This is a genomic window from Clostridium paraputrificum AGR2156, from assembly GCF_000424025.1.
GTDB lineage: Bacteria > Bacillota > Clostridia > Clostridiales > Clostridiaceae > Clostridium > Clostridium paraputrificum.
The window spans coordinates 115,344-173,014 of the sequence record NZ_AUJC01000010.1 but is presented as its reverse complement, the minus strand read 5'-3'; the positions used below and the strand labels follow the sequence as shown (position 1 = coordinate 173,014).

The window sequence follows — 57,671 nt, the reverse complement described above, 5'->3', positions numbered from 1 at the left end:
CATTTATAAGAAGATATCTAACACAAGAATTATGTGAGGAGTTAAATTTGTTCCAATATGGTAAAAAAAGTTTTGATTATGTAATAGAAGAAGTATCAGATGAAGGTGGTTGGAAAGAAATTAGAGATAATTTAGCTTTTACTGCTGGATTAGGATCAATCCCATATATAAGAGTGACAGATTTAAATACAAGAGACCTTACCTTAACGTTAGAACATGTATATGATGGAAGAGAGCTAGAGGCAACTTATGCAAAAGAAACATTAAAGTATGTTCAACAGTTATGGGGATATAAGGTTAGATTGTTAACTAAAAATAAAGACAATAAGGAATTCTATATTAACTGTGATGTAGATAAAAAGATAACAGTAATAGAGAGTAACAAATAGATAGAGAAATGAATAATTTATAGATGAGTAAGAAATACTTAGGAGAATAAAATGAATCTTAAAGGTAGTGAAACTGAAAAAAACCTTTATAAAACATTTGCAGGAGAATCAAGAGCAAATACAAAATACTCACTGTATGCTGAACAGGCAAGAAAAGAAGGATATAGATGGGTAGCAGAGATATTTGAAGAAACTGCAGGAAATGAAAAGGCTCATGCTAGAGAAGTGTTAAAAAAGTATCTTTGTAAAATAAATAATACAGAAGCTAACCTTAGGGATGCTGCAAAAGGTGAAGCACAAGAAGCAAATAGAACTTATAAAGATTTTGAAAATGTAGCTAGAAAAGAAGGCTTTTATGATATCGCAGATTTTTATAAAGAGCTCCAAGAGACTGAAGAAGCCCATGAAGAAAGATTTATAAAGTTAGCAGATAAGATAAAAGAAGATGAGATGTTTAAGAGTATAGGTCCTTCATTATGGCAATGTATGAACTGCGGTTATATACATGAAGGAACAGAAGCACCTAAAAATTGTCCTTTATGTAATTATCCAAAGTCTTACTTCAAACCTTATTGTAAAGTTAAGTAATTCCTAGGAGGAGAATGATGTATTATAATTTACCAGATAAATATTTTTATCCAGTAGTAGAAAAAGATGATTTAGAATTTGAAGATAACTTATTTAGGTCTATGGATGTAGAAGCAGGTGAAGAGAAAGAAAAAAGAGAAGTATTGGATTCAACTGAAGGTAATGAAGTAGTTGAAGACAATGAAGTAAATGTAGTAAGTGAAAGAGAAGAAAATGGTTCTAATATAGACATAAAAGAGGAAGGAGTTATAGAAGAACCTGTAGGGGAAATGAGAGGAGAAGAAGAAACAGAAGATAGTACTGAGGATAGTATTTTGGAAGAGGCGGATGAAGAATATTCTTCAAGTGAACAAGAAGAAACAAGAAGTGAAGACATAATTGAAGATGTAGAAATAGTAGAAGATAATGAAGCAGAAGTAATAGAAATTTCTGAAGAAGAAGAAAAAGTTGTAGAAAGTTAATAGTTAAATTTAGAGAGGTGTTTCAAATATATAAATTTGAGGCACCTTTTTATATATACATTAAAATGAATTCGTAGAATATATTTTAATATATAAATGTTTAGGAGTTAAGGAATGGGATATGATAGTTTAATAAGAAGTCACTATGAAGATTTAAATAATATGAGTACTATGTTAAGAAATTATATAGAAATATATAGGTTACTAATAAGTAGTACAGTAGATTTACATGCTACATCAGTAATAAAAAAGAGTGAAATAAAGCATGCTTTAGAAAGAATAGATGATGTTGGAGAGCTTATAGATGATTTATTAAAGACAATAAAAAAGTGTGAAGGTTCTTATGTAAAATATTGTTCACTAAAAAATGAGGTTATAGTCGCTAATACACAAAAAGAGAGTATATTAACAGAAATACATGATGATATAGATTACCACAATTAGATATAAATAAAGAATTCTGTAGAACAGAATTCTTTATTTATATAAATTAAAAACTTAAGTTAAATCTTTTTAAGATGTATTTTGCTAACCATTAAGTAAGCACCTAAAATCATAAAAATAATAGCTAAAAATACTGGTGCTTGTGCATAGTTCGCAATTAAAGCGAATGCAGCAAGGAAGCAACCTGTAATTGTTATAGGAACACCTGTAAAAACACCATCAAAGGAAGATGTATTATATCTTGCTAATCTATATGCACCACAGATTGGGAAAGCAATTAAAAGTATTATTCCTAAAATTCCCTTTGGTCCAAAAGTATTTAAATTAAATAATATATATATTAATACAGATGGAGCTACACCAAAAGATACTAAATCAGCTAATGAGTCTAGTTCTTTTCCTAAGTCGCTTGATACTTGTAGAAATCTAGCAACTCTTCCATCGTACCTATCAACTAAACCAGCTATAAGTATGAAAATACTTGCTAAAACATATTGTTTTTCAAAAGTTGAAAGTAGTGAAAATACACCACATGACAAGTTAATGAAAGTAAATATGTTAGGAATACAGCTTTTTCTCATATAATCACTCCTAAAATTACTTTTGTTTACAATGAATAATTATATCATATAAATTAATATAATATAAGAGGAAATATACATTTAAGATAATCTTAATGTAGTTATAGTAATCTTAAATTTTTATTAACTTAAAGAGGAGTTTCTCGACAATATTTGGTATTGGTGATATAATCCTCTGTAGTATTATTAGAGCGGAGGTATATTATGAAAAAGGTTAGGTTCATATATAACCCATACTCAGGTGAAAATATTATATTACATGAATTAGATAAAGTAATGAAGTTGCATCAAGAAAAAGGATATCAAGTAGTTCCATATAGAATACAAAAAGATAAGGATATTGATGAAGCTTTTGACATTATAGATAAAGATTATAATTATGTATTAGTTGCTGGTGGTGACGGTACAGTAGACTCAGTGGTTAATGCAATGATGAACAGAGGAATTGATTTACCAATAGGAATACTACCAGTTGGTACGGCAAATGATTTTGGTAAGTTTATAGGTATTCCTTCAGATGTTACAAAGGCATGTAATCAAATACTTGAATCTGAGCCGAAAGCGGTTGATATAGGAAAAATAAATGATAAGTACTTTATAAATGTAGCAAGTTCAGGATTGTTTACAGATGTATCTCAAAAAACTGACTTGAACTTAAAAAATACAATAGGGAAACTTGCATATTATCTTAAGGGTATAGAGGAAATTCCTAATTTTAGAAGATTAAAGGTTCACTTAAAATCTAAGGAAGTAGATTTTGATGGTGAAATGTATTTAATACTTGTTTTTAATGGACAGACAGCAGGAAACTTTAAGTTAGCAACTAGAGCTGATGTTAATGATGGATATCTTGATGTTATTATGATAAAGGCAGTACCAATAATAGAGATATTACCTTTATTTATAAAGATACTTAAGGGAGAGCATTTAGATTCAGATAAAGTAATATATTTTAAAACTGATGATATTTTAATTGAGTCAGAGGAAGATATTGTTGTTGATATTGATGGAGAAAAGGGACCAGATTTTCCACTAAGAATTAGATGTATAAAAGGTGGAATAAAAGTTTTAGGAATAAAATAGTATATTTTTTAATAATTATAAGTAACAGTAGAGTAAGTTAGGAGTGTTCAGAGTGAATTTAGCCTATTATATTTTCTTGTTACTTATAATTTTTTTGCTTATTTTCTTAATGAAAAAGAATTTGAAGGTTTCTCCAAAGAAGATAAAAGCATATATGATGGTGGTAATGAGTCTTTTTGTTTTAAGATACATAGGGTTATTTTTGTTATGCATAATGAAAGATGGTAGATTTGTATATATGTTAAAGCCATTACTATTTTTAAATCATCTTGCAATACCATTAATGATTTTAGCTTTGGCGTATGTATATTTAAGATGGGATAAGTTGAGTTTTAACATCAACTACATTATTGCAGTAGTATTAGTTATATTATATGTGGCAACAATGTTTACTATGAAGGGGAAGGTTGTCTTTAATCCTATTTATGGATATGTAATAAAGATATATAACGAAACAGCATTATTTTTAGGTTCATTAGTAATCATTGGGAGTCTTTTAATTTATTGTGTATATTTTTTAGATAAACCCCATAACAATAAAAAAGGTATGATATATTTAATAATTGCATCATTAGTAGTAATATTAGAGAATATATTGTATTTGGGAGGGCTAAGATTATTTCCATATCCCATTTTTGGTGATGGAATATTTCTTATGATAATGGGATTTGCAATAAACACCTTTAAAAAGTTATGAATTAATTAATAACTTTGGTTAAAACTTTGCTTTTGCAAAGTTTTTTATTTTTATAGAATTAAAGAGAAATTGCAAAGCAATTTCTCTCCTTATTAATTATTTATTACCTGTTTCTTTTCTTTCTAGAAGATTTACTATGATTTGATTTTCTTTTAGGAGCATCTTCATTACTTCTAGTATTATTTTGTATTTTTTTAGAAATGTTAGATTTTACTTTTTTTCCACTATTATTTCTTGGTGGTTTTGCAGGTATTAAGCAATCTTTTCCACTACCAATTAAATCTTCTCTACCAGCTTTAATTAAAGCTTTTTTAACTATTTCATAGTTCTTAGGAACTCCAAATTGAATTAGAGCTCTTTGCATATTTTTTTCTTCTTGAGTTTTTGGAGTATATACCTTTTCTCCTGTTAATGGATTATATCCTATATAGTATATTGTTGTAGATAAGCTACCTGGTGTAGGGTAGAAATCTTGAACTTGTTCAGGTGTATATCCCATGCTTTTAACATATTGAGCTAACTCAATTGCAGCATTTAAATCTGATCCAGGGTGAGAAGACATTAAATAAGGAACTAAATATTGCTTTTTACCTAGTTTCTTGTTTATATCAAAATATTTATTAACAAATCTATCATACACTTCTCTTGTTGGTTTACCCATTTGAGCTAAAACTCTAGGAGTAACATGCTCAGGAGCAACCTTTAGTTGTCCGCTTATATGATACTCACATAATTCTTTAAAAAATGTATCATCTTTATCATGAATCATATAATCATATCTTAAACCTGAACGAACAAATACCTTTTTAATTCCTTTTATAGATCTAACCCTTCTTAAAACAGATAAGTACTCATTATGATCTATAATAAGATTTTTACATGGTTTTGGGAACATACATTGTTTATGTTTGCAAGCACCATGCTCTTTTTGAACATTACAAGCTCTGTGTCTAAAGTCAGCTGTTGGTCCACCAACATCATGAATATATCCCTTAAAATCAGGTAAAGTTGTAAGAAGTTTTGCTTCTTCAACAATTGAATCCCCATCTCTAGTTTGGATTATTCTACCTTGGTGGAAAGTTAAGGCACAGAATGAACATGAACCATAACACCCTCTATGACTTGTAATAGAAAACTTAACTTCTTGTATAGCTGGGATTCCCCCTAGTTTTTCATAACAAGGGTGATAGGTTCTCATAAAAGGTAAATCATATGTAAAGTTCATTTCCTCATTAGTTAAAGGAACTTGAGGTGGATTTTGAACTAAATATCTATCACCATGTTTTTGTATTATTCCATTTCCTCTAATAGGGTCTTGTTCATAGTATTCAACTTTAAATGCATCACCATAAGCAGTTGTATCTGTAGATACTTCCTCAAAAGAAGGTACAGTTATATATTTATCTAAGCCTAAGGTATCCTTTGTTAAATAACAAGTCCCTCTAATGCCTGTTAAACTATTTGCACTCGCACCATATTTAAACATTTCAGCTATTTGAACAATAGTCTTTTCACCCATACCATATATTAAAAGGTCTGCTTTAGAATCAACTAAAATACTTCTTCTAACTTTATTGTCCCAGTAGTCATAATGAGCAAATCTTCTTAAGCTTGCTTCTATACCTCCAATAACTATTGGTACATCTTTATAGGCTTCTCTTACTCTATTACAATAAACTATTACAGCTCTATCTGGTCTGTATCCACTTTTACCACCTGGAGAGTAAAAATCGTCATGTCTTTTCTTCTTAGCAGCAGTATAATGGTTAACCATAGAATCTATATTTCCAGAGTTAACAAGGAAGGCATACTTAGGCTTACCAAGTTTTTTAAAGTCGTCTGCATTGTTCCAATTTGGTTGAGCAATAACGCCAACTTTAAATCCTTGTGCCTCTAAAGTACGTCCAATAATTGCTGTACCAAAGGATGGATGGTCTACATATGCATCTCCTGTAACTATAATAAAGTCTAATTGTTCTATATTTCTTTTTAATAAATCTTCTTTACAAATAGGTAAAAAATCTTTAGCTAATTTCATTTTAAAAACTCCAATTCAGATAAATTATTCCAAGAGGTTTCCACTAATTCTTGTCTACTTATATTAACATAGAGATTTTTCATTTACAAATGGGAAAAAGTTGTTTACTTTTAGAAGTCATATAATATAATAAATATTGAAGGATAAGTGCTGACAACTATTGTCAGCTATTTTTGAGTATAACTATATTTGGAATTTTTAAACATAAAAGGTGGTGTAAATAATGGAGGGTGGGCCTCAGCATAGGTCATTGCCAAAACTGAATAAAAGTAAACCTAGAGGAAGCTCTACATTATTTATAAATTTATAATGTTCTTCCTCTAGATAATAAGGAGGAAGCGTTATGAAGAGACTATCAGTTTTTCTATATTCACAGATACTAGGAAAAAATATCTATGATGAGTTTAATGATGTTTTAGGTTCCCTAAAAGATATTTATGTAACTACTGATGAAGGATATCCAAGAGTAATCGGATATAAGGTGAAAAAAGATGGTTCCACATTTAACTATGAGTTTAAGAGCATAGGTGTTTACGATGATAATGGAAGAATTGTTATAAAGACAGTAGGTAGTAGGGAAATATTAGCTAGAACTTATACTTATTTATTATCTAGGAATTTATTAGATAAGAATATAGTAGATATTAACGGTAAACAGGTTGTTAGAGTTAATGATATGAGAATGGCTGAAATTGCTGGAGAGTATAGAGTTGTAGCTGTAGAAACAGGACCATTGGCTAAATTCAGAAGAATGGGCATGAGTGGTGTTGGTAAGGTGTTATATAAGTTCCTAAAGAAAGATTATGAAGATAAGATATTAATGTGGGATGATGTTGAGTCTATAGAAATGGTTAATAATAACCTGCAGTTATCAAAGTCTTATAAGAAATTAACAGCCTTACATCCAGCTGATTTAGCTGATATATTAGAAGATCTAGATGAAAGTTCAAGAAGAGCATTATTTGAATCCTTAGATGAGGATTTAGCTGCTGAAACTTTCGAAGAAATTGAAGACGAATATAAAGGGAGCATAATTAAGGATTTATCAGAAGTTAAAACGGCTGAATTGCTAGAAAATATGGGTAATGATGAAATCGCTGATTTATTAGATGAATTAGATGAAGAAGAAAAAGAAAAGGTCTTAGTAAACTTGGAGCATGAGGATGCAGAAGAAGTACAAGAACTTTTAAGATATGAAGATGAAACAGCAGGTAGTATAATGACAAAAGAATTTATTTCTTTTGGGCTAAATGTTACTGTAGAAGAAACAGTTGAAATACTTAAGGAAATGCAGCCTGATGAAGAAGTTATGTATTATATTTATGTAACTGATGAAGAAGATAAAATTAAAGGGTTAGTAATATTAAGAGATCTATTATTAAGTGATGGTAAGAAAAAGCTTTCAGAACTTATGGAAGAAAATATTACCACAGTTAAGCATACCGAATCTATAGAAGAAGTAATAGATAAGGCTGCTAAGTACGATTTATTATCAACAGCTGTTGTAGATGAAGATAATAGGTTAATTGGTATAGTATTAATTCATGATATAATAGATGAAGAATTTTATCCATTATGGAAAAAGAAGAACAAATCAATTAAATAAGGAGTAGTAATTTAGAAGAGAAATTGTTTTACAGTTTCTCTTTGTTATTGTATAAAGAAAAAACAAAAAACTGTTGACAATTTCAGGATAAAGCATATAATAAGATTATAAAGCATAGCAAAATACTCTGAATTAAAAACAGTGAAGAAGGAAAGTAACTTTTATGAGGTTTACAGAGAGAAAAGGTAGTTGAGAACTTTTCATCCATATTAATTGTGAAGTGCCCTTTGGAGTTGAGGTCTGAAATAGTAGTAAGATTTTCCGGATTCACCCGTTATAGTGATAAGGTATGTGCACGTACCTGATAAAAGAGTGGGATTTTTAAAATCCAATTAGAGTGGAACCGCGAATTTTACTTCGTCTCTATAATTAATAGAGCCGGGGTTTTTTTATTTATAAAAAAGTTAGGATGAAAGTTTTAGCTAAACATTCCGGGATGGCTTTCACCCTAGGCAAAATAAAGATATTAATACAATAAATTTTAGGAGGTTTTTAAACATGATCTATAATGGAATATTAGAATTAGTAGGAAAAACACCAGTGCTTAAGGTGAATAGTTTAGTTGAAGAAAATAGTGCAGAGGTATATGTAAAGCTAGAAAAATTTAATCCAGGTGGTAGCGTTAAGGATAGGGCTGCTTTAGGAATGATTGAAAAGGCTGAAAAAGAAGGATTATTAAAACCAGGAGTAACAATAGTTGAGCCAACAAGTGGGAATACTGGAATAGGTTTAGCTATGATAGGAAAATTAAAGGGATATAAGGTTATAATAATTATGCCTGAAACAATGAGTAAAGAAAGAAGAGATTTAATCAAGGCATATGGAGCAGAGCTTGTATTAACAGAAGGTAGCAAGGGAATGAAAGGTGCTATAGAAAAAGCCCTAGAATATGAAAAACAAGGTGGATACTTTATTCCACAACAATTCGAAAATATAGCAAATCCAGAAAAGCACTATGCTACAACAGCAGAAGAAATATTTGAAGATATAAATGATTTAGATTACTTTATTTCAGGAGTTGGAACAGGTGGAACTGTAACAGGTGTTGGAAAAAATTTAAAGGAAAAAATAAGTGGATTAAAGGTAGTTGCAGTTGAACCATCTAAATCACCAGTTTTAAGTGGAGGAAATCCAGGAGCACATAAGATACAAGGTATAGGGGCAGGATTTGTTCCGGGAAATTACGATAGTTCAATTATAGATGAAGTAGTACAAGTGACAGATGAAGATGCATTTAAAACTGCAAAAGACTTTGCTGCACAAGAAGGTGTATTAATAGGAATATCATCAGGAGCAGCAGTGTTTGCAGCAATAGAGTTAGCTAAGAAGGTAGGAAAGGGCAAGAAGATTCTTGCTATTGCTCCAGATGGAGGAGAAAAATATATATCAATGGGTTTATATGACTAGAAAATAGAAACAAAGGAGTTGTGGCAATGTTCAAAACTTTAAATTATAACTTAAGCAGAATTGTAGAAAATGATCCAGCAGCAAGAAGCAAATTAGAAGTATTACTATTGTATCCATGTATTCATGTACAGATTGCTCATAAATTATCACATTTTTTATATAAGCATAAATGGTTTTTCTTAGCTAGATTAATATCGCAAATAGCTAGATTCTTTACTGGAATAGAGATTCATCCAGGTGCTACCATAGGTAAAGGCTTATGTATAGATCACGGAATGGGTGTTGTTATTGGAGAAACAGCAGAGATTGGTGACGATGTTTTAATTTATCATGGTGTAACACTTGGAGGAACAGGAAAAGATAAAGGGAAAAGGCATCCTACTATAGGTAATGGAGTGGTAATAGGTGCAGGGGCTAAAGTATTAGGACCTATAAAAGTTGGAAATAATGCAAAGATAGGAGCTAATGCTGTAGTTGTTAAAGATGTTCCAGAAGGAGCAACAGCAGTAGGAATTCCAGCAAAAAATATTATTAGAACTAGTGCTACTATTATTGAAATAAGTGACTTTAGGGGAGCAAAGAAAAAAATATTTAATGATATGGTGATATAAAAAATGAGTTTAAAGGAAGAAGTTTTGTCATACTGCAACAGTTTAGGATTAACAAACATTGGTTTTGTAAAGTGCAGAAAATTTAGTGAGCTTGAAGAGTTCTATGAAAATAGAAAAAAATTAAATATACAAAATGAGTTTGAAGAGGAAGATATTCAAAAAAGGATAAATCCAAATCATTATATGGAAGAGGGAAAGACTATAATTTCTATAGCTTTCCCTTATCTTCATGACCAGGAACATTTTGATAATGGATTTTCATTATATACTAGAGGTAATGATTATCACATGGTACTAAAGGATTACCTAGATAAAATTTGTGAATTTATAAGAGTAAAGGGTGGAAAGGCTATATCCTTTGTAGATAGCAACACCTTACCTGAAAGGTATATAGCTTATTTAGCCGGTGTAGGTTTTATAGGAAAGAACAATATGTTAATTACTAAAGAATATGGTTCCTATGTATTTTTAGGAGAAGTAATTACAGATTTAGAAATGTATGATGATGATAATGGTAACTTTGAAGAACTTATGAAACATAAAGAATGTGGAGAATGTTCTATTTGTTTTGGAGAGTGTCCTACAAAGTCAATTAATCCTAATAGAAAAAATTCTAATATATGTTTATCATATATTACTCAAAAAAAGGATTTAGAAGAGTGGGAAATTAAGGCATTGAAGGGAAGAACTTTTGGGTGTGATAGTTGTCAACTAAGATGTCCATATAATGAAGAAATAAAGTTTTCTCATATAGAAGGGTTTAAACCACTAGAATTTATGGAGAAAGATTACAGCGATAATATAGTTAATATGGGGAATGGAGAATTTAAATCCACATTAAAGAATACATCTTGTGGGTGGAGAGGCAAGAATGTACTAAAAAGAAATGTTCTAATTAGGATGAAAATGTATAATGGAAAAGAGGTTAGTGCAATAAAAACAGATTCCCCATATATACAAGCGTATATTAATAGAATAAGAGATATTAAATAAAGAGTATAATTTAAGTCTTAGTATTTGATGAATAAAAAATGCATCTATACTAAGGCTTTTTATAAATATTATTTCACATACAAAGTTTTGAAACTTCCGAATTAATTTTATCCCAAGATATTTTAAAGTTTTCCATTTCTTCTACTCCTTCTGAGGTAAGAGAGTAGTATTTTCTACATGGTCATAAAGGGGAGGGTCTCTTAGTGCCCTTAATTAACTTTTTCTTCTCTAGTCTTAATAATAGTTGATAAAATGAGCCTTCAGCAAGCTCTGTGAAACCTAACTCTTGTAATGTTTCGTATATTTCATATCCGTAGGTCGTTTTATTATTTATAATTTTAAGAATTACACCATCCATTAAATCCTTTAATAATTGGAAATTAATTCTACTCTAGCAGATAAAGGGGTCAAAGAACAATTTGTTTTACTTTTAATAATCCCAAATCTAGTGTAATAATCTCCTTTTAATTTACTGATATCTAATTGAATATCTAGAAGTTTTTCAAGAAATTCATATGTGATATAATATATTTCGGTGGATAAAAGTTACAGTTACTTAGGAGGATTTTATGTTTAATATAGGTTATATAGGTAATGGAAAGAGTACTAATAGATATCATATTCCATTCGTATTAGAAAGAGATAATATAAAAATTAAAACTATATATAGGAGAAATCCAGAACATGATACTTGGAGCAAGATCCCAGGAGTTAAATACACATCAGATATATATGAATTATTAAATGATGATGAAATTAATTTAGTAGTAGTATGCACCCATCAAGATAGTCATTATGAGTATGCAAAAATGGTTTTGGAAAGCAATAAACATTGTTTAGTTGAAAAACCATTTATGAAGACATCAGAGGAAGCAAAAGAAATATTTAAATTGGCAAAAGAAAAAGGACTTATAGTTCAAACTTATCAGAATAGACGTTTTGATAGTGATTTTTTAACAGTTCAAAAAGTAATAGGGGAAGGAAAACTTGGAGAATTATTTGAAATTGAAATGAATTTTGATTATTATCGCCAAGAGGTACCAGAACATAGTAAGTATGAGGGTGCTAATAATTCTTTTCTATATGGACATGGCTGTCATACTATAGATCAAGTAATTAGTTATTTTGGAAAGCCAGATAAGATTAATTATGATGTGAGACAATTACTAGGGAAAGGAAAAATGAATGATTACTTCCAAGTGGATATGTTTTATGGTAATTTAAAGATATCTGTTAGATCAAGTTATTTTAGAATAAAGGAAAGACCTAGCTTTATAGTGTATGGAAAGAAAGGGTGCTTTATAAAGCAAACTAAAGACCGTCAAGAGGAACATTTAAAGTTATTCTATATGCCAAATAACAAAGACTTCGGAGTTGATACATTAATGCATTATGGGGATATAACTTATATTGATAATAATGGTGAGATTCATGAGGAAAAGGTTAAATCTGTTCAAGGGGATTATGGTAGAGTATATGATGATTTATATGAAGCTATAATAAATGGAACTCCTAAAAAGATTAAAGACGAAGAAACCTTATTGTTAATGGAAATATTAGAAGAAGGTATAAAGGATTTAAAGTAGTATAGAAGGTAGGTGTAAGTTAAGTATGTTGTCACCATTTACAGTTAAAGTGTTGAAAATATTACCAGAAGGGGTATTAGTTGAAGTAGCAAAGAAAATAACTAATAATTATTTAAAAAAGTTTGCAAGGTTACATATAGAGGGATTTGAAAAACTAGAAAAATATGAGGGACCATTTATCTTTATCTGTAATCACTTAAGTAATTCAGATGGTATTGTTTTAAATAAATTGTTAAAGGAAAAGTATGATCCATATTTTGTTGCAGGAGTTAAATTAACAAATGACCCTATTACAAATGCAGGAACAAAAATGGTAAAAAATATACCTGTTAAACCTAATACTGCAGATAAAGAAGCAATAACAACAATGGTTAAGACAGTTAAGAATGGAGAAAATTTATTGATTTTTCCAGAAGGAACAAGAAGTAGAACAGGTGCAATGATTGAAGGAAAAAAGGGTATATTATTATTAGCAAGAATGACTAAAGCTAAGATTATACCTATCGGAATGAGTGGAACAGATAAGCTTCTTCCAATTGATGAAGGGGGGAATATGGGTAGCGAAACTTGGCATGAAGCAGATGTTACTGTTAAGTTTGGTAAGCCAGTAGAATTACCCAAGAGAATTAAGGAAGAAGATAAGCATGAATATGATAATAAGTGCATGTATATTCTCATGAGGTCAATAGCTGAATTATTACCTGAAGAGTATAGAGGAGTTTATAAATAGATGAAGAAAAAAACGAAAGAAATTTTAGAAATTTTAAAAGAAACTTATCCAGATGCAAAATGTGAACTTAATTATGGGACTCCGTTTCAATTATTAGTAGCAACAATTTTATCTGCTCAAACTACAGATAAAAAAGTTAATGAAGTAACAGAAACATTATTTAGGGATTATCCTGATTTAGATGCTTTTTTGACACTTTCTAATGAAGAACTTGAAGAAAGAATAAAGCAAATAGGTCTTTATAGAAGTAAGGCTAAAAATTTAATAATGATGTGCCATCAGCTTAAAGAAAAATATAATGGAGAAGTACCTAATACTATGGAGGGAATAACTTCTCTTGCTGGAGCTGGAAGAAAAACTGCTAATGTAGTGTTATCAAATGCTTTTGGTGTACCTTCAATAGCTGTAGATACTCATGTTTTTAGAGTATCTAATCTTTTAGGCTTAGTTGATTCTGATAATGTTCTAGAAGTTGAAAAACAATTACAAAAGGAATTACCCAAAAAAGAATGGTCATTAGCACATCACTTATTAATATTTCATGGTAGAAGGTGTTGTATAGCTAGAAGACCACAATGTGAAGTGTGTCCATTATCACATTTATGTAAATATAAGAAGCAGAAGGATAAAGAGGAAAAGAAGGTAAAAAGGAAAAAATAAAGAAACTGTTTAGCAGTTTCTTTTTTTGTTTATAAAAGTTCTATGTAAGTAGCAGTGTGGAAAATTTTCCGAAGTTAGGAATGGATTTGTGTAAAAAAATCCATATAATAAGTATTGTAAACGTTATTAAAAATAGCAAGGAGGAATTTTAAATGAATTTTATATCTAATTTTATTGAAGAAAAAATGGTTCCTGTTGTATCAAAATTTGCATCTCTTAGATATATGAGAGCATTAAAATCAGGTTTTATGGTTATAATGCCTCTTACAATAATAGCATCAGTATTTTTATTAATTACTGATTTTCCTATTACTGGATATCCGGAGTTTATGGCAAAGATATTTGGGCCAGAGTGGGATAGTTTCCTTTCTCCAGCATATAGAGCAACTTTTGATATGATGGGTATATTATTAGCTGGTACAATAGCATACAAGCTAGCAGAAAGCGATGAAGTTGACCCATTACCTGTTATGATAATTTCAATAGTTGCGTATGTAATTGTTACACCAAAATTCGTAACAGCTGAATCAGGTGAAGTCATAAATAAAGTTTTACCAATGGCATGGCTTGGAACAAAAGGTGTTATAACAGCGATAATAATGAGTATTACGTCCACAGAGATATATAGATTTATTGTTAAAAAGAATTTAGTAATAAAGTTACCAGAAAATGTACCTCCAATGGTATATAAGTCATTCTTTTCATTAGTTCCAGGTGTAATTGTAGTTGCATTTGCATTACTGGTTAATGGTATATTCCTTACAATGGGCAAATCAATGCATGAATTTATCTATGATATTTTACAAGTACCATTACAAGGATTAACAGCATCTCCTATAGCAATAACAATAGTAGCAGGTTTAAATGGATTCTTATGGTGGTTTGGTATTCATCCAACAGTTGTTAACTCAATTGTAAATCCATTATTAAATGCAAACTCAGTAGAAAATCTTGAGTTATTTAAGCAAGGAGCTTTAACTTTAGAAAATGCTAATATAGGTACAATTCAAATGATTGACCAATTTGCAACTATAGGTGGGGCAGGTATGACAATAGGTCTTGTGCTAGCAATGCTTGTAGTAGCTAAATCTCAAAGAATGAAGATGCTAAGCAAATTAAGCACAGTACCAGCAGTATTTAACATAAATGAACCAATAGTATTTGGATTACCAATAATTATGAATCCGTTAATGTTAATTCCAATTACTTTAGCACCAATAGTGTCAGTACTTATAGCATATGGAGCAATAGTAATAGGATTTATGAATCCTTTCAATGGAGTAGTAGCACCATGGCCAACACCGCCAATATTTAGTGGTTTCTTAGTAAGTGGATGGCAAGGAGCAGTTGTTCAAGTAGTTGCAATTATAGCAGCCTTTGCAATATATTATCCATTTGTGTTAGCCTTAGATAAGCAATATAGAGCAGAAGAAGTGGCATAATAATATAAAAATGTTTTAGGAGGCGCACACATGAAACTACATAAAAGAATTTCAGTAAATGCAAAATATTTAACAAAATTAGAGAAAGAGCTTTTGCAGTTATTATTAGAGAATAAGAGTAAATTTACTTATGATACTTTTACGATTATGAATATTTCAGAGGAATTTAATATAAGTAGTACAAGTGTGCACCGACTTTCTAAAAAGTTAGGTTATAAAAGTTTTATACAATTTAAAGATGAATATTTTGAAAAAGATAAACAAGAAGATGACAGCATATTTATGCCAGATGACAAAGAGTTTATAGAAAATATGCTTGATACCTATAAACTTGTAAAACAAGCTAATATAGGCGAGATTATTGATAAAATGTTGAAATGTAAAAGAATAACTATATATGGAATGGGAATGAGTAATTACTTAGGGAAAATATTCCAAATTAAATTACAGCTTCTAGGCATTCCAGCAGAACAACATGATGATTCAAGATTTATGAGGCTATCAAGTAAAATTCTAAAAAGGGATGAGGACTTAGTATTTGTTCTATCAAGGGGAGGGGAAACTCCAGAGTTGTTAGAAGTATTAGTAGAAACTAATATGAGAGGCATAGATGTTGTATTGATAACTGAATCTACAAATTCTACTAGTGAAAAGTTATCAAAGTATGTGGTTTATACTGCATATACACATGACTTTGACAATAATATTGATACTAGATTAAATTTTCATATAGCAATGGATTATATAATAAAGGAATTTATTAAAAGGTATGAAGAAAAGAGGGAATGATGTACAGCTTTGAAGATATACTAGATAGAAAAGATAATGGTTCTAAGAAATGGAGTAAAGAGTACATTAATAAAAGATTTAAAATAAGTGATGAAGAAAACTATCCCTTGTTTATTGCTGATATGGATTATAAATTACCAGATGAAATTATAAATCCTATAAATGAATTGATTACAAAAGGTGATTTTGGTTATTTTGATGTAAGAGATTCATTTTATGATAGTGTAGTTCAATGGTATAAAAAGAATTATTCATGTAGTATAAAAAAGGAATGGATAGTACCATCTATAGGAGCATTATCATCAATGCATCTTATTGTAGAAAAGGTATTTAATAAAAAAGATAACTTGTTAATCTTTACCCCAGTATATGGACCTTTTAAAGACGTAGTAATAAATAATAATATGAATTTATATAAATATAAATTAAAAATTAATAAAGATAGATATTATATAGACTTTAAAGAGTTAAGTGAATTCGTTGAAAGAAATAATATAAAAGGTATTATTTTTTGCAATCCACATAATCCATCTGGAAGGTGTTGGAGTAAAGATGAATTAGATAAATTAGTAAGTTTATGTAAACAAAATAATATAAAAATTATAAGTGATGAAGTACATGGTGATTTAGTCTTAGGTGAAAATAAGTTTAATTCCCTTTCAGACTATTTAGAAGAAAATGATAATATAATTGTTATTTCATCACCTAATAAAACTTTTAATATAGCAGGTCTAAATATATCTACATTTTTATGCAGTAACTTAGAATTAAAGTTAGCTTTAGAAAATGAGTTTAACAATAGAAAACTTCATGCAAATAGATTTGGAGTAGAATTGTTAACTATATGTTATAATAATGGATTTCAGTGGGTTCAAGCATTAAGAAAAAACATAAAAGAGAATATGAATCTAGTAATTAATAAAATTAATATAGATGATATTAAGATAATGGAACCTGAATCAGGATATCTATTATGGATTAAGCTAGAAAAGGTTAAAGATGTAGATAAGTTCATAATAGAATTGGCAGAAGAAAAGAAAGTTTTATTAGAGACAGGAAGTAGATTTATTAATGATTATGAAGGCTTTGTAAGAATAAATGTTGCAACTAGCAAAAGAATTTTGGAAGAAGCTATTGATAGATTTGTAGATTTTTATAAAGAATATAAATAGAGTAGGAGAAGATGATAATGAATAGAGAAATAATTAATACAATAAAAGCACCAGCAGCAATTGGACCATATTCTCATGGAAATAAAATAGGAGATTTAATATTTACATCTGGACAACTTCCAATAAATCCAGAAACAAAAGAATTAATAACAGAAATAAAAGCTGCCACAAGACAAAGCTTAGAGAATGTTAAAGGAATTTTAGAAGAAGTAGGATCATCTATGGATAAAGTTGTTAAGGCAACAGTATTTGTAAAAGACTTAGGACAATTTGGAGAAGTTAATGAAGTATATAGTGAATATTTTGGGAAAAATTCACCTGCTAGAAGCTGTGTGCAGGTAGCAAAGCTTCCAATGGATGCTGTTATCGAGATTGAAGTTATAGCACATGTTTAAAAAACTGCCTTAAGGCAGTTTTTTATTTGAAATAAATAGATAATATACTGAACGAATATTTAATAAAAATATGCTTATTCCACATTAAACAGATTTTTCTATATAAGTGGTACTTAACTTGGCAAGCAGTATAGAATATAATATTATAGAAAAGTAAAAGAACTTTTAATGGAGGATAGGATTGTAATGAAGGTTGGAGTAATTATGGGAGGAATCTCGTCAGAAAGAGAGATTTCTTTAAAAAGTGGTAATTCAGTAGTTGAAAATATAGATAAGAATAAGTATGAAGTGATTCCTATAGTTATAGACAAGAAGGAAGACATAATAAATAAAGTAAAGGGAATTGATTTTGCGTTACTTGCTTTACATGGTCAATTTGGAGAAGATGGTACAGTTCAAGCAGTTCTACAAACACTTGGAATACCATATTCAGGATGTGGTCCATTAAGTAGTGCTGCATGTATGGATAAGGATATGACAAAGAGCCTACTTCAAGCAGAAGGAATTAGAACAGCACCTTGGATCAATTTAAGATCTTGGGATGAAATTAACTATGAGGATATAAAAAAGTTAGGATACCCTGTTGTAGTAAAGCCTACTCATGGTGGGTCAAGTGTTGCTACTTTTATAATTAAAGAAGAAAAAGAGATTGAAAATGCTGTTAAAGAAGCTTTTAAGTGGGATAACGAAGTTATGATTGAAAAGTTTATAAAGGGAGATGAAATAACATGTCCTGTAATGGGAAGAGAAATGTTCCCTGTTGTAGCTATTAAGCCGCATGCAGAATTCTTTGATTATACTGCTAAGTATGCAGACGGTGGGTCAGATGAATTTGTAATTGAGCTTGAAAAATCTTTACACAAAGAAGTGGAAAGGATGGCATTAGACACATATAGAGCACTTAAGTGTTCAGTGTATGCAAGAATAGATATGATTATTACTGAAGGAGGTATTCCATATATTCTTGAGGTAAATACTCTACCAGGAATGACAAAGGCAAGTTTATTCCCTAAGAGTGCAGCAGGAAGAGGAATAGACTTTAGTGGATTAATTGATTTAATAATTGAAAATTCTATAAAAGAAAAAAGATAAATAGAAGTAGGAAAGTATTTTCTATAAGTGCTTTCCTACTTTTTTATTGTAGAGTAAATAAGTGATATTATAATCACTAGCACTCCTCCTAGAGCAAAGAATAATTTGATATATCCAATTATTGCTCCTAGTATTGTTCCTATAGCTATCCCCAGAGCAATTCCTTTAGCTAAGTATTCACATTGTTTATCTGATAAATAAATTCTCTTAAACATAAAAGCCCCTTCTTATATATTCTATTTATTAGAGTATTTAAACCTATTAAATGTTTCAAAATATATAAAAAATTTAGATTATAATATAATAAATGTACAATTGAATAATTTTAGGAGTGATAGTAATGAAAATTAATGATATAAAAGAAAAGTTAAACTCTAAAGAGAGTTATATAAATGGATGGGAAAGGATGAAAAGGGCATCCATAATAATTCCTCTCATAGATATAAACGAAGAAGTACATATTTTATTTCAAGTGAGGGCAAAAAAATTAAAAAGTCAGCCAGGAGATGTTTGTTTTCCTGGAGGCAAAATAGATAAATTCGAAACTCCAAAGGAAGCTGCTTTAAGAGAAATAGATGAGGAACTTGGATTAAAAGATGTTGAAATAATAAAAGAAATGGATATTTTAATTAGACATGATGGTCTGATAATACATCCTTTTGTAGCGATGGTTAAAAATATAGATAAATTAGATATAAACGAGGATGAGGTTGAGGAAATATTTTATATCCCATTATCTTATCTTTTAGAGTATACCCCTATGGAAGTGAAAAATAAGCTGATAATTGAAAGAGGAGAGAACTTTCCTTATGATTTAATTGAAGGTGGGAAAAACTATCAGTTTAAAACAGGTGAGTATATATCCACATTTTATCAATATAAAGATTACGTTATATGGGGGATAACAGCATCCATGTTAAAGGATTTTATAAATAATATAAAGTAGTTTCACCGTTAAGAAAATATTAAGAAGTTATCTACTTTTATATTAAGAAGTAAGAAGTAGAATAAAAGCATAAACTCTGATAATATCTATGGTGAAAAAGGAATTTAGAGGAGGAAATTAAAATGGAAAAAATATTGATAGTTGATGATGAGAAAGAAATAAGAGATTTAGTTGAAATATATTTAAAAGGTGAAGGCTATAAGACTGTAAAAGCAGGAGATGGAGAAGAAGCATTATATGCATTGAGAAATGATCCGGAGATAGATTTAATAATTTTAGATGTAATGATGCCAAAGTTAAATGGTATAGAGGCATGTTTGAAGATAAGAGAAGAAAGAGAATTACCAATAATAATGCTTTCTGCTAAGTCAGAAGATATGGATAAAATATTAGGATTAAATATGGGAGCAGATGATTATTTAACAAAACCTTTTAATCCATTAGAGCTAGTAGCTAGAGTAAAATCACAGTTAAGAAGATATTATAGACTTAATCCTAAAGTTAAGGCACAGGTAATTGAGGAAATAAGCAATATTGTAACAATAGAAGATCTAGAAGTTAATTTAGATACACATGAGATATTTATTGATGGTAAAGAAGTAAAGCTTACTCCAACAGAGTTTGATATATTAGTTTTGCTTGCAAAAAACAGGGGCAAGGTGTTCTCTATTTCTAATATTTATGAAAGTGTATGGAACCAAGAATTTATGGAGTCCGATAATACTGTTATGGTCCATATAAGAAAGATAAGAGAAAAAATAGAATCTGATCCAAGGAAGCCTAGATTTATAAAAACCGTATGGGGAGTTGGATATAAAATTGAAAAATAATGATAATTTTATAAAAAGATTAGGAAAAAAGATATATAAATTAAAAATATTTAATCCTTTAAGAAAGTATATAGATATACTTATGATTAAAATAGAAAAATCTATACGATTTGAATTAATGGTTGTTGTGGGGATATGTTTTGCTGTTTCATTTATCTTTTACGGAATGGCCAATAATGTAATGAGAAAGGAACATACTAATTCAAACATAGCATATAACTATCAAGAAATAGAGTATAGTGCTAGAAATTACGTTAACTCAATTAATGGTCAGGAAGGATTAAAATTAGACGATAACAATTACTTTATTAATTTATTTGCACATGAAAGTGGAAAAGCTTATATTACAGACTTAGATGGAAATGTACTTCAAAAGTCTTCTAATGTTGTTGAAGATAAGATTGATATATTCTCCGTACTTTCTAGTGCAAATAGTAGCGAGTATGATGGTTACAGACCAATGGAAAGAAAGGTGATATATCCTCTTAACATATCAGGGCAAAGATGTTATTTTATATATTCAAATACACCATCTGCACATATTGAAGAAGATACATATATTGTGAGCAATTCCTTTTTAGCCTTAATTCTTTCTTGTCTTGTTTTTATAGTTATATTTATTATAGTTACAAATAAGAAGATGAAATATCTAGATGAAATTGCTTCTGGATTAAAAATTATTGCAAATGGAGATTTAAGTCATCATATAGAAGAAAGAGGCAGTGATGAGATAAGAAATCTTGCATCTAATATAAATTATATGGCTGAAGAGGTTAATAGAAAGATTGAAGCAGAAAGAAAGGCGGAAAAGACAAAGGCTGACTTAATTACCAATGTGTCCCATGACTTGAGAACTCCTTTAACATCTATAATGGGGTATATAGGATTAATTAAAGAGGGAAGATATGAGAATGAAGAAACAATGAAAGAGTATCTTGGTATAGCCTTTAATAAAGCTGAAAAGCTTAAGGGGTTAATAGAGGATTTATTTGAGTATACAAAGCTTGATAATGGGGGAATAAAATTAAATAAGAGCAAGGTTAATTTAACAGAGTTTTTATTTCAATTAACAGAAGAATTAACACCATTATTTGAAGAAAGTGGATTAAGTATAATAAAGAGTGCAACAGAAGATAGAATAATGGTTGATTTAGATGCAGACAAAATGTTAAGAGTATTTGAAAATCTATTAACTAACTCAATAAAATATTCTTTTAAGCCTGGAAATATTGTGATTGGAGTTTATGAAAGTAATGGATATGCAACTGTTGCAGTAAGAAATAAGGGTGAGACAATACCAAAAGAAAAACTAGAAAAGTTGTTTGAAAGATTTTATAGAGTTGAGGAATCTAGAAATACTCAAACTGGTGGGACAGGATTAGGTCTTGCCATAGCTAAAAATATTGTAGATTTGCATGAAGGGCAAATTTGGGCCGAGTGTTATGGCGAAGATATTAGTTTCTATGTAAAATTAAAAATATCAGAATAAAAGTAACTTTCTCTCTATATATGGAATAACATGTTAGAGAGAAAGTATTTTTATTTTGGAGGAAATATGCAAAATAAAAGTCCAAATAGTAGATTTGGAATTGATATTAATGAGTATACTCAAGGCGTGAATTTTCAAGTATTAGCAACAAAGATTGACTTTTTATACTTAAGAGCATCAGGGTCTGCTACAGGTAGGTTTAGGGTAGATAGAAAGTTTATAGGATTTGCAAGAGAGGCTAGAAATTATGGTATTCCTGTAGGTGCATATCATTTTGGAGTACCATCATACGATCTGACTGATGCAGATAGACAGTGTGATGACTTTATAGATGTACTTCAACAGGGATTTGGTGCAAAAGATTACGGTGATTTGTTTCCAGTATTGGATGTAGAAACTCCTGTTGAAAATAAACTTCCAACAGCAACTTTAATTGATTGGATAGACAGATTTAGGAAGAGATTTGAAAAGAAAACTAGAAGAAGATTAATGTTATATACAGGTGCATTCTTTATTGATGAATACAATAACTTTTATGTTCCTGGTAGAGGATACCCACTTAAAAATATGTTATTATGGATTGCAATGTATACGAAGATACCTGGAAATCCTCCATATCCTAAGGATCAAGGTGGTTGGAGTAAATGGAGAATATGGCAATTTAGCGAAGATTTAGTTGTAGAAGGTGTAGGAAACCCAGTGGACGCTAATTGGGGACCTGATAATGTGGATCTATTAACTCAACCTAGTATAGTAACTGGATTAAAAGCTATAGAAAGCGGAGGACAAGTAATTGTTTCTTGGAGTAGAGTTCCCGATGTCGATTTATTAGGATATAATATTTTTGCCAATGGAAATTGGCTTGGAACTGTAGATGCAGAAGACACAGAATTTAGAATTGCAAGAAGTAAAATACCTGTTAAGACAGGAACAGCAGTAAAAATTGCAGTCGAAGCTTTTGACTATGATGGAGAAGTTTCAAAGAGAAGAGCCACAGTTACATTATAATAAAAAGCTAAGAAAAGATTATATCAAGAATAGTGATATTCTTGATATAATTTTTTTATTCTTTAGGGAGCACATATTAATAAAAATTTAAGGTGAAATACTAGATTCTTCATCTTATATTTTTATTGCATTTATTATATAATTAATGTGAAAAGTTTTTTATCACTTTATAGGAAAGGAGTTGACATAATGAAGGATAAAAAAGATATTATTAAAGTTTTAAAGTCAAAATATTTTATTATTTCGGGAATTATAGTTTTAATAATTGGTGCTTATTTAGCTTATACAGCATCGTTAAGTAAGCAGGTAAAGGCTTGGGATAACAAAACATATCCGGGAGTGACTGTTAAGGGAGTAGACCTTGGCGGAAAGACAAAAGAAGAGGTGGCACAAATTCTTAATGAAAAGTTTTCATCACAGTTAAGCGAAAAGGCAATTAATATAACTGTTGAGAACAAGAAACTTTCATACAAGTATGGTGACTTAAATGCTAAGTATAATATAGATGAAGTGGCAGAAGAGGCAGTCTTATACGGTAAAGATACAAGTGCATATAATAAAAATAAACTAATAAAGAATAAAAGTAAAGAGACTCATGAAATACAAATGAGCTTAGTTTATGATGAAACACAAATAGGAAATATCGAGAAAGATATAAAGAAAGCTGTAGATATATCACCAGTTAATGCAACAATTTCTAAATCGGGAGATAGTTTTAATATTTCTAGTGATAAAGTTGGGTATACTCTTGATTCAACGGATTTAGATGCAAAGATGAAAGAAGCATTAAATGGAAATTTAGGTGAATCTACTGATTTAACATTTAACTTAAAAGAAGTACAAGCTAAAGTTAAAAAGTCAGATTTAGCTAAGATTAATGGGAAAATGTCAACATTTTCTACTCAATACAAGTCATCTACAGAAGATAGAAGCTATAACATAGAGTTTGTAACATCATTATTAAATGGTACTGTACTTATGCCAGGTGAAGAATTTAGTTATGGTGAACTATCACAAAGAGGTAAAGGTAAGTATAAAATAGGTACTATGTATGTAAATAATAAGGTTGTTCCTGCAGAGGCTGGTGGAGTGTGTCAAGTATCAAGTACATTATATAATGCAGCTATGCAAGCTAATATAAGATCTACTGAGAGAAGGAATCATTCATTACCAGTTGGATATGTAGCTCCAGGTTTAGATGCAACAATGGCTTGGGGAGGAGTAGACTATAAGTTTAAGAACCCATACGATTTCCCAATTTATATTGAAGGATATACACAAAATAAGGTTGTGACTATAAATATATATGGAAGGCCAAGTGCTCTTGATGGGAAAACTTATAAACTAGTCAGCGAAGATTTAGGAACTATACCTCAAACAATTAAGTATAAGGATGATGCAAGTTTACCTAAGGGCACAGAAGTTGTAGAGGTAAAAGGTGCAGCAGGGCGTAAAGCAAGAGCTTATTTAGTTACTTATAAGGATGGAAAACAAATTAATAAGGAACTAATATCTACAGATACTTATGCACCACAACAAACAGTTATTAGAAGGGGGACAGGCCCTGTAGCTGAACCAAATACACCTGAATCAACAGATAAAGAAGCTACAGGAACACCAACAGCATAAATATTTTAGTGAGGATGTTATGAGCTATAAAGTAATATGTATAGACGTAGATGGAACGTTGCTAGGTGAAAGTGGAATAATTCCAGAAGAGAATATTCTAGCAATAGAACAAGCTTACAAAAAAGGTGTACAAGTAGTAATATCTACAGGAAGAATATATAGTAATGCTGTACAAATTGCTAAGAGAATACAGGTGAAATCACCTGTTATAGCTGCAAATGGTGCAGTAGTTAAGGATTGGTATAATGGTAAAACAATATTCCACGCATCATTTACAAGAGGTGAGTATGAAAAGTTATTAGAGCTATTATCAAAATATAAACTAGTAGCACATTTCTACACAATGGATAGGGTAATAGCTTATAGTGCTATTGGGAGTATTGCTGCTTTAGTATATAAGATGAAGAATTATAGTAAAAGTAATAAGATATATGTTGATTCTTATCTTACATTAAAATCCTTAAGAAAAAAGCTTATAGATTTAGAAGGTCATATTGTTAAATGCGTACTATATTCCATAGATAAAGAAAATTTACGTGGATTTAGAAAAGAAATAGAAGATAACTCAGACATGTCCGTATTTGGCGCTGGAAGCTACTCAATAGAGATTGGTCCAAAGGGAGTGTCTAAAGGTAATTCTGTTAAGATATTATCTAATTATTTAAGTATAAATATAGATGATGTTATATGTATTGGAGATAATGAAAATGATATTGAAATGGTAAAGTATGCAGGCTTAGGAGTGGCTATGGGTAATGGAGTTGATAGCCTAAAAGAAGTGGCTGATTACGTTACTGATACCAATATAAACAGTGGCGTTGCAAATGTCATAAATAAATTTATTTTAGCAAAAAATCCATGATGAAATTCATGGATTTTTTTGTTTTATTAATACAATACTATTAATAAAAGAGGTGATAGTATTGTTTATACCTAATAAAGCAGTAATAGAAGAAAAGGCATTAGAATATGAAAAGGGAAGAGAAATATTAGAAAAGTTTAAAAAGTTTAATATAAGTACTACCATAGTAAAAAGTAATAGGTATCCATCCACAAGAAACACAACACCGGCTGAAAAATTTATGGATAGTAAAAGAACTTTAATTGTTGGTGTAAGAAAAAAGATACCATTTCAAAGTTGTAAGCCATCAGCGCACTATCAGTTACCATTAATAAGTGGATGTAGTGGAATGTGTGAATATTGTTATTTAAATACACAACTTGGAAAAAGACCTTATACTAAAATAAATGTAAATATAGAGGAAATATTAAATCAAGCAATGGAGTATGTTGAAGAAAGAAAGCCTGATATAACAATTTTTGAAGGTGCAGCAACCTCAGATCCAATACCAGTTGAATATTATTCAGGAGCTTTAGCAAAAGCTATTGAAGTGTTTGGAGAAAACGAACTTACTAGGTTTAGATTTGTAAGTAAGTTTTCCGATGTTGATTCTCTTCTAAAGCTTAAGCACAATGGACATACAACAATAAGATTTAGTATAAATACGCAAAAGATAATAAGGGAATTTGAGCATGGTACAGATAATATAGATAGAAGATTAGAAGCAGCAAAAAAAGTTAAAGAGGCAGGATATAATTTAGGATTTATTATTGCTCCAGTGTTTATATATCCCAATTGGAAAGAGGAGTATTTGGATTTATTAGATAAAATAAAAAAGGATATAACTACAGATGATCTAATGTTTGAAGTAATATCTCATAGATTTACAGGGAGAGCAAAAGAGAGAATATTAGAAGTGTATCCAAATAGCAAATTACCTATGAATGAAGAGGAAAGGAAATACAAATATGGACAATTTGGTTATGGAAAGTTTGTGTATCCTAAGGAAGAATTAAATGAAATGAAAGAGTTTTTTAAATCTAGCTTAGAAGAAAGATTTGGAGGTAGCAGTATAAATTATATAATATAGTTATATACTTATAATACCTTATATGGATAAAAAGTTTTGACTAAATGTATACCCTGTAGTATCATTTTTATGATAGCATTAAAGTGCTTGAATTGGAGGTCAAAGCAGTGAATTTGAATATAGTTTTATATCAACCTGAGATACCACAAAATACAGGGAATATTGCAAGAACCTGCGTTTTAACAGATTCAAAGTTACATTTGATAAAACCACTTGGATTTGATTTGGATGAAAAACATCTAAGAAGAGCAGGTTTAGATTATTGGAAAGATTTGGATTTAGAGGTTCATGAAAGCTATGAAGCTTTTATTGAAAAGTATGGAGATAGAAAAATATTTTTAGCATCAACTCATGGTGGTGAACATTATGATGAGGTAAAATTCCAAGAAGGCGATTTTATAATGTTTGGTAGAGAATCTTCTGGGGTTCCACAAGAGGTTCATGAAGCACATGAAAATATTAGAATTCCAATGATACAAAGTAGTACTAGAAGTTTAAATCTATCAAATACAGTTGCTATAATTGTATATGAAGCATTAAGGCAAATAGGATTTCCTAATATGAAATAGAATAGAGGGGAATGAGGGAAATGGATAAAATTAAAATAATAACAGATAGTTCAGCAGATTTACCAAAAGAGGTATTCCAAAAGCTTAATATTGATGTCTTACCTCTATTAATTAACTTTGGTGAAGAGAGTCATCTAGATGGTGTAGATATAAATATTGAAGAGTTATTTGAAAAAATAGAAACAAGTGATGTTTTCCCTAACACAGCACAAGTAACGCCACCAAGATTTGCAGAAGCATATGAAAAGTATTTAAAAGAAGGATATAAAATAATATCTATACATTTATCATCATGTATGAGTGGTACATATCAGTCAGCATGTCTTGCAAAGCAAATGTTAGAAAGTGATGATATTTATGTTGTTGATTCTCAAAATGTTACCTCTGGGTTAGGATTGTTAGCTTATAGAGCAGCAATACTTAGAGATAGAGGGTTAAGCGCTGAAGAAATAGTAGCGGATTTAGAAGAATCAAAAGAATTTATTAGTTCTTCTTTATGCTTTGAATCGTTAGATAACTTAGTTAGAGGAGGAAGAATTACTAAGACTGTAAGTGTTGTTACTGGAGTTTTAGGAATAAAGCTAATCCTTGAAGTTAAAGATGGTTTAATGGCTGTTAAAGACAAGGTAAGAGGAAGTAAAAAAGCTGTAAAGAGAATTATAAAGGATATAGAACATTATGGCTTAAAAGAAGATATGCCTATAGTTTTATTAAATGTAAATAATGAGGATGTTTATAAGCCTATAAAAGAATATTTGGATGAACATAATTTAAATTACATTGATGCAGTTGTTGGCTGTACTGTTGGTATACATTCAGGCAATAACGCAACAGGCGTATTCTTTATGTCAAATAAAAAATCTAAATAGAAATAACTAGAGAGTATTTGTATACTCTCTTTTATTTATAAACTTTTTGAAAATGTATACATATACTGTTGATATTTTTAATATAACAATATAAACTAATATAAAAGATATGTACAAGCATATAAGTAGGTGATAAGGATGAAAATGGATTATAGCTATAATCTTACCCAGGAACAAAAGTTAGTATTAACTCATGAAATGCAGTTATCTATTAAAGTGTTACAAATGTCTGCAAATGAGTTGAAAGAGTACATAAATGATGAATTTGCTGAAAATCCTATATTAGAGATACAAGAAAATATAAGTAATTCAGCTGATAGTAAAAATAAAGAATTAGATAAATACGATTATAAAGAAATGATAAAATATCTTGAGTTTGACAATTATGGGGCTCAAAGTTATGGAAGTTATGATGAGGAGGAAATATCGCCTTTTAATTTTATTTCAGAAAAAAAATCATTAAAAGAATACCTTTATGAGCAAATTAATGAGATTGAGGAAAACGATTTAATAATAAGTATAGCAGGTTATATTGTTGAAAGTTTAGACAATAGAGGATATCTTGAAATAAGCATAGAGGAAATAGCAAAGGAAATTAACATTGATAAGGCTTTAGTTGAAGAAGCTTTAGAGGTGGTTCAAGATTTAGAGCCTTACGGAATAGGAGCTAGAAATTTAAAAGAATGTTTAAAGATACAACTTATAAATTTGGGATTAATAGATGATATATTAGAGAAAATAGTAGATGATCATCTAGAAGACATAGCTAATAGTAAGTATGGAAACATAGCTAAGTCATTAAATATTTCTCCTAGAGAGGCTCAAAGATATGGTGATATTATAAGGAAGCTTGAACCGAAACCTTCAAGAGGATTTTTTACAGGAGATGATGTGAAATTTATAATTCCTGATGCTGAAATAAGAAATATTCAAGGTGAGTTTTATATAATTATGAATGATGGAATTCTACCAAAACTATCAGTAAATAATGCTTATAAAGAGGTTTTAAATACTAATACAGATGATGGAACTACTGAATATGTAAAAGAAAAGTTAAATAAAGCCATATCTATAGTAAAAAGTATAGAGCAGAGAAGATCAACTTTATATAAAGTACTTGAAAAGATAGTAGAAAAACAAAAAGATTTTCTATTAAAGGGAGTTAACTCTATAAAACCAATGACTTTAAAAGAGATTTCGGAAGATATAAAAATGCATGAATCAACAGTAAGCAGAGCTATAAAAGATAAATATATATTAACTAGTTTTGGAACAATAAAAATTAAAGATTTATTTGTATCTAAGTTATCTGTTGGAAAAAATGATGAAGATGTTGCTGTTACAATAATAAAGAAAAAAATAAAAAACATGATAGATAAAGAGAATAAAAAGAAACCACTATCAGATCAAGTTATTTGCGATAATTTAAATAGTGAAAAGATAAATATATCTAGAAGGACAGTAGCTAAATATAGAGAGGAATTGGGAATACAATCCTCAAGTAAAAGAAAAAGAATTTAAAAAATAAAGCCTTGGATAAACTAAGGCTTTATTTTTATTAAAAGGATAAAAATATATAATAAGGTTGAATCTTTTACAAAATCCATATTATCCTTCTTATTTATTGTTATCTTAAAAAGTGATGTACTAAATTATAATTTTATAAGATTAACATATACTAAATACTGATTTATGAAAAATAGATTATACAAAATGGAAAGCTTTAATAAATTACAAAAAAACTTTCCAATACCTCTTTAAAAATTCCAATTAGTGATTTATAATAATACATGTGGGACGTAAAAATGGCGAGTGGGACATACTTCGCCCAAAGGAGTGTTAAAGGTGCAGGAAATATTGCGATTACAGAAGAAAATAGTTCCTGAACTTGTAGAAGTACTCGAAAAAAGGTACAATGTACTAAGAACTATTTACTATAATCAGCCAATTGGTAGAAGAATTTTAGCTAATCAGTTGAATTTAGGGGAAAGAATAGTTCGAACCGAGATAAACTTTCTTAAGTCACAGGGATTGATAGAAATAAATACTCCTGGCATGACAGTAACAAGCAGTGGCGAAGAAATTGTTAATAACCTTAAAGATTTTATACATGAGATAAAAGGATTATCTGATATAGAAAATCAGATAAAATCACTTTTACATCTTAGAAAGGTTATAATAGTTCCAGGAGATGTAGAGGAGAATCCTACAATCTTAAAAGACCTTGGTAAAGCATGTGCAGGATATGTAAAAGATATTATCAATGATAATTGCATAATTGCTTTAACCGGAGGAAGTACTATCAAAGAAGTTGTTGAAGCCTTTCCAAGGCAGAATACAGGTTTATCAAATGCATTAGTTGTTCCAGCTAGAGGTGGAATGGGAAGAAAAGTTGAAACCCAAGCCAATACATTAGCAGCATCATTAGCTCAAAAACTAAATGGAACATATAAATTACTTCATATACCAGAAAATCTATCATCAGATATTCTTGATACTTTGTTAAAAGAAAAAGAAATTAAAGATGTTATAGATTCCATACATCAAGCAGACATATTAATGTACGGTGTAGGTAATGCTAAGGAAATGGCAGTGAAGAGAGGTGCATCTGAAGAAGAGATAGAAAGACTTGAAAGCTTAGAAGCAATTGGTGAAGCGTTTGGTTGTTATTTTAATAAAAATTCGGAAGTAGTGTCTCAAACAACTGCTATTGGAATTAATATTAAAGAATCCAGAAAAATTAACACGCATATTGCTGTTGCAGGTGGAAAAAATAAGGTAGAGTCAATTATTTCTACTCAGCGTAATAATACAAATGGAATTTTAGTTACTGATGAAGCAGCTGGAAGAGAGATTCTTGAAAGGTTGAAGCACAGTAATTAGAATATATAAAAAAGTTTATAAAAATTAATTTTTATAAAAACCAAATTTTAGGAGGTAATTTTAATGGCAAATGTTAAAGTAGCGATTAATGGTTTTGGACGTATTGGACGTCTTGCATTCAGACAAATGTTCGGAGCAGAAGGATATGAAGTTGTTGCAATCAACGACTTAACAGATCCTAAGATGTTAGCTCACTTATTAAAATATGACTCATCTCAAGGTAGATATAACGGAACTGTAGAAGTTAAAGAAGATTCTATCGTTGTTAACGGAAAAGAAATCAAAATTTATGCTGAAGCTGATGCTTCAAAACTTCCTTGGGGAGAAATCGGAGTAGACGTAGTTCTTGAATGTACTGGATTCTACGTATCAAAGGCTAAATCTCAAGCACACATCAATGCAGGTGCTAAGAAAGTTGTTATCTCAGCTCCAGCTGGAAATGACCTTCCAACAGTTGTATTCAACGTAAACCAAGATATCTTAACTGCTGAAGATAACATAATCTCAGCTGCATCTTGTACTACAAACTGCTTAGCTCCAATGGCTAATGCATTAAACAACTTCGCACCAATTCAATCTGGTATAATGTCAACAATCCACGCTTACACTGGAGACCAAATGGTACTTGATGGACCACACAGAAAGGGTGACTTCAGAAGAGCTAGAGCTGCAGCTGTTAACATAGTTCCAAACTCAACAGGAGCTGCTAAGGCTATCGGATTAGTTATTCCAGAATTAAACGGAAAATTAATCGGTTCTGCACAAAGAGTTCCAGTTCCAACTGGATCAACTACTATCTTAACTGCAGTAGTTAAAGGAAAGGACGTTACTAAGGAAGCTATAAACGCTGCTATGAAGGCTGCTTCTAACGAATCTTTCGGATACACTGAAGAAGAATTAGTATCTTCAGATATAATCGGAATCACTTATGGTTCATTATTCGATGCAACTCAAACTATGGTTGCTCCAATCGGAGAAGATTTATACCAAGTTCAAGTTGTTGCATGGTATGACAACGAAAACTCATACACTAGCCAAATGGTTAGAACAATCAAATACTTCGCTAGCCTATAAGATTTAGAATTAGCATAAAGTATAAAAAGTAAAATAAGTCTGGTTTTGTAGTATAAGGCTATAAAGCCAGACTATTTTAAAATATAGAATAAATTAAGAGGTGAAAAGAATGAACTTTAACAAGAAGACTATTGAAGATATCGATGTTAAGGGTAAAAAGGTTTTAGTTAGATGTGACTTTAACGTGCCTTTAAAAGATGGTGTAATAACTGATGAAAATAGATTAAATGGAGCACTTCCAACTATTAAGTACTTAATGGAAAATGGAGCTAAAGTAATCCTTTGCTCACACTTAGGAAAAGATGCTTCTAAATCATTAGCTCCAGTAGCTAAGAGATTAAGCGAAATGTTAGGAAAAGAAGTAGTATTCGCTAGAGATGAAGAAGTTGTAGGGGCAAATGCTAAAGCTGCAGTTGCTGCTATGAATGATGGAGATGTTGTATTATTAGAAAATACAAGATGCAGAAAAGAAGAAACTAAGAACGTTGAAGAATTCTCTAAAGAATTAGCTTCTTTAGCTGATATATTCGTTAACGATGCATTTGGTACTGCTCACAGAGCTCACTGTTCAACAGTTGGTGTTACTGAATTCTTAGATACAGCTGTATGTGGATACTTAATTCAAAAGGAATTAAAGTTCTTAGGAGAAGCTGTAAACGCACCAGTTAGACCATTTGTTGCTATTTTAGGTGGATCAAAGGTTTCTGATAAGATTGCTGTTATCAACAACTTATTAGAAAAAGTTGATACAATCATTATTGGTGGAGGAATGGCTTACACATTCTTAAAGGCTCAAGGATATGAAATCGGAACTTCTTTATGTGAAGACGATAGAATGGACTACGCTAAAGAAATGATAGCTAAAGCTGAAGCTAATGGAGTTAAATTCTTATTACCAGTAGATCACAGAATTGCTGATGGATTTAAGGATGTTGAAGCTACAGTAACTGAAGATCAAAACATTCCAGCAGGATTCATGGGATTAGATATTGGACCTAAGACAGAAGCTTTATATGCTGATGCTATTAAAGATGCTAAGACTGTTATCTGGAACGGACCAATGGGAGTATTCGAATTTGAAAACTTCAACAAGGGTACAATTGCAGTAGCTAAGGCTATGGCTGATGCTGATGCAACAACAGTTATTGGTGGAGGAGATTCTGCTGCTGCTGTTAACATTTTAGGTTTTGGAGATAAGATGACTCACATCTCTACAGGTGGTGGAGCTTCATTAGAATTCTTAGAAGGAAAAGTTCTTCCAGGAATAGCTGCTCTAAACGATAAGTAATCATCTAAATCTTTGATTTAGATATGATTACTTACACACAGTGAAAGTAATTAAAACAAAAAAGATAAAAGAGAAAATAAAGATAATAGAAATAAGAAAGATAATAAAGATAAGGATGGAGCTCCTTAAGGGAGCTTCTAAAGAGTACATCATTAGAAAATCCAAAGGATTTTCATTCTTATCCTAATTAACTATATTATCTTTATTATCCAAAATATGATGAGGTGATTTTAATGAGAAAAGCTGTTATAGCTGGTAACTGGAAGATGCATTATACTCCAGATGAAGCAGTTAAAGTTATAGAAGAATTAAAGCCATTAGTAAAGGATGCAACATGTGAAGTTGTTATTTGTGCTCCATTTGTTGATCTTGATGCTGTTATAAAGGCTGCTAAGGGATCAAACATAAAGATTGGTGCTCAAAACATGCACTTTGAAGAAAAAGGTGCTTTCACAGGAGAAGTTGCTCCAGGAATGTTAGAAGCAATGGGAGTTGACTATGTTGTTTTAGGACATAGTGAAAGAAGAGAATACTTCAATGAAACTGATGAAGCTTTAAACAAGAAAGTTAAGGTTGCTTTCGCTCACAACTTAATTCCAATTCTTTGCTGTGGTGAAACACTAGAACAAAGAGAAGGTGGAGTTACAAACGAAGTAGTTGGAGCTCAAATTAAAGCTGATTTAGCTGGATTAGATAAAGAATTAGCAGAAAAAGTTATCATAGCTTATGAACCAATCTGGGCTATTGGAACTGGTAAAACTGCTACTAACGAACAAGCTAACGAAACAATAGCTGCAATCAGAGGAATTGTTGCAGAAATGTTTGGTCAAGAAGTTGCTGACAAGGTAAGAATCCAATATGGTGGATCAGTTAAGCCTAACACAATAAAAGACCAAATGGCTATGTCTGACATAGATGGTGCTTTAGTTGGTGGAGCTAGCTTAGTTGCTACTGATTTTGCTCAAATCGTAAATTACTAATATCAAAAGCTGTTGTACAATGTACAACAGCTTTTTAAATTGAGTGAAGAAATAATTAACTTAATTTATCAGATAAAACAGAAATTTTAAAAATATAAAGGTTTACATAGTTAGGAGTTTTAAATCTTTTGTAGTATAATAATATTGATTAAAAGAAAAATAATACTAATGAAGTATTACGAATAAATTAAATGTAAACTTGGAGGGAATTATGGCAAAGAAACCTGTAATGTTAATGATACTTGACGGATTTGGAATTGCTCCAAAGTCTGAAGGAAATGCTGTAGCATTAGCTAATAAACCAAATTATGATAAGTTAGTAAGTGAATATCCAACTACAGAATTACAAGCAAGTGGAATGGCTGTTGGTCTTCCAGAAGGTCAAATGGGAAATTCAGAAGTTGGTCACTTAAATATTGGTGCTGGTAGAATAGTATACCAAGAGTTAACTAGAATAACTAAGGCTATCCAAGATGGTGATTTCTTTGAAAATGAAGCATTATTAAAGGCTATGAAGAATGCTAAAGAAAATAATACTGCATTACACTTAATGGGATTATTATCAGACGGTGGAGTTCACTCTCACATAGAACACTTAAGAGGTCTTTTAGAGTTTGCTAAGAAAGAAGGACTTCAAAAAGTTTATGTTCATGCATTCATGGACGGAAGAGACGTACCACCATCATCAGGTAAAGATTTTATAATTAAAACAGAAGAAATGATGAAAGAAGTTGGTGTAGGTCAAATTGCTACAGTAAGTGGTAGATACTATGCAATGGATAGAGATAATAGATGGGAAAGAGTTGAACTTGCTTACAATGCTTTAGTATTAGGTAAGGGTGAAACTGCAACTTCTGCTGTTGAAGCTATGGAAAAATCATACCATGACAATAAGACAGATGAGTTCGTATTACCATGTGTAGTTTTAGAAGATGGACATCCAACTGCTACAATTAAGAATGGTGATTCAGTTGTGTTCTTCAACTTTAGACCAGATAGAGCTAGAGAAATAACAAGAGCAATTAACGATAAGGTATTTGATGGATTTAAGAGAGAAACATTAAACTTAACTTTCGTTACTATGACTCAATACGATAAAACTTTAGAAGGCGTTGAAATAGCCTTTAAGCCTCAAACATTAGTTAATACATTAGGAGAATATGTTTCAGGTAAGGGATTACAACAATTAAGAATTGCTGAAACTGAAAAATATGCTCACGTAACATTCTTCTTCAATGGTGGAGTTGAAAAGGAAAATCCGGGAGAAGAAAGAAAGGTTATACCTTCTCCAAAGGTTGCTACTTACGACTTAAAGCCAGAAATGTCTGCTTTTGAAGTAACAGATGAATTAATAGCTAGATTAGATGAAGATAAGTACGACATGATTATACTTAACTATGCTAACCCAGATATGGTTGGTCATACTGGAGTTGTTGACGCTGCTATTAAGGCTGTAGAAGCTGTAGATACTTGTCTTGGAAGAGTAGCTGAAAAGGTACTTGAAAAAGATGGTACATTATTCATAACTGCTGACCATGGAAATGCAGAAACTGAAATAGATTTCTCAACAGGAAATCCATTTACAGCACATACTACAAACCCAGTTCCATTTGTATGGGTATCAAACCATGTTGATGGAAGAAAGCTTAAAGAAGGAAAGCTTGCTGATATAGCTCCTACTATGTTAGGTGTTATGGGAGTTGAAGTACCAGCTGAGATGACAGGAGAAAACTTAATAGTTGAATAATTTTATTAATAATTATGATAGAGACTCGCTCAGGTGAGTCTCTTTTTTGCTAAAATTACAAAATTGTAATTTTTCATTTAATATTATAGTAATATTTAGATTTTATTATATAGGTATAGAATGAAAAGAGAAAGTGAGGAAATAAAAATGGTAGTTATTAAAACAGAGAATTTAAGTAAAGTTTATGGAAAAGACGGAAATAAGGTTGTTGCATTAGATAATGTAAATATAGAAATTGAAAAAGGTGAATTTGTTGCAATTGTTGGAGCAAGTGGTTCAGGTAAGAGTACATTGCTTCATCAAGTTGGAGGAGTAGATAGACCAACAAGTGGAAAAGTAATTATTGATAATGAAGATATATATAAACTTAAAGAAGAAAAGCTAGCTATATTTAGAAGAAGAAAAATAGGATTTGTATTTCAATCATTTAACCTAATACCAGTTTTATCTGTAGAAGAAAATATAAAAATGCCTGCTCTACTTGATCATCAAAAAGTAGATAAAGAATATTTTAAAGATTTAGTTAAGACTTTAGGAATAAGTGATAGATTAAGTCATCTTCCATCTGAGCTTTCAGGTGGCCAACAACAAAGAGTTGCTATAGCAAGAGCTTTAATAAATAAGCCAGCTATTATACTAGCTGATGAACCAACAGGAAATCTTGATAGTGAAACATCAAAGGAAATAATGGAAATGTTAAAGTTATCTGTAAGAAAGTATAATCAAACAGCTATTGTAATTACTCATGATTTAAGCATTGCAGAAAATGCTGATAGAGTAATAAAGATTAAAGATGGAAAAGTAATTGAATAGGGGTGTAAGAAGTGAAAAATTATAGTGAAATATCTAATAGATATATGAAGCAAAATAAAAAGCGTACTTCCCTAACAGTACTTGGAATAATATTAGCTACTGTATTAATATTTGCAGTTGGTACATTTCTTCTAAGCTTTAGAGATTCTATGTTGGTAGAGCAAAGAAGAACTGGTGGAGATTATGAGTTTATATTGAGAAATATAACAAGTGAGCAAGTAGATAAAATTAAAAATAATGCAGAAGTAAAAGATACATCTTTATTACTATCAAGTGATGATGAATATACAATTGAAGGAAAAGATGAAATTTTAACTTTTGAGTATGGTAATAAAGATTACTATGAAAAAATGCAAACATCACCAATCAAAGAAGGTAGAGTACCTACTAAGGAGAATGAAATTCTAATTAATCAATCTGTAAAGTCATTATTAAAAGTTAATGTTGGAGATAAGATTAATTTAAAAGCTAGAAATGGAAGTGAAAAAGTAGTTGAAGTCGTTGGAATAGAGGAAGGGACACTTTATTCGGGTAATAATATATTTTATGTAAAAGACTATTTAAATGATAAAAACTTAAATCAAAATGCTGAGTATAATTTATATTTAAATCTAAAGTCAGGTAAAAATAAGCAAGAGATTATTGCAAAAATAACAGAGCAAAACAATATAAATAAGGAATCTATAAACAATAATTCTAATGTACTATATTTAACAGGTAATGGTGGAAATGAATATGTATCAGGAGCTTTAAGAAATATGGCTATATTTGTAATAGCTACAATAATAGTTTGTACCATAGTTGTTATTTATAATTCATTTAATATTTCAGTAATAGAGAGAATAAGGTATTTTGGAATATTAAAAGCTATAGGGGCAACCCCTAAACAAATAAAAAGAATCATATACAAAGAGGGCTTTTTAATGGGGCTTATAGCTTTACCATTAGGCTGTATAGTAGGATTCTTGGCATTAAAGTATGGTATTAAGATATTTATTGGAGATACTTTAATGTTTATTGAGAGCTTTAAAGTTGGATTTTATCCTGTCATCATTTTAGTTACAGCCATACTAGTTGCTATTACTATATTCTTATCAATTCTAATGCCAGCTAGGAAGGCAAATAAGATATCGGCAGTTGATGCAATAAGGAATAAAAATGAAATAAAGTTAGGTAAGCTTAAGAGAAGAAAGGGAAGGATAGTTGGAAAAATATTTGGTGTTGAAGGTAGTATTGCTTATAAGAATATAAGGAGAACACCATTTAGATTTATTATTACTTGTTTAGCTTTAACAGTATCAATTATTATGTTTAATGTATTCTATGGATTTGTTGATTTTGCTAAACAATCTGTAATGCAACAATTTATGTATTCACCTTTTGATGCTCAGCTTTCTAATGAAGTTACAGATAGTGGATTAAAAGATGAAGATATTAAAGAAATAGAAAGTAAAGACTTTATAAGAAAAGAATATAAATTTTATATTGATTATGCTAATTTAGCTATACCAAAAGATAGTGTGAACCTAGATTATTCCGACAAAGTAGGAAGAAATCCATTTCATGATAGTTTCCCTTCGTCAGATATGGTAGATGCTAGCGGGACACAAATATATGTTGGTGGAAATGATGAACTAAATATTATAGATAGATATATAGTTGATGGCAAAGTAGATTTAGAGAAGCTTAAGAAAAATGGAGTGATTCTTTTAGATGGTTACCAAATACGTAATGAAGATGGAGATATAGAATCAGTACAGGCTACTAAATATAAGGTTGGAGATAAGATCAGAATACCTAAATTAGATAATTACAGTAGAAATGTAGAAAATGCTAGTAGAAATATAGAAGAAGCAATAAAGAATAAGGATTACTATGAATTGGAAGTTGTTGCTATAGCCAATAGAGAACCATTAATGGGAAATACACTTTATAGTGCACCACAATTAATGTTCCATGAAGATTTGTTCAAGACTATGGTTAAGGATTTTAATTATAATGGTATGTTCTTTGACTTTGAGGGAGACGATGAGGCAAGAGAAAAGGCTCTTGAATATTTCAATAATGTAAAAGATGAAAAGGAACTTGTTTATCAAGATTTAGGAGATTTACTAAAAGAAGTAGACAGCATATATGGACAAATTGAATTCTTTGTTTATTGCTTTATTGCAATTGTTACAATAATATCAGTAGTTAATATATTTAATACAATATCAACTAATTTATTGTTAAGAAGAAAAGAGTTTTCTACTTTAAAAGCTATAGGTATGACTGAAAAGCAACTTAAGAAGAGCGTATTGCTTGAAGGTACTCTTTATGGAATATTATCAGCTATAATTGGTGGAGGAGTATCAGCAGTGCTCCTAGGATTATTAGTTAAACTTGGAGCAGGTTTTGCAGAAGTTCAATATAATTTTGATTTTATTGCATTCGCTATTTCAATAATATGTGCAATAGGAGTGACTTATATTGCAACTGTTATTCCAATGAATAAGCTTAAGAAGCTTACTATAGTTGAGGGGATAAGTGAAGAAGAGTAGGTAGGCAAGAAGCAGTGCTTTACTCAGTATAGGTAAGAAGTAATAGAGATAAAGAAAGGAAATTGCTTTTGGTAATTTCCTTTTATTTATCTTTATTATTTATGTTGTTAAATTTGTTCGTCTTCTTTTATAAAGATTTTTAATTTGTACAATTAGAGTTATTCCTATTATCCACCATAAGAATATCAACTGTTTGTATCTACTTGCATGAGAACCTGTAAATTCATCAGCGTGAAGAACTTCATAATCTTTATTAAAGTACCATGTATCTTTATCAGGACCGGGGTTTTCTATATCATATGTATAAAAATTATTTATTCTAAAGTACTTATCTGTTTTTACAATTGAAAAGGTAGTATCATATTTTACTTGTATACCAGCTGTAGTAGCTTTTATATAAGTTAAAGGTATAAAAAGAACTAATAAAATTAAAAGAATTATTAATCTTGTTCTATTTTTCATAGAAAACCTCCTATACTAATTACAAATACATTATACCATAAAATGTAAGTAACAAGAGGGATTTTGTAATTTCCGGGGAAATATATTAGAATAAAATGGAATAATAATTTTAAGGAGAGGTAAATGAATATTTTATTAGTTGAAGATGATGTTACTTTAGCAATGGGAATCGAATATTCTCTAAAAAATGAAGGATTTAATGTTAAGACAGTAGGAAAAATAAAAGATGCAAAAGAAAAAATAAGTAATTCACATATAGATATTATTTTATTAGACGTAAATTTACCGGATGGAAATGGATATGAGTTATGTAAAGAGGTTAGGTTAGATAGTGAGGTCCCAATAATTTTTCTAACGGCTTGTGACGAAGAGGTTAACATAGTTATGGGATTAGACTTAGGTGCAGATGATTATATAGCTAAACCAGTTAGAGTTAGGGAATTAGTAGCTAGGATAAATGCAGTTGCTAGAAGAAAAGGTGTATTATCTAAAGATAAAGAAGATAATAAAATTATTGTTAAAGATATTAAAGTGTTGCCTTTAAAATATGAAGTTTATAAAGGAGAAGAAAAACTTCAATTAACTTCAGTAGAATATAAATTACTTCTATTATTGATAGAAAACTCTGGAAATGTATTGACTAGAAAGACATTGTTAGAAAAGCTTTGGGATATAGAAGGAGACTTTATTGAAGAGAGCACATTAACAGTATATATAAAAAGATTAAGAGAAAAACTTAAAGAGGATAAGATAAATCCTTATATTGAAACTGTTAGAGGAATAGGTTATAAGTGGATAGGTGAAAAATAATGGATTTAAAAAGGTTATATAATAATCCAGAAGCTAAAAAAGTAACTATAAAGTTTTCTATTATTTTCTTATTTGGAGTTATATCAATATTTGGAGCAACTTATTATGTTGTAAATAATATAAATAGAACTTTAATGGACCAAAATACTTCTGTGTTAAGTAGTATTATAGAGAATAAAGATATACCAGAAGTTATTAAAGGATTCTATGAGATAAAAGATGGAAACGAGTTAGTAGAGGCTAAGGGGATTCTTAAAAGCTACGGATATGATGATGAATTATCTATAATGGTTAATGAGGTTACAAATAAATTCTATAAAGAAATATTAGTTATATTTATACCAATAATGATTTTATTTACTATAATGCTTTACTTAATATTCATTAAAGAGTTAAAGGATATATATTTCCAAGTTGATAATATAGTAAAAAATATTTCAGACACTTCAAATGGTAAGTTTAAGAAGATTGAACCTAAGTATGAAGAGGGAGATGTAGCTATACTTACGACTTCTCTTAATTATATGGGAGAAAGAGTTAATAATTCTATTCAAAAATTAAAGGAAGATAAAGAAAATTTAAAGGATTTCTTGTCAGATATATCTCATCAATTAAAAACTCCTTTAGCATCTTTAGTCATGTTTATAGATTTAATGAAGGAAAATGAGGATATGCCTAAGGAGGATAGAGCAAAGTTTTTAGAGAAATGTGATGAGCAAGAAGTAAGAATGGAATGGCTTATAATGAATCTTTTAAAAGTTGGAAGGCTAGAGGCAGGAGCAATAAACTTTAAAAGAGAAAGACAACCTTTAAAGGAAACTATAGAGCTAGCAGTTTCTTCTTTAGTTGGAGAAGTTGAAAGAAAAAACCAAAAGCTTATAATAACTGGAGATTTAGAATGTGAGATTGTGCATGATAGAGAGTGGTTAGGTGAAGCTATATCTAATATTACCAAGAATGCTATAGAGCATACTCAGGATGGTGGAGAAATAGAAATTCGAGTTTCTGAGGGGAAAATTATAAAGAATATTTATATTAAAGATAATGGACCTGGAATACCAAAGGATATTAGAAAAAAGGTATTTAAGAGATTTTATAAAGGTGAAAGTAGTACAGATCCAAAGAGTATAGGTATTGGCTTATCTTTATCTAAAAGTATAGTTGAAGAATTAGGAGGAGAAATAAGACTTATTAGTGAAGAAGGAAAAGGAACTACTTTTATTATTAGCTTTATAGAAATGTAGGAATGTAAGAAGGTAAGATAGATGATAAGGAGGAAATTCTGCTGTGGTTAGAATTTTCTCCTTGTATTTTCTGGAGTTTTAGTTTTTGGAGTCTTTTTGAGAATGTAGTTTGAAGTAAATTATATGATTTATATTATATGGATTATTTTGTTTTTATACTTTCATATCTAGAATTAAGGTTATTAATACTATTTTTGTCAAGCTTTTTTAATATAATCATAACTATAGTAAAAGGAATAATTGCAGATAAAGTTGAGATTAATCCTATCATAATGCTTTCACCTGAAAAGTTTCCTCCTAAATATGCAAGTGTATTACCTACACCAATCATAATACCAAAAGCTATACTGCCCAATAAAATAGTTTTAATATCATCTTTATTTAATATTTTTTTCATTTTTATTACCACCTTTTTTATTTGATTCTATGTTTTAATAATAAGCGATCAATATTACTAAGAAATTACTACAAGAATTACAAATTAGTAATAATTAAGTTAATGAAAATTTTGTTTTTCATATTATGTGATTATAAAACATATAAATATATCAAAATAATATAAAGGTAGATTCTATGAAAAAATATCATTGTTATTCAGCATGTTTTGATGATAAAACAGAAGAGTTATTTAGAGAAGCTATTTTCTTAGGGCAAGGAAATAATGGGGTTGTGTATAAGTTGCCTGAAAATAAGGTGATAAAAATTTTTGTTGAGGAAAAAGTCTGTAGTGACGAATCATATACTCTTTCAAGAACTAATGGGTCTAAGTATTTCCCTAGAATATATAAGATAGGCAAATTATATATTGTAAGAGAAATGGTAGAGGGTATTCAGCTTGATAAATACATAAAGAAAAATGGATTAAACTTAGAACTAACAAAAAATATCTACAAGCTAATAAAAGAATTTAAAAGATTAGATTTCTCTAAGATAGACACGAGATGTAAAGATGTATATGTAAAAGATGATTGTACAATAATGCTTATTGACCCCAAAAAGTGCTATAAAAGAAAAGTGAATTTTCCAAGACATTTAATGAAAGGTTTTTTAAAGCTTGAAGTTTTAGATGATTTCATAAAGTATATGGAGAAGATTGATAAGAAGAAAGCTAAGGAATGGAAGAATAAGTTTGATAAGTATTGGCAAAAAGAAAGTCAAAAAGAGAAATACCAAAGAGATGATGAAGATTTATACTTGTAGTTTTTATAAGAGGGAGTCAAAGTAAAAGTGAGTTATTTTGGGGCCCTCTTAATTAGTTTCATGAATATAAGAATAATATTTAGTAAATACTATTCTTGTTACTTGAACTAACAAATATTAGAAATATATAAGTTTTTAAGGAGGAAGAGTTATGAAAAGTTATGTTGAGATCGTTGATATTGTTGGAAGACAAATTCTAGATTCTAGATGTTTCCCAACAGTTGAAGTTGAGGTTTATTTAGATGACGGTACTGTAGGAAGAGCAGCTGTACCTTCAGGGGCTTCAACTGGTATATATGAGGCTGTAGAACTAAGAGATGGTGATAAAGATAATTACCTAGGAAAGAGCGTTGAAAAGGCTGTAAGAAATGTAAATGAAACTATCGCTGAAGAACTAATAGGTTGTAATGTATTTGATCAAACATATATTGATAAAACTATGATTGAATTAGATGGAACTCCAAACAAAGGAAAGCTTGGAGCTAATGCTATTTTAGGTGTATCTTTAGCGTGTGCACAAGCAGCTGCTAATTCTTTAGGATTACCTTTATATCAATATATTGGTGGAGTTAACGCCAAGGTATTACCAGTTCCAATGATGAATATTATAAATGGTGGTTCTCATGCAGATAACTCAGTTGATTTACAAGAATTTATGGTTATGCCAGTAGGGGCTAAGACTTTCTCAGATGCTATGAGAATGTGTGCTACAGTATATCATACTCTTAAAAAGACTTTACATGAAAAAGGATATTCAACTGCAATTGGTGATGAAGGTGGATTTGCTCCTAACCTAAAATCAAATGCAGAAGCTATAGATGTTATAATAGAAGCTATAACTAAAGCAGGTTATAAACCAGGAGAAGACATGTTCATTGCTATTGATGCTGCTTCTTCTGAATACTACAAAGATGGTAAGTACGTTTTAGAAAATGAAGGAAAGACTTTAACTGCTGAAGAAATGGTAGACTTCTTAGAAGATTGGGTTAACAAGTATCCAATAATCTCAATTGAAGATGGTATGGCAGAAGAAGATTGGGAAGGATGGAAGTTACTTACTGAAAGATTAGGTAATAAGGTTCAATTAGTTGGAGATGACTTATTTGTAACTAACACTGAAAGATTAGAAATGGGAATCGAAAAAGGAGTAGCTAACTCAATTCTTATTAAATTAAATCAAATAGGTACATTAACTGAAACTTTAAATGCTATTGAAATGGCTAATAGAGCAGGAATGACAGCAGTGGTTTCTCACAGATCTGGTGAAACAGAAGATACAACAATAGCTGATTTAGTTGTAGGCGTTAATGCAGGCCAAATTAAGACTGGGGCACCAGCAAGATCTGAAAGAGTTGCTAAGTACAATCAATTAATTAGAATTGAAGAAGAATTAGAAGATGTAGCTGAATTTAGAGGAAGAAAAGCCTTCTTTAATATTAAATAGTTTAAAAGATTAAAATCAGTAATAGAAGTGGTTAATTATTACTTCTATTACTTTTTTTATGTTATTATTTAAGAAAACTTATCTAAAAATATTTGTAAAAAAATGCATAGTGTGATATGATATTTTTATTGTAATATGTATTTATTAGGCTTACTAAGCAGGAGGTGTTCCTATGAAAACTGCATTATTAGTTTTAGAAGTTATATTAGGATTAATAGTTATTGTATCTATATTAATGCAACCAAGTAAATCAGATGCTTTAAGTGGATTAGTACAAGGAAGCAAAAATGAAACTTTCTATGCTAAAAACAAAGTAAGAACAAAGGAAGTAATGTTAGAAAGATTAACAGTTATTTCAATGGTTCTTTTTGCAGCTACTACGTTAGTATTAAACATAATATAAATAAGATAAATTAACAGCTATTTATGTAGCTGTTTATTTTTTTTGCCTTTAAATAAAATTTCCTAATTTCTTGTGACTCTTTTATGGTAAAGATGAATAGCATATAGTGAGATAATAATGGACTGCTAATTTTTATTAAGGAGATGATAAAGTGAACTTATTAATAATATCTGCACTTTGTGGTATAGCAGCTCTACTAGGAAATATTTTCATTATAAAAGGAATTGTTAAAAAAGATCCAGGGGACAATGAAATGCAAGAAATAGCTGGACATATTGAAGAGGGAGCTATGGCTTTTTTAAAGAGAGAGTATAGGTATTTAGCTGTTTTTATAGTAGTAGTTGGCCTTACTATAGCAATATTTATTAAAGTGCAAACTGCAGTGGCGTTTTTAATAGGTGCAGTATTCTCTATTTTAGCAGGCAATGTTGGAATGAGAGTTGCAGTAAAAGCTAATGTTAGAACAGCACAATCAGCAAAAATAGGAATTAAAGAGGCTTTATCTGTGGCTTTTTCGGGTGGAGCAGTTATGGGCTTATCTGTTGTTGGACTAGGGCTTTTTGGATTAGGATTACTTACAATTATTTTTGATTTAAATACAGAATATATAACAGGTTTTGGACTTGGAGCTTCCTCAATAGCTTTATTTGCAAGAGTAGGGGGAGGTATTTATACTAAGGCTGCTGATGTTGGAGCTGACTTAGTTGGAAAAGTTGAAGCTGGTATACCAGAAGATGACCCAAGAAATCCTGCTGTTATAGCTGATAATGTAGGAGATAATGTAGGGGATGTTGCTGGTATGGGAGCAGATCTTTTTGAATCATATGTAGGTTCTATAATATCTGCAATTACCTTAGGGTCATTATTAACTAATGTATCAGGAAGATATGGAGCAATATATCCTATGATATTATCAGGAATTGGAATTATAGCTTCTATTATAGGAATATTATTTGTTAAAAATATAAAGGGTAACAATCCTCAAAAAATATTGAATACAGGTAGTACAATATCAGGGATACTAGTGGTGATATTTGGAGCAATAGCTTGTTATTCTATGTTTAACTCACTAAAACTATTTATTCCAGTAATAGCTGGACTGGCTGTTGGAATGATAATAGGTAAGATAACTGAAATTTATACATCCTCAGATTACAAATCAGTAAAACTTATTGCTGATGAATCAGAAACAGGGGCAGCAACTAACATTATTTCAGGATTATCAGTAGGAATGAAATCAACAGTTATTCCAATAATATTAATTGCAATTGGAATATTAGTAGCTTACTTTGGTGTAGAAGGAGCGTCAGATGCTAAAGTAGGACTTTATGGTATTGCCCTTTCAGCAGTAGGAATGCTATCAACAACAGCTATTACAGTAGCGGTTGATGCATATGGACCAATTTCTGATAACGCTGGAGGAATTGCTGAAATGGCAAATCTAGATCCAGAGGTAAGAGAGATTACTGATAAGTTAGATTCTGTAGGAAATACAACAGCAGCAATTGGCAAGGGATTTGCTATTGGTTCAGCAGCACTTACAGCCTTAGCTCTATTTGCATCCTATGCTCAGGCTGTTAACTTAGAAAAAATTAATCTTTTAGAGCCAACAACATTAGTAGGAGTATTTATTGGTGGAATGTTACCTTTCTTATTTGGAGCATTAACAATGTTTTCTGTAGGAAAAGCAGCAACTCAAATGGTTGAAGAGGTAAGAAGGCAGTTTAAGGAAAAGAGAGGAATATTAGAAGGAACAGAAAAGCCAGATTATTCAAGATGTGTTGAGATATCAACTCAAGCTGCATTAAGGGAAATGGTTTTACCTGGAATATTAGCAATAGTAATTCCAATAGGTGTTGGTCTTCTTCTTGGAGCAGAAGCATTAGCTGGGCTTATTGCTGGGGGAGTAGTTACAGGTGTTCTAATGGCTATTATGATGTCAAATGCAGGGGGAGCTTGGGATAATGCCAAGAAATATATAGAAGGCGGAGCTCATGGAGGTAAGGGAAGTGAAGCTCATAAAGCAGGTGTAGTAGGAGATACAGTTGGAGATCCATTTAAGGATACATCAGGTCCATCTATGAATATATTAATTAAGCTTATGACAATAGTTTCATTAGTATTTGCACCACTTATCATTAAGTATGGAGGAATACTTCTTAATCTAATTAAATAATTATATTGGTTAAAAAATAGAAAAAGATAATAAGGATTTAGTAGTTAAACTACATCCTTATTATCTTTATTATTTAAATTATCTTTCTTATCTTAAACTAATGTTTTGGTCTATATTTCTTTCTTAATGTTACTACGCCACCTAATGAAGTCATAGATGCTATTAAAAGCCCTGCAATGTTTGAAGGGTCTCCAGTTTTAACTGGTTCAGATGGTTTAACTTCAGGTGTAACAGGAGTTTCTGGAACTTCTGGTGTTGGTGAAGGAGTTAAGCCTTTAACAGTTAATGTTTGAGTTAATACTATTGGAGATTCATCACCATAAGTTACTTTAACATTATAAGTTATAACCCTATCTTCATAGCTAGGTTTTATAGCTAAATTCCATACATCATTAGAACTTTCACCTGGAGCTATTGAAATAAAGTGATTTAATGAATCTTCTTCAGCTTCACCTTCTTCACCCATAACTGGAAGTGGTAATAAAGTTAAGTCATCCTTAAATTCTTCTGGAATTTCTAAGTCAACATGAACGTTTGGTTCATTATTAAAATTAGGATCTTCTTCAGCATTTTTGTTTATTGTTACATCAACTTTATATGGGTTATATTCAGTATCTACATTTGGATTAATAGATACATTTTCTCCACCAGCTAAAGAAGCTGAAATACTATGTTGAGCATTAGCCTTTATAGTAACGTTTTGTTTTACAATCTTAGTTTCTGTAGAATCAGATTTAACAATTACATTAAAATAAGCATTTATATCATCATAATAGTTACCTTCAGCTACTTTTAGTTGGATGTCTGAATTAGCACTTTGATTAGGTGTTAAAGTTCCTATATTATTTGTAGCAATACCTACAATAGATAATAAATCTCTATATTCTTCTGGAATTTCAACAGTTGAAGTAACATTATTTAATGGGATATCACCACTGTTTTTTACAGTTGCAGTGGTTTCATAAGTTGGATAAGTTCCATCTTCATTTGCTTCTATAGTATTATTATTTAAAACAGATACAGATATATCGCTATTAACTTGAGTATTTAGAGAAGATGTTCCATAGTTACTTGTAATAGTTTTTGTTTCACCAGGTTGAATAGTTATATCTTCCCAATACATAACTACACAACTATCTCCATTTTCATTACCCTCGGTTATTTCATTGTTCCATGTTCTACTTGCAGAAGTAGATAACCAATTAGTAAATTGAACTTTATTTGGTTTTGAATCTCTTGAGAAAGTATATTTAGCTACAGCTGAAGGGTTTTCTAAATTATCATAAGCAAACCAATAATTTGGTACTTGGTTACCAGTAAGCTCTTTTGCTGTATCAAAGCTTCCTGCACCGGGAACATTAAAAGGTGCGTCATCATTTCTACCTACATAAGTATCAAGCATTGTTTTAAATGAGAAAGTTTTAGCTTTATTACTAGTGTTAGTGAAGGTATAAGTCATAGTAACAGAGTCTTCATAAGAAGATCCTGGGTTCTTAGCTAAGCTTAAATTACGATTAACTTTAATACCTTTATCAGATTGATATGAAGATTTTAATGCATTTATCTCTTTATTGGTAGTAGTCCAACTTCCAGTAGGAGTAGATATAGTACCTGTAGTTAGTACATCTAACTCATTACCTACCTTTAGAACTTCAGCGTTAGAGTATCCATACAATAGGCTAACGTTATTATCGTTTTCGTTTAATGGATCCCCCCCAGTTGTTCTAATATCAAATTGACCACCTGTAATTACTTTAACCCATAAAGAATCATTAGAAATTGTATAATCTTCAGTATCGCTGTATAAAGTCAAAATTGAATTAGATTTTTCTTCAGCAGCACTTGTAGAAACAACAGGCATTATTATTAATGAGGTTGTAAGAGCTGCTGCAAGAATTAATGATAAAAATTTTCTTTTCATATTTATTTACCTCCCACAAAATGTAAATGCAAGTATAATTATATCCACTTATTGGAAATGATATCAATAAGAAAAGTTACGAATCGTTCATAAAAAGTTGACAAAAGTTTTTAAAATGTGATTATAAATTTTTATTTATGAATAATATTTAGAAAGCAAATGTCACAAAATAAAGAATGTAGTAGAATATATGAAAGTATCCTAAAGTAGTGCAATATGGTAATATAATAAATAGATTAGTTATTTTTAGAATGGGAAATATAATTAATGAAATATTATTCAAATATATAGGAGGTAATAATGGGAATAAAAGATACATTATTAGAATTCATGCGTGAAGAAGCATATAGACCGATGGATATTCAAGAACTAGTTTCAGTTTTTGACATTAATCCTGATGAATATAGAGCATTTAAAAAGACATTAAAAACAATGGAGAAGGAAGGGCTTATTTTTAGAACTAAAAAAGATAAGTTTGCACTTCCAGAAAGATTAGGACTTATTACAGGTAAACTACAAGCTCATGCTAAAGGTTTTGGCTTCTTAATTCCAGAAATAGAAGGCGAAAAGGATGTTTTTATTCCAAGTTCTTTTATAAATGGAGCTATGAATGGAGATAGAATACTTGTACAAATTACTAGGGAAGATAAGAACGGAAAGAAGAGAGAAGGAGAAGTAATTCAAATTCTAGAAAGAGCTAATACAAAGATTATTGGTGTATATGAAGACAGCAAAAACTTTGGATTTGTAATTGCAGAAGATACAAGAATTAGCCAAGATATATTTATATCTAAAAAAGACAGAAATGGTGCTAAGGACGGAGATGTTGTAGTTGTAGAAATTACTAAGTGGCCAGAGAAGAGAAGAAGTCCTGAAGGTGTAGTTAAAGAAGTACTTGGACAAAAGGGTGATAAGGGATTAGATATTCTAACTATAATTAAAAAATATGGTCTTCCAGAAGAATTTCCACCTAAGGTTCAAGCTTTTGCATCAGGTATTGACGAGGAAATACCTTTAAAAGAATATAAGAGAAGAAAAGATCTTAGAGATGTTAGAATGGTAACTATTGATGGTGAAGATGCTAAGGATTTAGATGATGCTGTTTCTATAGAGAGACTTGATAATGGTAGATATAGATTAGGAGTTCATATAGCAGACGTATCTCACTATGTTAGAGAAAAGAATCCTTTAGATAAGGAAGCTTTAAAGAGAGGTACATCAGTATACTTAATAGATAGAGTTATTCCTATGCTTCCTAAGAAGCTATCTAATGGTATTTGTTCATTAAATCCTAAGGTAGACAGATTAACACTTTCTTGTATCATGGATATAGATAGTAGTGGTAAGGTTTTAGACCATGAAATTGTTGAATCTGTAATAAGAACAAATGAAAGAATGACTTATACAGATGTAACTAAGATACTTAAGGATAATGATCCAGAGCTAAGTAAGAGATATGACTATCTTTTAGATGATTTTAAAGCAATGGAAGAACTTTGTAATATTTTATATAAGAAGAGAACAAAAAGAGGGGCTATAGATTTTGAGTTTGAGGAATCTAAAATTATATTAAATGAATTTGGTAAGCCTATTGATATTAAGCCTTATGAAAGAGAAATAGCAAATAGAATAATAGAAGAATTTATGCTTGTTTGTAATGAAACAGTGGCTGAGCATATGTTCTGGAGTCACTTACCATTTGTTTATAGAATTCATGAAGATCCAGATGAAGAAAAGCTTGAAAAGTTTAGAGAATTTATATATAACCTAGGCTATATTGTTAAATGGAATGGAGAGGTTAAACCTAGAAATCTTCAAGAAATTTTAGAAAAGGTAAGGGGTAAGAAAGAAGAAACAGTTGTAAGTACTTTACTTTTAAGAAGCATGATGAGAGCAAAATATTCTCCTGAATGTGTAGGGCACTTTGGTCTTGCAGCTAAGTATTATTGCCACTTTACTTCACCAATTAGAAGATATCCAGATTTACAAATTCATAGAATAATTAAGGAATTTATAAATGGTAAGATAGATGATGATAGAAGTAAGAAGTTAACAGCTCTTGTTGATTATGCAGCAAGACAATCTAGTGAAACAGAAAATATTGCAACAGAGGCAGAAAGAGAAGTTGACGACCTTAAGAAGGCTGAATATATGTTAGATAGAATTGGAGAAGAGTTTGAAGGCATTGTATCTTCAGTTACTTCTTTTGGTATGTTTGTAGAATTACCTAACACAATTGAAGGACTAATTCATATAACAGCTTTAGATGATGATTACTATATTTATGATGAAAATCATTTATGTTTAATGGGTGAAAGAACTAAGAAGATTTATAGATTAGGTGATTTTGTTAAGGTTAGATGTAGCAAGGTAGATATTCCAAACCGTGAAATATATTTTGATATGGTAGAAGATGAATATATTAGGGAAGAAATTAAGGCTAGCAAAGAATTAGCTGAAAAAATATCTGAAGTTAAGCAAGAACTTAAAGAGGAAGACGTTGAAGAAACAGATGATAATATATTATAATTTATAAAAGAAATAAAAGCTAAGTAGGTGAGAAATTTGGTAAGAAAAAAGAATAGTAATTCCTTAGCTGAAAATAGAAAAGCACGTCATGACTACTTTATTGAAGAAACTATGGAGGCAGGATTAGCTCTAGTTGGTACAGAAGTTAAATCAATTAGAGGAGGTAAGTGTAATTTAAAGGATAGCTATGCAGATATAGAGAATGGTGAAATTCTTATAAAGCAAATGCATGTAAGCCCATATGAACAAGGAAACATTTTTAATGTTGATCCTATGAGAAATAGAAAGTTATTACTTCATAAGGAAGAAATTTTTAGACTTCAAGGATTAGTTCAAAGGGATGGATATACTTTAATTCCATTATCACTTTATCTAAAGAATGGTAGAGTTAAGGTTGCTCTTGGGGTTTGTAAAGGTAAGAAGAATTATGATAAGAGAGATTCTATGCTAGAAAAAGCTGCTAAGAGAGATATGGATAGAGCTATTAAAAATAGTGGCAGATATTAGTTAGGATAAAAAAGATAATAAAGATGCCTGAATATCTAAATCTATGATTTAGTAATATGAGGGTACTCTGTGAGTAAGAGAGATAAGGTGGAGAAATTGCTTGGCAATTTCTCTGCCTTTTTTTGTAGTAAAGTAAGGAGGTAAAAAGGTAAAAAGGTACGAGGAAAGATAAAAAGGATAATCAGGATAAAAGAGATAATAAAGTTGAAGAGGAAACTCTGCTATCGCTAGAGTTTTTGAAATATATAGATCGGCAGTGGTAATTATGAAAGTTTTATTTGTGGGAATGGGATTTTGATTTTAAGTTGAGTTTGTGAGAGCGAAGGTACGAGGTAAGATAAAAAAGATAATCGGGATAAAAGAGATAATAAAGTTGAAGAGGAAACTCTGCTGTCGCTAGAGTTTCTGAAATATATAGATCGGCAGTGGTAATATGAAAGTTTTATTTGTGGAAATAGGGTTTTGATTTTAAGTTGAGTTTGTGAGAGAGAAGGTACGAGGTAAGATAAAAAAGATAATCAGGATAAAAGAGATAATAAAGTTGAAGAGGAAACTCTGCTATCGCTAGAGTTTCTTGAATATATAGATCGGAAGTGGTAATTATGAAAGTTTTATTTGTGGGAATAGGGTTTTGATTTTAAGTTGAGTTTGTAAGAGCGAAGGTACGAGGTAAGATAAAAAAGATAATCGGGATAAAAGAGATAATAAAGTTGAAGAGGAAACTCTGCTGTCGCTAGAGTTTCTGGAATATATAGATCGGCAGTGGTAATATGAAAGTTTTATTTGTGGGAATACTGTTATGATATAAGAGCAGAAAGTTAAGAAGTTAAAAAGTTATAGGGAAAATGCGGGTTTAGGAAGATAATAAGGATAAAAATGATAATAAGGATGAGGATGAAACTTTGCTTTGTTAGTATTTCTTTTTTTAGTTAAATTAAAAATAAAAATAATATTATTAATATAAATAATAAATCTTAGAAAAATTCTTTTATAATAAAAATTCTAATAAATATAACAATATATAAATATAACAATATATAAACATATAGGAATAATCCGGCCTGAGGAAAGATTCTGTGGAGCTATGAATTATTTTATAAGATAAAAAAATAGCTTCAAAAAAATTTTGGAAGCTATAGAGAGAGTTTTTAAATAAATTTTTATATATTTTCTATAGTGAAGTTATAAAATGGTTGGTATTCTACTGAAGTTGATTCTCCTGTGATTAAAAATAAAGCAGATGCTAAGATGTACATGAGAATTAAAACTAGAAGAACAGTTCGTAAGGTTAATCTTTTTTCTTTTATTACCGATAACACATCGCTGATCCAAATCTCCATAAATTTTTCTCCTTTGTTTAATAAGTTCAGTAGTAGTATTCTCTTTTATTTATAGAATTATTTTCAAAAAATCATATTTATACGTGGTAATTATTTCAGAGGGCCGTCACATTGACAGTGAATTTTTTATATTATATAATGAATTCACTGAAGAAATTAAAAACTAAATATTGAAATTTGTTTTGAAAGTTCTTCTTATCAACATGGGGGCGTTTTGGCTTCGACGGGGGTAAGATGGGTTTGATAAGCGAGCCGAGGTAAGCATGTTCCCTTGTTAATCAAGTATGCATTAAAGATAAACGCAGAAGATAATTTTGCATTAGCAGCTTAATATAGCCGCTCATCAGTCCAGGATGCCTACGTCTTGGGTAGCTGGTGTCATAAAGTAGGAAACGAAGTCTAGCAAAGCTTTGAGCTAGAGGGGTATTTATGAAGCTAGGGAGTGAGGAGTTTGTTTGTGAGCTAACTCATGACCGAAATTTTAATCATAAACTACGCTCGTAGAAAGTCAGGCTGGTCTGCTTTCGGACACGGGTTCGACACCCGTCGCCTCCACCATGAAAACCCTCGACAATACATAAAGGTGTTGTCGAGGGTTATTTATTTTATATTCGTTATTTACTAAAGATTTCTTTTAGAGTATGATATACACCTTCATCATTGTTATTTAATGTTACTCTATCTGCACATTTCTTTACTTCATCAGTAGAGTTGTCCATTGCGACTCCAATACCGGCGTATTTAAGCATTGATAAGTCATTTTCTCCGTCACCAAAAGCAATAATGTTTTCTCGGTTAATATTAAAGTGTTCTTGGAGCTTTTTTACAGCTAGTCCTTTATCAGTTCCATGAGGAATAATTTCTATATTATTGAAATAAGAAGATTGTACATATATTCCTGATAGTTTTTTTAGTTTGGTCTTTGCTTTCTTTAATAAAGAAAGGTCTTCTTCTTCAATAGCTATAGCATTAAGATAATTACCTAAGTGTTCCTTAAAGCTATCTAATGTTAAGATTGGTTTCATACCATTTACATTGCTTCCAGTAGAAAGTCTTTGCATATCTTCTTTTGAGAAAAAAAGAGGTAAAACCTTAGTATAATAAACATCATCTTTTGAAAAGAAATATAAAGGTATATTAAAGGATTGCATTACTTTATAAACATTAATCGCTGTTTCAGGGGGCATATTACTTTTATGAATATCTTCTGTCGTAGTTCCTGCATATGCACCATTTGAACATATTATGCAGGTATCAGCACCTATAATATCAGCAAAAGATTTTGCGGATTTATACATTCTTCCTGTAGATATACAAAATATATGACCGTCTTTTTGTAAATTTCTTATTATCGATAAAGTGTTAGAAGAAATTTCTCCTTTTGAATTTAATAAAGTTCCATCTAGATCAGAGCATATTAAGTATTTTTCTTTCATTATTTATATCACCTTTCAACTAGTTTTATTTATTAGAGAAGCCACAGGATTCTCTTACTACTAATTCTGGAGTATGATTTATAGAGATATTTTCAGATATACCATTTATAGCGCTAATTAATTTTGTAATTGCAATCTTTCCTAAATATTCATCCATTTGGTCAATAGTTGTTAAACGAGGTAGTAAATAATCGCTATCTGGAAATTGATCGCAGCTTACTACAGCTATGTCGCCTGGCACTGAAAGACCGTTATCATAAATTGCACGTATAGCACCACGTGCTACCATGTCATTTATTGCGATTACTGCTGTAGGATTAGCTATAAATAATCTAGTAAATGCAATTAATAGCTTTGATAAATCTGTAAGTGTTTTATCAATGGTGGCGCAGGCACTAGCTATGCCAGTTTTAATGCTGGTACTAATATCTATTGTTAATAGTTTTCTTACTTATATCCAGCAATATATAATATCTAGTGTTGGAGAGAATTTAACTTTATCATTACGTAAAGATATTAGTAAGAAAATAAATAAGCTTCCATTGAAATATTTTGACTCACATAAAAAAGGGGATGTTATGAGTAGAGTAACAACTGACCTTGAAAAAGTATCCCTAGTAATGCAGGTCGGTTTTATGCAGTTTATATCTTCTTGTTTTACAATTATCTTTACAATTATCTCAATGCTTATATTAAATTTAAAGTTATCCTTATTAATTTTTATATTCATTGGAATTAGTGCTATTGCAACAAATTATGTATCAAGTTTAAGTCAACGTTATTATGCATATAATTTTGATGCTATGGGTGAATTAAGTGGAAAAATTGAAGAAGTGTACTCTGGAAATCCTATTGTAAAAATATTTAATCAACAAGAGAATGTAATTCAAGAAGTGACTGAGCTTAATAAAAAGCAGTTTGAAGCTAATAGAAAGGCTCAGTTTATAGATTTTGCTATATATCCAACTATTCGTCTTTTAAATCAATTAGGATTTATAGCAACAGCTATTGTAGGTGGAATAATGACACTTAATGGACAGATTTCATTAGGTGGAATTCAAGCGTTTTTACAATACGTAAATCAAGTATCTGAGCCTGTAACTCAAGCTTCTTATGTTATCATGTCTCTACAATCTGCTATTGCTGGGGCTGAGAGAGTTTTTGAGTTATTAGATGAAGAAGAAGAGGTTGCAGATAATAAGTTAAATGAATTCTCATTTGATAAGAATCCTATATCTAAGGGAAAGGTAGATTTCAAAAATGTAAAGTTTGGATATACAGATGAGAAAACTTTAATTAAGAATTTAAACCTTGAAGTAAAACCAAATGAAATGGTAGCTATTGTTGGGCCAACAGGTGGAGGAAAAACTACATTAATTAACTTGATAATGCGTTTTTATGAATTAAATGGAGGAGCTATATCAATTGATGGAGTTAATATTAATGAGATTCCTAGAAATATATTGCGTAGACAAATTGGGATGGTTCTTCAAGATACATGGCTATTTGAAGGGACAATAGCTGAAAATATTGCTTATGGTAAGATGGATGCTACCCGTGAAGAAATAATAGCTGCTGCAAAAGCTGCTTGCTGTGACCATTTTATTCGTACACTAGAGCATGGATATGATACAGTAATCTCTAGTGAAACATCTAATGTTTCTCAAGGACAAATGCAACTGTTAACTATTGCTCGTGCTATGTTAACAAATCCTACAGTTATGATATTAGATGAAGCTACATCAAGTGTAGATACAAGGACAGAAGTAGAAATTCAAAAGGCTTTATCAAGACTTATGAAGGATAAAACGAGTTTTGTCATAGCACATAGATTGTCAACTATTCAAAATGCAGATATGATTTTAGTTGTTAAAGATGGAGATATTATAGAAAGAGGAACTCATCAAAGTCTTCTAGAACAAAATGGTTTTTATGCATCTCTTTATTACAGTCAATTTGAAGTAGCAAATTAAATTTAAAATAGGGAATGTATCATATCTATCATGAAGGGGCTATCTCATAAATGATTTTTAATCATCTATGAGATAGCCCCATATTTTTTTATTAATTAATTAGTATAAATCAACCCCATTAGACTCAATAACACGTTTATACCATGCAAAAGAATCTTTCTTTATACGACTACCATCACCACTACCATCATCATGGTAATTTACATAGATAAATCCATATCGTTTTCTCATTTCTCCAGTTGATGCACTAATCAAATCAATACATCCCCATGGAGTATAGCCCCATAGTTCTACGCCATCTTCATTAATTGCGTCTGCCATAGCAATAATATGATTTCTTAAATAATCAATACGATAACTATCATGGATTGATCCATCACTTTCAATCTTATCTTCTGCACCAAGACCATTTTCTACAATCATTAATGGCTTTTGATAACGATCATATAATTCATTTAAAGCAATCCTTAGACCTACAGGATCAATTTGCCATCCCCATTCACTTTCTTCTAGGTATGGATTTTTAACTCCCATAATCATATTACCTTTTTGATTATTTAAGACATTTGGATCACTTGAAGTACAACTACTCATATAATATGAAAAACTAATAAAGTCAACTACTCCTTCACGTAAAATAGCTTTTTCTTTATCACTTAAGCTAAAAATAATGTTTTCTCTAGCATATTCTTTTAACTTGTATGTTGGATAGTATCCTCTAACTTGTACATCACAATAAAAATACATATTATTTTGTTTATTTCTAGCTGCCATAACGTCATTAGGGTTACATGTATAAGGGTAAGTTACATTATATGCAATCATATTACCAACTTTGTTATTACTATCAATTTCATGTAATACCT

The 57,671-nt window shown here is 30.3% G+C and carries 55 protein-coding genes, 1 other RNA gene and 1 other annotated feature (2 of these 57 cut by a window edge); of the genes, 45 read left to right on the top strand and 11 right to left on the bottom strand.

What is annotated here, in order from left to right:
* From G594_RS0111805 to G594_RS0111790, 4 genes are all read left to right on the top strand, one after another.
* On the top strand, window positions 1-389 hold the end of the coding sequence (locus G594_RS0111805; protein WP_027098776.1) for a SpoVR family protein. 994 nt of this gene lie to the left of the window's left edge; only the last 389 of its 1,383 coding nucleotides appear in the window; the start codon falls outside the window, past its left edge; the stop codon is at window positions 387-389.
* Between the two features lie 51 nt (window positions 390-440).
* Window positions 441-977, top strand: coding sequence for a rubrerythrin family protein (locus G594_RS0111800; protein WP_027098775.1), 537 nt, complete (start codon window positions 441-443; stop codon window positions 975-977).
* A 17-nt stretch (window positions 978-994) separates the two neighbouring features.
* A complete protein-coding gene (locus G594_RS19665) occupies window positions 995-1,438 on the top strand; it encodes a hypothetical protein (RefSeq protein ID WP_027098774.1) in 444 nt (147 codons plus the stop codon).
* 114 nt (window positions 1,439-1,552) lie between these two features.
* The gene (locus G594_RS0111790) at window positions 1,553-1,882 is read left to right on the top strand and encodes a hypothetical protein (protein WP_027098773.1); all 330 of its coding nucleotides are present in this window, start codon (window positions 1,553-1,555) and stop codon (window positions 1,880-1,882) included.
* A 59-nt stretch (window positions 1,883-1,941) separates the two neighbouring features.
* Here G594_RS0111790 and pssA read toward each other — a convergent pair whose 3' ends face one another.
* Window positions 1,942-2,463 (bottom strand): CDP-diacylglycerol--serine O-phosphatidyltransferase, encoded by a 522-nt coding sequence (gene pssA, locus G594_RS0111785; RefSeq protein ID WP_027098772.1) that lies wholly within the window; start codon window positions 2,461-2,463, stop codon window positions 1,942-1,944.
* Between the two features lie 204 nt (window positions 2,464-2,667).
* Here pssA and G594_RS0111780 point away from each other — a divergent pair, with 204 nt between their 5' ends.
* A complete protein-coding gene (locus G594_RS0111780; protein ID WP_027098771.1) occupies window positions 2,668-3,546 on the top strand; it encodes a YegS/Rv2252/BmrU family lipid kinase in 879 nt (292 codons plus the stop codon).
* A 109-nt stretch (window positions 3,547-3,655) separates the two neighbouring features.
* Entirely contained in the window at window positions 3,656-4,243 is a 588-nt protein-coding gene (locus tag G594_RS0111775; RefSeq protein WP_207734694.1) for a hypothetical protein, read from the top strand.
* 103 nt (window positions 4,244-4,346) lie between these two features.
* Here G594_RS0111775 and G594_RS0111770 read toward each other — a convergent pair whose 3' ends face one another.
* Window positions 4,347-6,281, bottom strand: a complete 1,935-nt coding sequence (locus G594_RS0111770) for a YgiQ family radical SAM protein (protein ID WP_027098769.1) — start codon at window positions 6,279-6,281, stop codon at window positions 4,347-4,349.
* 343 nt (window positions 6,282-6,624) lie between these two features.
* On the opposite strand from G594_RS0111770, the gene G594_RS0111760 reads away from it, so the two are divergent.
* The 4 genes from G594_RS0111760 (at window position 6,625) to queG (ending at window position 10,898) form a co-directional block, all read left to right on the top strand.
* On the top strand, window positions 6,625-7,887 hold the full coding sequence (locus G594_RS0111760) for a magnesium transporter MgtE N-terminal domain-containing protein (RefSeq protein ID WP_027098768.1): 1,263 nt from the start codon (window positions 6,625-6,627) through the stop codon (window positions 7,885-7,887).
* 132 nt (window positions 7,888-8,019) lie between these two features.
* Window positions 8,020-8,255 (top strand) — a binding site (T-box leader).
* A gap of 130 nt (window positions 8,256-8,385) precedes the next feature.
* Complete coding sequence (cysK, locus tag G594_RS0111755) at window positions 8,386-9,294, top strand: cysteine synthase A (protein WP_027098767.1); 909 nt, start codon at window positions 8,386-8,388, stop codon at window positions 9,292-9,294.
* Window positions 9,295-9,320: 26 nt separating this feature from the next.
* Window positions 9,321-9,905 (top strand): serine O-acetyltransferase EpsC, encoded by a 585-nt coding sequence (gene epsC / locus G594_RS0111750; protein WP_027098766.1) that lies wholly within the window; start codon window positions 9,321-9,323, stop codon window positions 9,903-9,905.
* Window positions 9,906-9,908: 3 nt separating this feature from the next.
* Window positions 9,909-10,898 (top strand): tRNA epoxyqueuosine(34) reductase QueG, encoded by a 990-nt coding sequence (gene queG, locus G594_RS0111745; protein ID WP_027098765.1) that lies wholly within the window; start codon window positions 9,909-9,911, stop codon window positions 10,896-10,898.
* Between the two features lie 181 nt (window positions 10,899-11,079).
* Here queG and G594_RS20705 read toward each other — a convergent pair whose 3' ends face one another.
* Entirely contained in the window at window positions 11,080-11,256 is a 177-nt protein-coding gene (locus G594_RS20705; RefSeq protein WP_316090417.1) for a helix-turn-helix transcriptional regulator, read from the bottom strand.
* 211 nt (window positions 11,257-11,467) lie between these two features.
* Between G594_RS20705 and G594_RS0111735 the strand changes: the two genes are divergently transcribed.
* From G594_RS0111735 to G594_RS0111700, 8 genes are all read left to right on the top strand, one after another.
* Window positions 11,468-12,484, top strand: coding sequence for an oxidoreductase (locus G594_RS0111735; protein ID WP_027098764.1), 1,017 nt, complete (start codon window positions 11,468-11,470; stop codon window positions 12,482-12,484).
* Between the two features lie 25 nt (window positions 12,485-12,509).
* Window positions 12,510-13,214 (top strand): lysophospholipid acyltransferase family protein, encoded by a 705-nt coding sequence (locus tag G594_RS0111730; protein ID WP_027098763.1) that lies wholly within the window; start codon window positions 12,510-12,512, stop codon window positions 13,212-13,214.
* Window positions 13,215-13,874 (top strand): endonuclease III, encoded by a 660-nt coding sequence (nth, locus tag G594_RS0111725; RefSeq protein ID WP_027098762.1) that lies wholly within the window; start codon window positions 13,215-13,217, stop codon window positions 13,872-13,874.
* Between the two features lie 152 nt (window positions 13,875-14,026).
* Complete coding sequence (locus G594_RS0111720; protein ID WP_027098761.1) at window positions 14,027-15,316, top strand: PTS sugar transporter subunit IIC; 1,290 nt, start codon at window positions 14,027-14,029, stop codon at window positions 15,314-15,316.
* Between the two features lie 30 nt (window positions 15,317-15,346).
* Window positions 15,347-16,105, top strand: a complete 759-nt coding sequence (locus G594_RS0111715) for a MurR/RpiR family transcriptional regulator (RefSeq protein ID WP_027098760.1) — start codon at window positions 15,347-15,349, stop codon at window positions 16,103-16,105.
* Complete coding sequence (locus G594_RS0111710) at window positions 16,105-17,277, top strand: MalY/PatB family protein (protein ID WP_034866537.1); 1,173 nt, start codon at window positions 16,105-16,107, stop codon at window positions 17,275-17,277. Before G594_RS0111715 ends, G594_RS0111710 begins: the two co-directional genes overlap by 1 nt.
* Before the next feature lie 17 nt (window positions 17,278-17,294).
* Window positions 17,295-17,672, top strand: coding sequence for a RidA family protein (locus tag G594_RS0111705; RefSeq protein ID WP_027098758.1), 378 nt, complete (start codon window positions 17,295-17,297; stop codon window positions 17,670-17,672).
* 186 nt (window positions 17,673-17,858) lie between these two features.
* Window positions 17,859-18,764 (top strand): D-alanine--D-alanine ligase, encoded by a 906-nt coding sequence (locus G594_RS0111700; protein WP_027098757.1) that lies wholly within the window; start codon window positions 17,859-17,861, stop codon window positions 18,762-18,764.
* Between the two features lie 35 nt (window positions 18,765-18,799).
* Here the strand turns inward: G594_RS0111700 and G594_RS0111695 are convergent, their stop codons facing one another.
* The gene (locus G594_RS0111695) at window positions 18,800-18,979 is read right to left on the bottom strand and encodes a hypothetical protein (protein ID WP_027098756.1); all 180 of its coding nucleotides are present in this window, start codon (window positions 18,977-18,979) and stop codon (window positions 18,800-18,802) included.
* 125 nt (window positions 18,980-19,104) lie between these two features.
* Here G594_RS0111695 and G594_RS0111690 point away from each other — a divergent pair, with 125 nt between their 5' ends.
* From G594_RS0111690 to G594_RS0111610, 17 genes are all read left to right on the top strand, one after another.
* Window positions 19,105-19,710 carry an NUDIX hydrolase gene (locus G594_RS0111690; RefSeq protein WP_027098755.1) on the top strand — a complete coding sequence of 202 codons (606 nt, stop codon included), beginning with the start codon at window positions 19,105-19,107 and terminating at the stop codon, window positions 19,708-19,710.
* A gap of 122 nt (window positions 19,711-19,832) precedes the next feature.
* A complete protein-coding gene (locus G594_RS0111685) occupies window positions 19,833-20,540 on the top strand; it encodes a response regulator transcription factor (RefSeq protein WP_027098754.1) in 708 nt (235 codons plus the stop codon).
* Window positions 20,530-22,029 carry a sensor histidine kinase gene (locus G594_RS0111680; protein ID WP_027098753.1) on the top strand — a complete coding sequence of 500 codons (1,500 nt, stop codon included), beginning with the start codon at window positions 20,530-20,532 and terminating at the stop codon, window positions 22,027-22,029. Before G594_RS0111685 ends, G594_RS0111680 begins: the two co-directional genes overlap by 11 nt.
* A 66-nt stretch (window positions 22,030-22,095) precedes the next feature.
* Window positions 22,096-23,037, top strand: a complete 942-nt coding sequence (locus G594_RS0111675) for a glycoside hydrolase family 25 protein (RefSeq protein WP_027098752.1) — start codon at window positions 22,096-22,098, stop codon at window positions 23,035-23,037.
* A 189-nt stretch (window positions 23,038-23,226) separates the two neighbouring features.
* A complete protein-coding gene (locus G594_RS18850) occupies window positions 23,227-24,666 on the top strand; it encodes a VanW family protein (protein WP_051195993.1) in 1,440 nt (479 codons plus the stop codon).
* 19 nt (window positions 24,667-24,685) lie between these two features.
* Window positions 24,686-25,528, top strand: coding sequence for a Cof-type HAD-IIB family hydrolase (locus G594_RS0111665; protein WP_027098751.1), 843 nt, complete (start codon window positions 24,686-24,688; stop codon window positions 25,526-25,528).
* Between the two features lie 61 nt (window positions 25,529-25,589).
* Complete coding sequence (splB, locus tag G594_RS0111660) at window positions 25,590-26,597, top strand: spore photoproduct lyase (RefSeq protein WP_027098750.1); 1,008 nt, start codon at window positions 25,590-25,592, stop codon at window positions 26,595-26,597.
* 107 nt (window positions 26,598-26,704) lie between these two features.
* A complete protein-coding gene (gene trmL / locus G594_RS0111655; RefSeq protein WP_027098749.1) occupies window positions 26,705-27,166 on the top strand; it encodes a tRNA (uridine(34)/cytosine(34)/5-carboxymethylaminomethyluridine(34)-2'-O)-methyltransferase TrmL in 462 nt (153 codons plus the stop codon).
* Between the two features lie 20 nt (window positions 27,167-27,186).
* Window positions 27,187-28,035, top strand: coding sequence for a DegV family protein (locus G594_RS0111650; protein ID WP_027098748.1), 849 nt, complete (start codon window positions 27,187-27,189; stop codon window positions 28,033-28,035).
* A 138-nt stretch (window positions 28,036-28,173) separates the two neighbouring features.
* Window positions 28,174-29,556 (top strand): RNA polymerase factor sigma-54, encoded by a 1,383-nt coding sequence (gene rpoN / locus G594_RS0111645; protein ID WP_027098747.1) that lies wholly within the window; start codon window positions 28,174-28,176, stop codon window positions 29,554-29,556.
* A gap of 324 nt (window positions 29,557-29,880) precedes the next feature.
* Entirely contained in the window at window positions 29,881-30,918 is a 1,038-nt protein-coding gene (locus G594_RS0111640) for a sugar-binding transcriptional regulator (protein ID WP_027098746.1), read from the top strand.
* Window positions 30,919-30,981: 63 nt separating this feature from the next.
* Window positions 30,982-31,992 carry a type I glyceraldehyde-3-phosphate dehydrogenase gene (gene gap, locus G594_RS0111635; protein WP_027098745.1) on the top strand — a complete coding sequence of 337 codons (1,011 nt, stop codon included), beginning with the start codon at window positions 30,982-30,984 and terminating at the stop codon, window positions 31,990-31,992.
* 109 nt (window positions 31,993-32,101) lie between these two features.
* A complete protein-coding gene (locus tag G594_RS0111630; protein ID WP_027098744.1) occupies window positions 32,102-33,280 on the top strand; it encodes a phosphoglycerate kinase in 1,179 nt (392 codons plus the stop codon).
* A gap of 233 nt (window positions 33,281-33,513) precedes the next feature.
* A complete protein-coding gene (gene tpiA / locus G594_RS0111625) occupies window positions 33,514-34,260 on the top strand; it encodes a triose-phosphate isomerase (RefSeq protein ID WP_027098743.1) in 747 nt (248 codons plus the stop codon).
* Between the two features lie 211 nt (window positions 34,261-34,471).
* Window positions 34,472-36,007, top strand: coding sequence for a 2,3-bisphosphoglycerate-independent phosphoglycerate mutase (gene gpmI / locus G594_RS0111620; RefSeq protein WP_027098742.1), 1,536 nt, complete (start codon window positions 34,472-34,474; stop codon window positions 36,005-36,007).
* 147 nt (window positions 36,008-36,154) lie between these two features.
* The gene (locus G594_RS0111615; protein WP_027098741.1) at window positions 36,155-36,820 is read left to right on the top strand and encodes an ABC transporter ATP-binding protein; all 666 of its coding nucleotides are present in this window, start codon (window positions 36,155-36,157) and stop codon (window positions 36,818-36,820) included.
* 11 nt (window positions 36,821-36,831) lie between these two features.
* Window positions 36,832-39,360 carry an ABC transporter permease gene (locus tag G594_RS0111610; RefSeq protein ID WP_027098740.1) on the top strand — a complete coding sequence of 843 codons (2,529 nt, stop codon included), beginning with the start codon at window positions 36,832-36,834 and terminating at the stop codon, window positions 39,358-39,360.
* Window positions 39,361-39,459: 99 nt separating this feature from the next.
* Here the strand turns inward: G594_RS0111610 and G594_RS0111605 are convergent, their stop codons facing one another.
* Complete coding sequence (locus tag G594_RS0111605) at window positions 39,460-39,822, bottom strand: hypothetical protein (protein ID WP_027098739.1); 363 nt, start codon at window positions 39,820-39,822, stop codon at window positions 39,460-39,462.
* A gap of 123 nt (window positions 39,823-39,945) precedes the next feature.
* Here G594_RS0111605 and G594_RS0111600 point away from each other — a divergent pair, with 123 nt between their 5' ends.
* Together G594_RS0111600 and G594_RS0111595 are read left to right on the top strand one after the other, a co-directional pair.
* Entirely contained in the window at window positions 39,946-40,632 is a 687-nt protein-coding gene (locus G594_RS0111600) for a response regulator transcription factor (protein WP_027098738.1), read from the top strand.
* Window positions 40,632-41,876, top strand: coding sequence for a sensor histidine kinase (locus G594_RS0111595; protein ID WP_027098737.1), 1,245 nt, complete (start codon window positions 40,632-40,634; stop codon window positions 41,874-41,876). The genes G594_RS0111600 and G594_RS0111595 overlap by 1 nt, the downstream gene beginning before the upstream one ends.
* Before the next feature lie 142 nt (window positions 41,877-42,018).
* On the opposite strand, the gene G594_RS0111590 is transcribed toward G594_RS0111595, so the two are convergent.
* Window positions 42,019-42,273 carry a hypothetical protein gene (locus tag G594_RS0111590; protein ID WP_027098736.1) on the bottom strand — a complete coding sequence of 85 codons (255 nt, stop codon included), beginning with the start codon at window positions 42,271-42,273 and terminating at the stop codon, window positions 42,019-42,021.
* 176 nt (window positions 42,274-42,449) lie between these two features.
* Here G594_RS0111590 and G594_RS18845 point away from each other — a divergent pair, with 176 nt between their 5' ends.
* The 4 genes from G594_RS18845 to G594_RS0111570 all read left to right on the top strand — a co-directional run bounded on the left by G594_RS18845 (window position 42,450) and on the right by G594_RS0111570 (window position 47,099).
* Window positions 42,450-43,076, top strand: a complete 627-nt coding sequence (locus tag G594_RS18845) for a hypothetical protein (RefSeq protein ID WP_051195992.1) — start codon at window positions 42,450-42,452, stop codon at window positions 43,074-43,076.
* 151 nt (window positions 43,077-43,227) lie between these two features.
* On the top strand, window positions 43,228-44,520 hold the full coding sequence (gene eno, locus G594_RS0111580) for a phosphopyruvate hydratase (protein ID WP_027098735.1): 1,293 nt from the start codon (window positions 43,228-43,230) through the stop codon (window positions 44,518-44,520).
* A gap of 172 nt (window positions 44,521-44,692) precedes the next feature.
* Entirely contained in the window at window positions 44,693-44,923 is a 231-nt protein-coding gene (gene secG / locus G594_RS0111575) for a preprotein translocase subunit SecG (RefSeq protein ID WP_027098734.1), read from the top strand.
* Between the two features lie 151 nt (window positions 44,924-45,074).
* Complete coding sequence (locus tag G594_RS0111570; protein ID WP_027098733.1) at window positions 45,075-47,099, top strand: sodium-translocating pyrophosphatase; 2,025 nt, start codon at window positions 45,075-45,077, stop codon at window positions 47,097-47,099.
* A gap of 97 nt (window positions 47,100-47,196) precedes the next feature.
* Here G594_RS0111570 and G594_RS0111565 read toward each other — a convergent pair whose 3' ends face one another.
* Complete coding sequence (locus G594_RS0111565; protein WP_027098732.1) at window positions 47,197-49,020, bottom strand: COG1361 family protein; 1,824 nt, start codon at window positions 49,018-49,020, stop codon at window positions 47,197-47,199.
* 300 nt (window positions 49,021-49,320) lie between these two features.
* Here G594_RS0111565 and rnr point away from each other — a divergent pair, with 300 nt between their 5' ends.
* Together rnr and smpB are read left to right on the top strand one after the other, a co-directional pair.
* On the top strand, window positions 49,321-51,549 hold the full coding sequence (gene rnr / locus G594_RS0111560; RefSeq protein WP_027098731.1) for a ribonuclease R: 2,229 nt from the start codon (window positions 49,321-49,323) through the stop codon (window positions 51,547-51,549).
* A 36-nt stretch (window positions 51,550-51,585) separates the two neighbouring features.
* Complete coding sequence (gene smpB, locus G594_RS0111555; RefSeq protein WP_027098730.1) at window positions 51,586-52,056, top strand: SsrA-binding protein SmpB; 471 nt, start codon at window positions 51,586-51,588, stop codon at window positions 52,054-52,056.
* A 1,160-nt stretch (window positions 52,057-53,216) separates the two neighbouring features.
* On the opposite strand, the gene G594_RS0111550 is transcribed toward smpB, so the two are convergent.
* Complete coding sequence (locus G594_RS0111550; protein WP_027098729.1) at window positions 53,217-53,396, bottom strand: hypothetical protein; 180 nt, start codon at window positions 53,394-53,396, stop codon at window positions 53,217-53,219.
* Between the two features lie 205 nt (window positions 53,397-53,601).
* On the opposite strand from G594_RS0111550, the gene ssrA reads away from it, so the two are divergent.
* Window positions 53,602-53,954, top strand: a transfer-messenger RNA (tmRNA) gene (gene ssrA / locus G594_RS19925).
* 56 nt (window positions 53,955-54,010) lie between these two features.
* On the opposite strand, the gene G594_RS0111545 is transcribed toward ssrA, so the two are convergent.
* On the bottom strand, window positions 54,011-54,832 hold the full coding sequence (locus tag G594_RS0111545; RefSeq protein WP_027098728.1) for a Cof-type HAD-IIB family hydrolase: 822 nt from the start codon (window positions 54,830-54,832) through the stop codon (window positions 54,011-54,013).
* A 25-nt stretch (window positions 54,833-54,857) separates the two neighbouring features.
* Window positions 54,858-55,121, bottom strand: coding sequence for a substrate-binding domain-containing protein (locus G594_RS20550; RefSeq protein ID WP_027098727.1), 264 nt, complete (start codon window positions 55,119-55,121; stop codon window positions 54,858-54,860).
* On the opposite strand from G594_RS20550, the gene G594_RS20545 reads away from it, so the two are divergent.
* Window positions 55,120-56,805 carry an ABC transporter ATP-binding protein gene (locus tag G594_RS20545; protein ID WP_120362565.1) on the top strand — a complete coding sequence of 562 codons (1,686 nt, stop codon included), beginning with the start codon at window positions 55,120-55,122 and terminating at the stop codon, window positions 56,803-56,805. The genes G594_RS20550 and G594_RS20545 overlap by 2 nt on opposite strands.
* Window positions 56,806-56,904: 99 nt before the next feature.
* Here the strand turns inward: G594_RS20545 and G594_RS0111530 are convergent, their stop codons facing one another.
* A protein-coding gene (locus G594_RS0111530) for a glycoside hydrolase family 1 protein (RefSeq protein ID WP_027098726.1) crosses the window boundary here: on the bottom strand, window positions 56,905-57,671 show its 3' portion. 721 nt of this gene lie beyond the right edge of the window; 767 of the gene's 1,488 nt are visible here — the last part of the coding sequence; the start codon falls outside the window, past its right edge; it ends in the stop codon at window positions 56,905-56,907.

Bases quoted from the DNA above. Each gene is read 5' to 3' on its own strand.
- G594_RS0111605 (WP_027098739.1), bottom strand. From the start codon at position 39,822: ATGAAAAATAGAACAAGATTAATAATTCTTTTAATTTTATTAGTTCTT.
- tpiA (WP_027098743.1), top strand. From the start codon at position 33,514: ATGAGAAAAGCTGTTATAGCTGGTAACTGGAAGATGCATTATACTCCA.
- G594_RS20545 (WP_120362565.1), top strand. From the start codon at position 55,120: ATGTCATTTATTGCGATTACTGCTGTAGGATTAGCTATAAATAATCTA.
- G594_RS0111545 (WP_027098728.1), bottom strand. From the start codon at position 54,832: ATGAAAGAAAAATACTTAATATGCTCTGATCTAGATGGAACTTTATTA.
- G594_RS0111720 (WP_027098761.1), top strand. From the start codon at position 14,027: ATGAATTTTATATCTAATTTTATTGAAGAAAAAATGGTTCCTGTTGTA.
- cysK (WP_027098767.1), top strand. From the start codon at position 8,386: ATGATCTATAATGGAATATTAGAATTAGTAGGAAAAACACCAGTGCTT.
- G594_RS0111600 (WP_027098738.1), top strand. From the start codon at position 39,946: ATGAATATTTTATTAGTTGAAGATGATGTTACTTTAGCAATGGGAATC.
- G594_RS0111760 (WP_027098768.1), top strand. From the start codon at position 6,625: ATGAAGAGACTATCAGTTTTTCTATATTCACAGATACTAGGAAAAAAT.
- nth (WP_027098762.1), top strand. From the start codon at position 13,215: ATGAAGAAAAAAACGAAAGAAATTTTAGAAATTTTAAAAGAAACTTAT.
- pssA (WP_027098772.1), bottom strand. From the start codon at position 2,463: ATGAGAAAAAGCTGTATTCCTAACATATTTACTTTCATTAACTTGTCA.
- G594_RS0111700 (WP_027098757.1), top strand. From the start codon at position 17,859: ATGAAGGTTGGAGTAATTATGGGAGGAATCTCGTCAGAAAGAGAGATT.
- G594_RS0111650 (WP_027098748.1), top strand. From the start codon at position 27,187: ATGGATAAAATTAAAATAATAACAGATAGTTCAGCAGATTTACCAAAA.
- G594_RS0111800 (WP_027098775.1), top strand. From the start codon at position 441: ATGAATCTTAAAGGTAGTGAAACTGAAAAAAACCTTTATAAAACATTT.
- gap (WP_027098745.1), top strand. From the start codon at position 30,982: ATGGCAAATGTTAAAGTAGCGATTAATGGTTTTGGACGTATTGGACGT.
- G594_RS0111780 (WP_027098771.1), top strand. From the start codon at position 2,668: ATGAAAAAGGTTAGGTTCATATATAACCCATACTCAGGTGAAAATATT.
- G594_RS0111665 (WP_027098751.1), top strand. From the start codon at position 24,686: ATGAGCTATAAAGTAATATGTATAGACGTAGATGGAACGTTGCTAGGT.
- G594_RS0111690 (WP_027098755.1), top strand. From the start codon at position 19,105: ATGAAAATTAATGATATAAAAGAAAAGTTAAACTCTAAAGAGAGTTAT.
- epsC (WP_027098766.1), top strand. From the start codon at position 9,321: ATGTTCAAAACTTTAAATTATAACTTAAGCAGAATTGTAGAAAATGAT.
- G594_RS20550 (WP_027098727.1), bottom strand. From the start codon at position 55,121: ATGGTAGCACGTGGTGCTATACGTGCAATTTATGATAACGGTCTTTCA.
- G594_RS0111715 (WP_027098760.1), top strand. From the start codon at position 15,347: ATGAAACTACATAAAAGAATTTCAGTAAATGCAAAATATTTAACAAAA.
- G594_RS0111630 (WP_027098744.1), top strand. From the start codon at position 32,102: ATGAACTTTAACAAGAAGACTATTGAAGATATCGATGTTAAGGGTAAA.
- G594_RS0111590 (WP_027098736.1), bottom strand. From the start codon at position 42,273: ATGAAAAAAATATTAAATAAAGATGATATTAAAACTATTTTATTGGGC.
- G594_RS0111790 (WP_027098773.1), top strand. From the start codon at position 1,553: ATGGGATATGATAGTTTAATAAGAAGTCACTATGAAGATTTAAATAAT.
- G594_RS0111730 (WP_027098763.1), top strand. From the start codon at position 12,510: ATGTTGTCACCATTTACAGTTAAAGTGTTGAAAATATTACCAGAAGGG.
- G594_RS20705 (WP_316090417.1), bottom strand. From the start codon at position 11,256: ATGGATGGTGTAATTCTTAAAATTATAAATAATAAAACGACCTACGGA.
- G594_RS0111770 (WP_027098769.1), bottom strand. From the start codon at position 6,281: ATGAAATTAGCTAAAGATTTTTTACCTATTTGTAAAGAAGATTTATTA.
- G594_RS0111705 (WP_027098758.1), top strand. From the start codon at position 17,295: ATGAATAGAGAAATAATTAATACAATAAAAGCACCAGCAGCAATTGGA.
- gpmI (WP_027098742.1), top strand. From the start codon at position 34,472: ATGGCAAAGAAACCTGTAATGTTAATGATACTTGACGGATTTGGAATT.
- rnr (WP_027098731.1), top strand. From the start codon at position 49,321: ATGGGAATAAAAGATACATTATTAGAATTCATGCGTGAAGAAGCATAT.
- G594_RS0111710 (WP_034866537.1), top strand. From the start codon at position 16,105: ATGTACAGCTTTGAAGATATACTAGATAGAAAAGATAATGGTTCTAAG.
- G594_RS19665 (WP_027098774.1), top strand. From the start codon at position 995: ATGTATTATAATTTACCAGATAAATATTTTTATCCAGTAGTAGAAAAA.
- G594_RS0111685 (WP_027098754.1), top strand. From the start codon at position 19,833: ATGGAAAAAATATTGATAGTTGATGATGAGAAAGAAATAAGAGATTTA.
- G594_RS18850 (WP_051195993.1), top strand. From the start codon at position 23,227: ATGAAGGATAAAAAAGATATTATTAAAGTTTTAAAGTCAAAATATTTT.
- eno (WP_027098735.1), top strand. From the start codon at position 43,228: ATGAAAAGTTATGTTGAGATCGTTGATATTGTTGGAAGACAAATTCTA.
- G594_RS0111675 (WP_027098752.1), top strand. From the start codon at position 22,096: ATGCAAAATAAAAGTCCAAATAGTAGATTTGGAATTGATATTAATGAG.
- G594_RS0111595 (WP_027098737.1), top strand. From the start codon at position 40,632: ATGGATTTAAAAAGGTTATATAATAATCCAGAAGCTAAAAAAGTAACT.
- G594_RS18845 (WP_051195992.1), top strand. From the start codon at position 42,450: ATGAAAAAATATCATTGTTATTCAGCATGTTTTGATGATAAAACAGAA.
- G594_RS0111615 (WP_027098741.1), top strand. From the start codon at position 36,155: ATGGTAGTTATTAAAACAGAGAATTTAAGTAAAGTTTATGGAAAAGAC.
- G594_RS0111695 (WP_027098756.1), bottom strand. From the start codon at position 18,979: ATGTTTAAGAGAATTTATTTATCAGATAAACAATGTGAATACTTAGCT.
- G594_RS0111550 (WP_027098729.1), bottom strand. From the start codon at position 53,396: ATGGAGATTTGGATCAGCGATGTGTTATCGGTAATAAAAGAAAAAAGA.
- G594_RS0111565 (WP_027098732.1), bottom strand. From the start codon at position 49,020: ATGAAAAGAAAATTTTTATCATTAATTCTTGCAGCAGCTCTTACAACC.
- G594_RS0111775 (WP_207734694.1), top strand. From the start codon at position 3,656: ATGAAAAAGAATTTGAAGGTTTCTCCAAAGAAGATAAAAGCATATATG.
- G594_RS0111735 (WP_027098764.1), top strand. From the start codon at position 11,468: ATGTTTAATATAGGTTATATAGGTAATGGAAAGAGTACTAATAGATAT.
- secG (WP_027098734.1), top strand. From the start codon at position 44,693: ATGAAAACTGCATTATTAGTTTTAGAAGTTATATTAGGATTAATAGTT.
- rpoN (WP_027098747.1), top strand. From the start codon at position 28,174: ATGAAAATGGATTATAGCTATAATCTTACCCAGGAACAAAAGTTAGTA.
- queG (WP_027098765.1), top strand. From the start codon at position 9,909: ATGAGTTTAAAGGAAGAAGTTTTGTCATACTGCAACAGTTTAGGATTA.